Annotated in this window: 44 protein-coding genes and 20 pseudogenes (1 of these 64 running past the window's edge); 42 read left to right on the top strand and 22 right to left on the bottom strand. The window is 57.4% G+C overall.

The window, feature by feature from the left end; translation table 11 throughout:
• From N2597_RS33580 to N2597_RS33560, 5 genes are all read right to left on the bottom strand, one after another.
• On the bottom strand, positions 1-939 hold the 5' portion of the coding sequence (locus tag N2597_RS33580; protein WP_011427318.1) for an E2 ligase fold family C protein. Its footprint begins 606 nt before the window's first position; the window shows 939 of its 1,545 coding nt (coding positions 1-939); the start codon lies at positions 937-939; its stop codon lies beyond the left edge, outside the window.
• A 3-nt stretch (positions 940-942) separates the two neighbouring features.
• On the bottom strand, positions 943-1,308 hold the full coding sequence (locus N2597_RS33575; protein ID WP_239789428.1) for a Mov34/MPN/PAD-1 family protein: 366 nt from the start codon (positions 1,306-1,308) through the stop codon (positions 943-945).
• Between the two features lie 119 nt (positions 1,309-1,427).
• Positions 1,428-2,045, bottom strand: coding sequence for a putative metal-binding protein (locus N2597_RS33570; RefSeq protein ID WP_011427320.1), 618 nt, complete (start codon positions 2,043-2,045; stop codon positions 1,428-1,430).
• Positions 2,042-2,347, bottom strand: a complete 306-nt coding sequence (locus tag N2597_RS33565; RefSeq protein WP_011427321.1) for a DUF2604 domain-containing protein — start codon at positions 2,345-2,347, stop codon at positions 2,042-2,044. The genes N2597_RS33570 and N2597_RS33565 overlap by 4 nt, the downstream gene beginning before the upstream one ends.
• A gap of 374 nt (positions 2,348-2,721) precedes the next feature.
• On the bottom strand, positions 2,722-4,338 hold the full coding sequence (locus N2597_RS33560; RefSeq protein WP_225882628.1) for an amidohydrolase family protein: 1,617 nt from the start codon (positions 4,336-4,338) through the stop codon (positions 2,722-2,724).
• A gap of 143 nt (positions 4,339-4,481) precedes the next feature.
• Between N2597_RS33560 and N2597_RS33555 the strand changes: the two genes are divergently transcribed.
• Positions 4,482-4,712, top strand: coding sequence for a hypothetical protein (locus tag N2597_RS33555; protein ID WP_165779395.1), 231 nt, complete (start codon positions 4,482-4,484; stop codon positions 4,710-4,712).
• Positions 4,713-5,173: 461 nt separating this feature from the next.
• Here N2597_RS33555 and N2597_RS33545 read toward each other — a convergent pair.
• The 3 genes and pseudogenes from N2597_RS33545 to N2597_RS33535 form a co-directional block, all read right to left on the bottom strand.
• Positions 5,174-5,356, bottom strand: a pseudogene (locus tag N2597_RS33545) (DinB/UmuC family translesion DNA polymerase); the annotation flags it as partial.
• Between the two features lie 26 nt (positions 5,357-5,382).
• Complete coding sequence (locus N2597_RS33540) at positions 5,383-6,873, bottom strand: xylulokinase (RefSeq protein ID WP_011427324.1); 1,491 nt, start codon at positions 6,871-6,873, stop codon at positions 5,383-5,385.
• Positions 6,874-7,083: 210 nt separating this feature from the next.
• On the bottom strand, positions 7,084-8,070 hold the full coding sequence (locus N2597_RS33535; protein ID WP_042119508.1) for a sugar-binding transcriptional regulator: 987 nt from the start codon (positions 8,068-8,070) through the stop codon (positions 7,084-7,086).
• 154 nt (positions 8,071-8,224) lie between these two features.
• On the opposite strand from N2597_RS33535, the gene N2597_RS33530 reads away from it, so the two are divergent.
• The 10 genes and pseudogenes from N2597_RS33530 (at position 8,225) to N2597_RS33845 (ending at position 16,469) form a co-directional block, all read left to right on the top strand.
• Positions 8,225-9,556 carry an iron-containing alcohol dehydrogenase gene (locus N2597_RS33530; protein ID WP_341356290.1) on the top strand — a complete coding sequence of 444 codons (1,332 nt, stop codon included), beginning with the start codon at positions 8,225-8,227 and terminating at the stop codon, positions 9,554-9,556.
• Between the two features lie 3 nt (positions 9,557-9,559).
• Positions 9,560-10,365, top strand: a pseudogene (locus N2597_RS33525) (HAD-IIB family hydrolase).
• Positions 10,366-10,675 (top strand): annotated as a pseudogene (locus tag N2597_RS33520) (carbohydrate ABC transporter permease); the annotation flags it as partial.
• 155 nt (positions 10,676-10,830) lie between these two features.
• Positions 10,831-11,325, top strand: a pseudogene (locus tag N2597_RS33515) (extracellular solute-binding protein); the annotation flags it as partial.
• A gap of 77 nt (positions 11,326-11,402) precedes the next feature.
• A complete protein-coding gene (locus tag N2597_RS33510) occupies positions 11,403-12,128 on the top strand; it encodes an SDR family oxidoreductase (RefSeq protein ID WP_086005040.1) in 726 nt (241 codons plus the stop codon).
• A 59-nt stretch (positions 12,129-12,187) separates the two neighbouring features.
• Positions 12,188-13,247 (top strand): annotated as a pseudogene (locus N2597_RS33505) (ABC transporter ATP-binding protein).
• Positions 13,248-13,320: 73 nt separating this feature from the next.
• On the top strand, positions 13,321-15,369 hold the full coding sequence (locus N2597_RS33500) for a bifunctional aldolase/short-chain dehydrogenase (RefSeq protein WP_011427331.1): 2,049 nt from the start codon (positions 13,321-13,323) through the stop codon (positions 15,367-15,369).
• 109 nt (positions 15,370-15,478) lie between these two features.
• Positions 15,479-15,727: pseudogene (locus N2597_RS33855) on the top strand (glycerol-3-phosphate dehydrogenase); the annotation flags it as partial.
• A 71-nt stretch (positions 15,728-15,798) separates the two neighbouring features.
• Complete coding sequence (locus tag N2597_RS33850) at positions 15,799-16,290, top strand: hypothetical protein (RefSeq protein ID WP_406550283.1); 492 nt, start codon at positions 15,799-15,801, stop codon at positions 16,288-16,290.
• A 26-nt stretch (positions 16,291-16,316) separates the two neighbouring features.
• Positions 16,317-16,469: a hypothetical protein gene (locus N2597_RS33845; protein WP_406550282.1), complete on the top strand. Its 153-nt coding sequence runs from the start codon at positions 16,317-16,319 to the stop codon at positions 16,467-16,469.
• Positions 16,470-16,741: 272 nt separating this feature from the next.
• Here the strand turns inward: N2597_RS33845 and N2597_RS33490 are convergent, their stop codons facing one another.
• From N2597_RS33490 to N2597_RS33470, 5 genes and pseudogenes are all read right to left on the bottom strand, one after another.
• The gene (locus tag N2597_RS33490; RefSeq protein ID WP_011427333.1) at positions 16,742-17,047 is read right to left on the bottom strand and encodes an FAD-dependent oxidoreductase; all 306 of its coding nucleotides are present in this window, start codon (positions 17,045-17,047) and stop codon (positions 16,742-16,744) included.
• Positions 17,048-17,124: 77 nt separating this feature from the next.
• Complete coding sequence (locus N2597_RS33485; RefSeq protein ID WP_011427334.1) at positions 17,125-17,937, bottom strand: Ulp1 family isopeptidase; 813 nt, start codon at positions 17,935-17,937, stop codon at positions 17,125-17,127.
• Positions 17,938-18,067: 130 nt separating this feature from the next.
• A pseudogene (locus tag N2597_RS33480) lies at positions 18,068-18,304 on the bottom strand (hypothetical protein); the annotation flags it as partial.
• Positions 18,262-18,480, bottom strand: a complete 219-nt coding sequence (locus N2597_RS33475) for an acyl-homoserine-lactone synthase (RefSeq protein WP_063503098.1) — start codon at positions 18,478-18,480, stop codon at positions 18,262-18,264. The gene N2597_RS33475 and the pseudogene N2597_RS33480, both read right to left, overlap by 43 nt.
• Before the next feature lie 13 nt (positions 18,481-18,493).
• Positions 18,494-18,697 carry an acyl-homoserine-lactone synthase gene (locus tag N2597_RS33470; protein ID WP_063503099.1) on the bottom strand — a complete coding sequence of 68 codons (204 nt, stop codon included), beginning with the start codon at positions 18,695-18,697 and terminating at the stop codon, positions 18,494-18,496.
• A 365-nt stretch (positions 18,698-19,062) separates the two neighbouring features.
• Here N2597_RS33470 and repA point away from each other — a divergent pair, with 365 nt between their 5' ends.
• From repA to N2597_RS33430, 8 genes and pseudogenes are all read left to right on the top strand, one after another.
• Positions 19,063-20,271, top strand: a complete 1,209-nt coding sequence (gene repA / locus N2597_RS33465) for a plasmid partitioning protein RepA (RefSeq protein ID WP_011427337.1) — start codon at positions 19,063-19,065, stop codon at positions 20,269-20,271.
• Positions 20,271-20,939, top strand: coding sequence for a plasmid partitioning protein RepB (gene repB / locus N2597_RS33460; RefSeq protein ID WP_341356289.1), 669 nt, complete (start codon positions 20,271-20,273; stop codon positions 20,937-20,939). The genes repA and repB overlap by 1 nt, the downstream gene beginning before the upstream one ends.
• A 611-nt stretch (positions 20,940-21,550) precedes the next feature.
• Entirely contained in the window at positions 21,551-22,813 is a 1,263-nt protein-coding gene (gene repC / locus N2597_RS33455; protein ID WP_011427339.1) for a plasmid replication protein RepC, read from the top strand.
• Positions 22,814-23,346: 533 nt separating this feature from the next.
• Positions 23,347-23,753 (top strand): annotated as a pseudogene (gene tnpA / locus N2597_RS33450) (IS66-like element accessory protein TnpA).
• Complete coding sequence (gene tnpB / locus N2597_RS33445; RefSeq protein ID WP_341356288.1) at positions 23,750-24,394, top strand: IS66 family insertion sequence element accessory protein TnpB; 645 nt, start codon at positions 23,750-23,752, stop codon at positions 24,392-24,394. The pseudogene tnpA and the gene tnpB (N2597_RS33445) overlap by 4 nt, the downstream one beginning before the upstream one ends.
• Positions 24,394-26,478: a recombinase family protein gene (locus N2597_RS33440; RefSeq protein ID WP_341356287.1), complete on the top strand. Its 2,085-nt coding sequence runs from the start codon at positions 24,394-24,396 to the stop codon at positions 26,476-26,478. The genes tnpB (N2597_RS33445) and N2597_RS33440 overlap by 1 nt, the downstream gene beginning before the upstream one ends.
• A gap of 28 nt (positions 26,479-26,506) precedes the next feature.
• Positions 26,507-26,594, top strand: a pseudogene (gene tnpB, locus N2597_RS33435) (IS66 family insertion sequence element accessory protein TnpB); the annotation flags it as partial.
• Positions 26,595-27,010: 416 nt separating this feature from the next.
• Positions 27,011-27,622, top strand: a complete 612-nt coding sequence (locus N2597_RS33430; RefSeq protein WP_011427344.1) for a hypothetical protein — start codon at positions 27,011-27,013, stop codon at positions 27,620-27,622.
• A gap of 344 nt (positions 27,623-27,966) precedes the next feature.
• Here N2597_RS33430 and N2597_RS33425 read toward each other — a convergent pair whose 3' ends face one another.
• Positions 27,967-28,227 carry a hypothetical protein gene (locus tag N2597_RS33425; protein WP_133118182.1) on the bottom strand — a complete coding sequence of 87 codons (261 nt, stop codon included), beginning with the start codon at positions 28,225-28,227 and terminating at the stop codon, positions 27,967-27,969.
• Positions 28,228-28,279: 52 nt separating this feature from the next.
• On the opposite strand from N2597_RS33425, the gene virA reads away from it, so the two are divergent.
• From virA to virG, 12 genes are all read left to right on the top strand, one after another.
• Positions 28,280-30,790 (top strand): two-component system sensor kinase VirA, encoded by a 2,511-nt coding sequence (virA, locus tag N2597_RS33420; protein WP_011427346.1) that lies wholly within the window; start codon positions 28,280-28,282, stop codon positions 30,788-30,790.
• Between the two features lie 199 nt (positions 30,791-30,989).
• On the top strand, positions 30,990-31,727 hold the full coding sequence (locus N2597_RS33415; protein WP_011427347.1) for a type IV secretion system lytic transglycosylase VirB1: 738 nt from the start codon (positions 30,990-30,992) through the stop codon (positions 31,725-31,727).
• 139 nt (positions 31,728-31,866) lie between these two features.
• Positions 31,867-32,193, top strand: a complete 327-nt coding sequence (locus N2597_RS33410) for a type IV secretion system protein VirB3 (protein ID WP_011427348.1) — start codon at positions 31,867-31,869, stop codon at positions 32,191-32,193.
• Positions 32,193-34,562, top strand: coding sequence for a type IV secretion/conjugal transfer ATPase VirB4 (gene virB4 / locus N2597_RS33405; RefSeq protein ID WP_011427349.1), 2,370 nt, complete (start codon positions 32,193-32,195; stop codon positions 34,560-34,562). The genes N2597_RS33410 and virB4 overlap by 1 nt, the downstream gene beginning before the upstream one ends.
• A gap of 16 nt (positions 34,563-34,578) precedes the next feature.
• A complete protein-coding gene (gene virB5 / locus N2597_RS33400) occupies positions 34,579-35,241 on the top strand; it encodes a pilin minor subunit VirB5 (protein WP_011427350.1) in 663 nt (220 codons plus the stop codon).
• 98 nt (positions 35,242-35,339) lie between these two features.
• Positions 35,340-36,227 carry a type IV secretion system protein gene (locus N2597_RS33395; protein WP_011427351.1) on the top strand — a complete coding sequence of 296 codons (888 nt, stop codon included), beginning with the start codon at positions 35,340-35,342 and terminating at the stop codon, positions 36,225-36,227.
• A 29-nt stretch (positions 36,228-36,256) separates the two neighbouring features.
• Positions 36,257-36,424, top strand: coding sequence for a type IV secretion system lipoprotein VirB7 (locus tag N2597_RS33390; RefSeq protein WP_011427352.1), 168 nt, complete (start codon positions 36,257-36,259; stop codon positions 36,422-36,424).
• Positions 36,411-37,124, top strand: coding sequence for a type IV secretion system protein VirB8 (locus N2597_RS33385; protein ID WP_042119589.1), 714 nt, complete (start codon positions 36,411-36,413; stop codon positions 37,122-37,124). The genes N2597_RS33390 and N2597_RS33385 overlap by 14 nt, the downstream gene beginning before the upstream one ends.
• Positions 37,121-38,002, top strand: coding sequence for a P-type conjugative transfer protein VirB9 (gene virB9, locus N2597_RS33380; protein ID WP_011427354.1), 882 nt, complete (start codon positions 37,121-37,123; stop codon positions 38,000-38,002). The genes N2597_RS33385 and virB9 overlap by 4 nt, the downstream gene beginning before the upstream one ends.
• On the top strand, positions 37,999-39,102 hold the full coding sequence (virB10, locus tag N2597_RS33375) for a type IV secretion system protein VirB10 (protein WP_011427355.1): 1,104 nt from the start codon (positions 37,999-38,001) through the stop codon (positions 39,100-39,102). The genes virB9 and virB10 overlap by 4 nt, the downstream gene beginning before the upstream one ends.
• Before the next feature lie 40 nt (positions 39,103-39,142).
• A complete protein-coding gene (gene virB11 / locus N2597_RS33370) occupies positions 39,143-40,177 on the top strand; it encodes a P-type DNA transfer ATPase VirB11 (protein ID WP_011427356.1) in 1,035 nt (344 codons plus the stop codon).
• A 97-nt stretch (positions 40,178-40,274) separates the two neighbouring features.
• Positions 40,275-41,015: a two-component system response regulator VirG gene (gene virG, locus N2597_RS33365; protein ID WP_011427357.1), complete on the top strand. Its 741-nt coding sequence runs from the start codon at positions 40,275-40,277 to the stop codon at positions 41,013-41,015.
• Between the two features lie 81 nt (positions 41,016-41,096).
• On the opposite strand, the gene N2597_RS33360 is transcribed toward virG, so the two are convergent.
• Positions 41,097-41,714, bottom strand: coding sequence for a conjugal transfer protein VirC2 (locus N2597_RS33360; RefSeq protein ID WP_077991683.1), 618 nt, complete (start codon positions 41,712-41,714; stop codon positions 41,097-41,099).
• A gap of 2 nt (positions 41,715-41,716) precedes the next feature.
• A complete protein-coding gene (locus N2597_RS33355; protein WP_011427359.1) occupies positions 41,717-42,412 on the bottom strand; it encodes a conjugal transfer ATPase VirC1 in 696 nt (231 codons plus the stop codon).
• 890 nt (positions 42,413-43,302) lie between these two features.
• Here N2597_RS33355 and N2597_RS33350 point away from each other — a divergent pair.
• Positions 43,303-44,008 (top strand): annotated as a pseudogene (locus tag N2597_RS33350) (IS5 family transposase); the annotation flags it as partial.
• Positions 44,009-44,024: 16 nt separating this feature from the next.
• Here the strand turns inward: N2597_RS33350 and N2597_RS33345 are convergent.
• Positions 44,025-44,258 (bottom strand): annotated as a pseudogene (locus tag N2597_RS33345) (transposase); the annotation flags it as partial.
• A gap of 62 nt (positions 44,259-44,320) precedes the next feature.
• Here N2597_RS33345 and N2597_RS33340 point away from each other — a divergent pair.
• Positions 44,321-45,521 (top strand): annotated as a pseudogene (locus tag N2597_RS33340) (IS256-like element ISRle12 family transposase).
• 71 nt (positions 45,522-45,592) lie between these two features.
• Here N2597_RS33340 and N2597_RS33335 read toward each other — a convergent pair.
• Positions 45,593-45,900: pseudogene (locus N2597_RS33335) on the bottom strand (group II intron reverse transcriptase/maturase); the annotation flags it as partial.
• A gap of 537 nt (positions 45,901-46,437) precedes the next feature.
• Positions 46,438-46,896 (bottom strand): annotated as a pseudogene (locus N2597_RS33330) (helix-turn-helix domain-containing protein); the annotation flags it as partial.
• A gap of 529 nt (positions 46,897-47,425) precedes the next feature.
• Between N2597_RS33330 and virE1 the strand changes: the two are divergent.
• From virE1 to N2597_RS33315, 3 genes are all read left to right on the top strand, one after another.
• On the top strand, positions 47,426-47,623 hold the full coding sequence (virE1, locus tag N2597_RS33325) for a type IV secretion system effector chaperone VirE1 (protein ID WP_011427363.1): 198 nt from the start codon (positions 47,426-47,428) through the stop codon (positions 47,621-47,623).
• A 3-nt stretch (positions 47,624-47,626) separates the two neighbouring features.
• Positions 47,627-49,294, top strand: a complete 1,668-nt coding sequence (locus N2597_RS33320) for a type IV secretion system single-stranded DNA binding effector VirE2 (RefSeq protein WP_011427364.1) — start codon at positions 47,627-47,629, stop codon at positions 49,292-49,294.
• A gap of 65 nt (positions 49,295-49,359) precedes the next feature.
• A complete protein-coding gene (locus tag N2597_RS33315; protein WP_011427365.1) occupies positions 49,360-51,315 on the top strand; it encodes a virulence VirE3 protein in 1,956 nt (651 codons plus the stop codon).
• Positions 51,316-51,346: 31 nt separating this feature from the next.
• Here N2597_RS33315 and N2597_RS33310 read toward each other — a convergent pair whose 3' ends face one another.
• On the bottom strand, positions 51,347-51,592 hold the full coding sequence (locus N2597_RS33310; RefSeq protein ID WP_133118220.1) for a hypothetical protein: 246 nt from the start codon (positions 51,590-51,592) through the stop codon (positions 51,347-51,349).
• Between N2597_RS33310 and N2597_RS33305 the strand changes: the two are divergent.
• Positions 51,506-52,180 (top strand): annotated as a pseudogene (locus N2597_RS33305) (IS3 family transposase); the annotation flags it as partial. The gene N2597_RS33310 and the pseudogene N2597_RS33305 overlap by 87 nt on opposite strands.
• 22 nt (positions 52,181-52,202) lie before the next feature.
• Here N2597_RS33305 and N2597_RS33300 read toward each other — a convergent pair.
• A pseudogene (locus N2597_RS33300) lies at positions 52,203-52,630 on the bottom strand (recombinase family protein); the annotation flags it as partial.
• A 144-nt stretch (positions 52,631-52,774) separates the two neighbouring features.
• Here N2597_RS33300 and N2597_RS33295 point away from each other — a divergent pair.
• Together N2597_RS33295 and istB are read left to right on the top strand one after the other, a co-directional pair.
• Positions 52,775-53,058 (top strand): annotated as a pseudogene (locus tag N2597_RS33295) (helix-turn-helix domain-containing protein); the annotation flags it as partial.
• 71 nt (positions 53,059-53,129) lie between these two features.
• Positions 53,130-53,825 (top strand): annotated as a pseudogene (istB, locus tag N2597_RS33290) (IS21-like element helper ATPase IstB); the annotation flags it as partial.
• 2 nt (positions 53,826-53,827) lie between these two features.
• Here istB and N2597_RS33840 read toward each other — a convergent pair.
• Positions 53,828-53,932 (bottom strand): annotated as a pseudogene (locus N2597_RS33840) (helix-turn-helix domain-containing protein); the annotation flags it as partial.
• Between the two features lie 287 nt (positions 53,933-54,219).
• Between N2597_RS33840 and N2597_RS33285 the strand changes: the two are divergent.
• The 3 genes and pseudogenes from N2597_RS33285 to N2597_RS33275 all read left to right on the top strand — a co-directional run.
• A pseudogene (locus tag N2597_RS33285) lies at positions 54,220-54,370 on the top strand (IS3 family transposase); the annotation flags it as partial.
• Between the two features lie 387 nt (positions 54,371-54,757).
• Complete coding sequence (virD1, locus tag N2597_RS33280) at positions 54,758-55,204, top strand: T-DNA border endonuclease subunit VirD1 (RefSeq protein WP_011427368.1); 447 nt, start codon at positions 54,758-54,760, stop codon at positions 55,202-55,204.
• Positions 55,205-55,231: 27 nt separating this feature from the next.
• The gene (locus N2597_RS33275) at positions 55,232-56,476 is read left to right on the top strand and encodes a T-DNA border endonuclease VirD2 (RefSeq protein ID WP_011427369.1); all 1,245 of its coding nucleotides are present in this window, start codon (positions 55,232-55,234) and stop codon (positions 56,474-56,476) included.
• Positions 56,477-57,671 lie beyond the last annotated feature (1,195 nt).

The following is a 57,671-nucleotide window of genomic DNA, read 5'->3' as shown; positions in this document are numbered from 1 at the left end:
AGTCCAGCGAGGTAGCGTACCTTGTACGGCAATTCGATCCGCCGCCGTATCTAGTGCGACTGCCACATGCTGCATGGAGCGGATGATTGGCAGCGTTTGCCATCTGGCGCTATGGCCGTCGATTGTAAGGTTGCGTTGAGCTTTCAGGTATCGCCAAGCAAGCTTCACCTTGCTCTGGCCAATATCCCGCTCGAGCGCCAGCACGTAACGCTGAAGATTCCCTTGGTCTACCTGCTCGCCATCAACCACCTGCAAGTGCCCTTGCAAGTGCGGAACGCGGGAGAGCGCCCACACTGCGCCGTTACCGATCGCGCCTAGCCCGAGAAGGAATAAATCATCGAGCGCGGTGTCGGAAAGTGGCGGGTTAGCGCGCGAGCCAGGAGCGTAGTCAAACAAGGAAAACGTGACCGCCTTGTCCACTGTCGCACCGGGGATCTGATCTCTGAATATATGTCGAAATAAGTTCGACGCAGCAATGCACGCGGCGGCACCTGCGCCGAAAGCATTGTTACTGCCGGCGGTTCCGACCGGCTCCTCTGGGGAGAATTTTGCAATCCACCCGTCAGAGCCGAGGAAGAACTTTGGGCAGGAGATTTCGGGGTTGGTAGAGCCAACAACCAGACAATGCGAAAGCGCCGATGATCCACGGCGAGCGATTGTGATGTCTTCGTTGATTGAGCGAGCCAGTGAGGCGAGATTCTTGGCTAGCTTTTTTGCCTCCTCTCCCGAAGGCAACAGGCAAATGGTCGGATAGAGGCGCGCCACCAACCTGACCAGGAGATCGAGTGACGCTCTGCCCTCGGTCGCGCATGCCTGCTCATCAAACGCAATTCCGATCACTAGGTCGTTGAGCAGGTCCTCAAAATCCTTGGGGTCGAAGCCCTGGAGAATTTGTGACGCCGCCGTGGCCGCGCGAACGAAGTATTTCGCCAATGCCATGTTTCAATCCACGATTTCTATGAGACGGTTCACCGTTTCCTGCGACACCGCCATCCACTTTCCCGCTTTGTCGAGCCGGTAAACAGCGGTCTGCGAGAGATCAGTGGGACCTGTCGCAAAGTCCGGCACGACAAGCGAGAGCGAGCCGACCGCCGTTGCCAACGCGTATTCGTCGTCTGTATCGGAGTGGTACGCGTCACTAGGGTGACTGTGAATCTGCGCGAGGATGCGAAGCCCGTTATCGAAGAGCCACATGTTTATGCGATGCAACTCGGTTCCGTCGACGTGAACGCCGACTCCCGCCGCGGATCGAATAAGGCGTTGCTGAGGGATGAGCGCTCGCTCGACGGTTGCGATTTCGGCTGCCACGGTCCCCACCCAGAGCCCCAGTCCCTCGTATCCAGAGCGGCCTACCTCTGCCAGATGCTCATGCACATCGTTGACGGCCGCGCGCGGAACTACGAAGCGTTCGACAGCGGCGAGACCAATTACCTGGGTAGAGCCGCTGCGTCCATCTGGAAGCCTGAGAAGTTCATTTGAATTTGGTACTCTAGCATCCGTATTGGATTGATCCCGCTGGCCCAAATTTGTTCGAGAATAAAGTGCAACGAGCCTTCGCCAGAGCGACGATGCAATAGCCATAAGTCACCTGTATGAGCCGGATGATCGTGATATTCTCGAACCCCGGGAAGGCAAAGGAACGGGGTCTCGTCGGGGCTATGGGCCTGAAGCAGCTCTTGAACAGATAGCCGCTGTTGTTGCGCCAGAGTGGTTACGGTTTCTGGCGACGCTTCTTTCAAACCGTTGAGACGCAGCATCTTAAAACCCAGGCTTTTCGCCGGCAATGCAGTCCCAGTTGAGGGATCAACGAACGTCACCGACGGTGGCTCAAGGTCGTAGTTCGTGAAATCCAGGCGTACCGCGCACACAAGCGACCGGGGTGTGACCTTCAATGCGACAAACAAAACCAAGACAGTAGGAAACGTGGCGTCCAAAAGGAACCAACCTCGCCGGCGATACGAGTCTTCAAGCTCCCGATACTGTGCGACTTCGCGTTCGAACTTTCGTCGAGAAACCGCCTCGTCGACGAACTGACTTTCGGTCAACCTGCGGCTCCAGCCTTAAGGCTCAGGAATAGCTTCTGTCCGGCTGTAATTCCAAGATCCTCAATCTTCTTGCTCGCGTCGAACACTGTCCCGTTCTCATCCTTGAGTTCCCAATTCTCAGGAGGCTGCCCTACGTTGCCTGATTCCTCCAGCGCCTTGGCGATTGCTGTATGAAGAGGTGCATTAACATTGGCTTCAACAGAAACCGGTTCGCCATTCACAACAATCGTCAAGGTTATCTTGTTCTTCGATCCGGTTTTTTTGCCCGCAGCCTCAGGAGCAGTATTCGGAGACTTTGCCATGCTTACTCCATCAATTGAGCGATTCGTATCTAAAGTTTAACTGAATAAAATTACGAGTAAACCTGTAGTAGTCTGACAGGCCCTTCGCTTCGGCTTAATTTCGGGCTGCTAAGGTGTCGCGTGCGATTATCTTGAGTTCCTGGCTTCCAAACGGCGTCTGCTATGCGCCATTCGAGATCTTTGCCGCTGATCGACCGTCTGCGTACAACGTGAGCAGCAGCCCGCACCCGCTTCCGAATCGGTCGCGCTAGTTCAGACCGAGCCGATGTCTGCTACGAGGGGATGCGAGACGGAAGGCTTAGTAACAACAGGGTCGTTGGTTCTGATCCCTTCAAGGCGCTCACGTTCGGTACAATGAGCCGGTCGCTGCTTGTTCACCGACCAAAGAGACTGGCGACCAGGCGCGAGCTTGCAGAGGGAAGGCGACCCTCATCCAGTCCATTTGTTCGATAGTAGGCGAGAAGTCGCTCGCGCCCGAGTGTTCCTCGTTCCAAGGGAAGGAAACGAAGCGCATTACGACGGAAGATCTTGTCGCAAATATCGTCCGAAAGACCGCAGTCGGTGCGCAGGAAGGCGTTCACGCTTTCGATATAGTGATTATAGCCTGCCTCCTTCCCAAGCATTATCCAATCGCTCCCGTAAACGATGTGATCGCAACCGCTGTCGAATTTTTCCAGCCATTTGTTGAAGGACCTCGCAAGGAAGTCTCGTTCTTTCGAGCCAGCCGAAAGCACCTCCGAAAAATAGCTGATGTCGGCGACCACGTTCCCGCCGGGATTTTCCTTGATGAATTCACCCAGCCGCCATTCCCAACTGCCATCCGGCAAAGGCATTCCTTCCCGTCCAGCCGACCGTGCGCGGAAACGACCGAAATGCGCGATACAAACCCGTAACTTGGGGAACTCCTTGAACACGGGGATCCGGTAGGCCGGATCGCCCCGCTTTGCATAATCTGGACCGGAACCGTTCGACGAATAGCCATGAGCCAATATTGGGGCATCAACATCGACACAGAGCTTGTAGAGGTCTCGAAGCGCAGCATCGAGTTCCTCGTTGGGCTCAAATCCCAGGCTCTTCACTGTTCGCTCCGGATATGGCGGCTGGTTGCCCTCGGGACGAAAGCCCATCGGCGGGTAGAGCTTGATGCCGATGAAACCATGTTTCATCAAAGCCGAATGGGCAGTCGCAAGCGAGCTTACGCTGCTTTTCCCTTTCCGGAATGCCACTTCCCGGAGTGGATCAAATCCCATGTAGCCGTGGACGACGGGACCGGATTTAGCTTTCGCCATGCGCTGCGAAATCCGGTCCATCACTACCATCTGCCGGGGTAAGGGCGAAGAGTCTACATCTTCATAGAGCCACTCATCATAATCGACGAGCGCCGGCGTTAACAGGAGCGGATTGAAGCCCTGTGCCTTGCTGTCAGCAACCAGGCGATCGACAAGGACGTGCCGGTAAAGGCGAAACAGGCTGAACCAATTGAGATAGCGCCCCACAGGATCTTGCCTCAGGAAAGCGCGCTGGCTGGCTCCGCGGGCTTCTCCAATCGTGAGCGGTTCGTTCGCGCGCAAAGTCTTGATCGGGTCACCGAGCATATAATTTAGGAACTTTTCCTCGGAGATAGATGATCGTGTCGACAGATCGCCCGGGTCTGCCACCGTAACGATCCGCCGCCTCTTCCGATCGAGTTCCAGGAGATGCTGGCTTGTGTCTTCGACCGCCGCTGCGCGCGCTTTGTCGACCGTCAGCGAGGCCGCTTTTCCGTTCCGTCCGGTCTCGAGAAACGCGATCTCCTCATCCGCCGTCGGTGCGCTACCGGTGCCGAGTAGCTTCAGAAGAAGTGCGATGAATTCGTCGGTCACGTCGGGATCACGAACTGCGAGAATGCGGGCGGCCGACTGCTTGGGAAAATCTTCGAAGACGACTTGCCGCAGGAAGCGGGTGGTCGGCAGATCCGACGCATTGAAGACGTGGCAGTGAGCGTCGACCAACGGGACGCCTTCGCCCGGTACCGACGGGCTCGGTCGTCCGCAACCCGCAGTCAATGCGACAGCAGACAAAGATGCCTGCGTTAGAAAAGTTCGACGTAACATAACCATCCCCCAACTCGGCCTCGATGCAATGCAGACATGAAATGCCCGCCAAGCGTTCTGATCGTCACGAGGGTTCAAAAATTCAGCCGGGCGATCATCGGGCAGTGATCGGAAATAGCCAATACTTGGTCTTTCCCGTTCGGGGTGCCTGCTTTGTTGCCACCAAGGTTTCCGATGCTCAGATGTTCGGCCGGGCCATCGCCTTTGATTCCGGGGCCGACGAGGATGTGATCAAGGCCTACCGGATTGCGGCACTCGAGATAACTGTCTGATGCGAGCAACTGTGTTTCCGGCATGGTCAGGTCGCGGATTTCGGCCTAGGTGCAAAGTGCCTGCCCGGCATCGCTGATCTGGCAGTGCTCGTCGAGAACCTCGAGATTGGCAGCCGCCGGCTGACCATCGGCGAATTCTTCTATTAGAGACCGCGACAGCACGCCCGCCGGCCGGGCGATGAGGTTCCGCTGGCGCCGGTCCTGGCCGGCCGCTGGTCGCGCAGTTCGTGCCAGAGATTGCGGTTAAAATCGCCGAGGAGAACGATCCTGGCGCCATCGGCCGCCGAGCGCTCAATCCAGCTTTCGAGCGGGTCGATCTGTTGCTGCAGGATCATGCAGTGATTACCACTTTCCTCCAGATTTCCACCGTCGAATGGCGACACGCAGCTCGACTTGAGGTGGACATCCATGATGCGAAGCAGTTTTCCATCGATCTTGAGTGTGACCGCAAGACCAGGGCAGCCAAGCAGACGAATGCGCTTGCGGCGGGAAGATCAGCGCCGCAACAGGCCGACGAAATCCTCAAGATCAGTGATCGCCGGCAAGGGGGCCGTAACCGTCGTGCTGCGGGTGATCTGGTTGAAGTCGGCAAATTTGACCTTCATGGTCACGGTCTTGGCGCCAACCTCAATGGCCTCGCAGTAACCCACACGCTTGCAAGCCATGCAGACTATCTGTTCAGCTTGCGAAGCGAGAGATAAACGTTTGCTTGCCGGTGCGACAATTCCGCCCAGGCGTGGTTTTTCGTAAGGTCCGGATCAACCTGTTCGGCGAGGCGCGACATTGCATCTGCGGCCGCATGAAAGCCTGAATACCATCCGGCACCAACGGCAGCCGACATGCCCGCGCCGAGAGCGGATGCTTCATTCGAGAGGCTGCGGATGACGGGAAGGCCGGTCGAATCGGCGACCATTTGCCGCCACAACGCACTGCTGGCGCCGCCTCCGATGACAAAGACACGGTCGGCTGCCACGTCCCTTCGCCGCATTTCATTGAGCGATCGAACAAACTCCAGCGTAATCGCCTCCATCGACGCGCGATAGAGATGCCCCATACCGGTTTCAGGCCCCATGCCGGTGAAGCTTGCGCGCGCATTTTCGTCCCAGTGGGGATCCATGCACCCTACGAGATAGGAGCAGACCGTGACGCCGCCCGACCCAACGCCAAGGCTGTTTGCCTCAGCCTCAAGGCGTTCGAAAATTCGGGCACCGTTACGACTGCCGGCGAAGGTATCCAGAAGCCAGTTCACAAAATAGGCGCCTCCGCGCTGGCAGCTTTCCAGAAGATAGCCCTCGCCGCTGGGCGAGGCCAGGGTGCGCCAGTAGCGGCTGAGTTCCGGTGTTTCCGACCACCCGCCGCCAACGACTGCCGTGCCGAGGTTCAGGTAGACAGCGCCGGGGTTTATCGCATTGACGCCGAGACCTGCGCAGTTTCCGTCGCCTCCGCCGGCAAAGACGGGTGTCCCGGGACGAAGACCCGTTGCCGCCGCTGCTTCTGCTGTGACGCGGCCGATCGCGGAGCCCGGCCTGTTCAGTGGCGGCAGCTTTTCAAGCGGAATACCCAGATGATCGAGGATCTCGCGTGACCAGACTTTCTTTTCGATATCGAGAATCCCGAAAGGATCGCCGCTGGTCCAGCTGGCCTGCGCTTCTCCCGTCAGCTTCTGCGTCAGGAAGTCATGAACACTGAGAATCTGCGCGGCATTGTCGAGAAGGTCCGGCTGGGTTTCGTGGAAAAACCGCAGACGGTAGACGCAGGGGATGACGTCGATCGGTTTGCCGGTGATCGCGTGGAGCCGCTCTGCACCGATCTCCGCGGCAAGCGTGCGCACCACGTCCTTTGCGCGGCGGTCGAGCCAGAGCGTCGCCGGGGCAAGTGGCTTTCGATCCTTGTCGAGCAGAACCATGGTTTCGCGCTGGTTTGATATCGCAATGCCATCCACGCGGGCAGGGTCGATCTCACGGATCAGCGATGAAAGCGCCATGCAGGCCGCTGTCCACCAGTCGTCGGCATCCTGTTCGGCATGCAGCGGATGTGGTGTTGAAATGACATGGGCGGCCCGACCTTCTGCCCGGGGTGTGCCATCGGCGGTCCAGGCAACCGCCTTGACCGATTGAGTCGATGAATCCATGCCAATGACGTATCGTTCGTCAGGCCGCATGCACGCTCCTCCACAGACGGAGGTACTCTCCGCCGATCTCCCTTGCCGGTTCCCCGGCTCCTCCTGTCGGCTTTACCCAACACTCCTCACACCGCGCTGAACGCGGTGTCCTGCGAAAGCGTTTCGTCTCTAAGGTCTGCTCCTGACGCTTTAGTTCTTTGTTTTTACGCATGTCGCTTTGCAAAATTGGTGCAATTTTACGAAACATGCCTAAAGCTCCAGCAACGCCTCTCCCGTGGCGACGTCGGTTACAAAATGTGTCGCATAGCCCGCTTCAAGGGTAGCGACGATGGCGGGTAATTTGGACACTCCCCCGGCAACACAGATCCGGCTTGGGACCTGGCGCAGATCGCCAAGGGTGATGCCGACCATGCGGTCGTCATGATCCCCCTCGACGGCGGCGCCGTGGGCATCCAGAAAACGGCCGATGATCACCGCGGCGGCGCCGCGGGCGACGTAGTCATCGATCTCTTCTTGACTGGCGATCCCGGAGACCCGAACCGTGCTGCGAGGTCCCAGATCACCGACGCCAAAAAGGATGCGATTGCAAGAATGCACCAGGTCCATCTGCTTTTTAAGCACGGGTTCGGCGAGCAGCGCGGCTTTCAGTTCGCGCGTCGACAAGACGGCCGGCGCCAAGAGGTTGACGCAGCGCGCCTGGATGCGATTTGAAAGCAGCGACGTACAAAGTTCCGGTGAAAACTCCGGCTCGCCGGTCGAGCTACCGGAAACCTGCACCACGGTCAGGTTCGATAGCGGCCGCGTCAGGACAATCTGATCCGCGACGGCAAGTACCGTACGGCCCCAGGCAACACCGATGACGTCGCCGTCCTCAATTTGGTCTGCGAGCACCCGGGCGCCGGCGTCTCCGAGGCGTTGGGACAGGCTTTCATCCGTGCCATTGGGAATGACGAAGACGCCGGAAAGCCCGTATTTGCTCATCAACGCCCGCGCAACGCTGGTACGGCCGCCGGCCTTCGGGTTGATGACGACGGACACAATCCCGCGCTCGCGAGCCTCCTGCAGGTAGTTGACGATCGTGGCGCGGGAGACATTCAGCTGCTTCGCGATCTCGCTCTGCGTCAGCTGGTCGGCATAATAGAGCCACGCCGCCCACATCACGGTATCATCGAACTCAGTGGGCACTGATGTCCCGGTTTCGTCGCCGCGTTTCACTGAAGATTTTGCTCGTCCCATGGGGCTATATGGCAGAGGTGCGTGTCTTTTGTCAATCTTTGTTGTCATGTGTATTGACAAATGGCAATCAAGGTTGTCTTTTGTCTTCCCAACGCAGAAAGACGGCAGTGCAAGCCCTGGAGGGGGAGCGGCGGTGTCGGCAAAGGAGGATCGCATGGCAGTCACAATGCCTTACGGCGGCTGGACGGCGTTGATTGATGACATCGTGGGCGGCAGGTGGAGCAACCCGGAAACGGGCATGCTGGCATCCGTTCCCTACGAGAAGATCGTCATTGAAGAGAGCCTGGACGGTCGCGAGGCAGCGCTGGTTGCTGGCCTTGAGCTAGGCGATCGCTATACGGTTGTTGCAGATGCCGATACCTGGGATGCGATGGGCTCGCGCGTGGCGAAGGCACTGGGTTCGCTTGCTCCGGTGGATACCGTTATCCTCGAGCATCCCCATGCGGACATGGCCGATGTTGCAGATCTGAGCGAAAGGCTGGCCGGCGCCGAAGGCGTCGTGGCTGTTGGCTCCGGCACGATCAACGATCTCTGCAAGTTCGTTACCGGCCGCACCAATCGCCGCTATGCCGTGTTCGGTACGGCGGCCTCGATGAACGGATATACGTCTACGACGGCTTCGATCACGCTGAAAAGCGGTCTGAAAGTGTCTTTGCCGTCCCATGCACCGTCCGGCTTCTTTATCGATCTCAACGTCAATGCCGCAGCTCCGGCCTATCTCTCGGCCGCCGGCTTTGCCGATTGCCTCGTGCGTTCGGTGGCGCAGGTTGACTGGTGGATGTCTCACAGGCTGATCGGCAGCCTTTATTCCAAGGTACCCTACATCATTCAGGATGCAGATGAGCAGGAGCTCAATACACGCGCCAAGGGTATCGCCAACGGCGATATCGCCGCCAATGGTTACCTGCACCGGGTGCTGACAATGTGCGGTCTCGGCGTGTCCTTCACGGGCATGTCGAACCACGGTTCGATGGGTGAACACCAGGTGTCACACTATATAGACTGCTTTGCCGGAGAGAAGCATCCGGGGACCTTGCATGGCCAGCAGGTCGGCGTTGCGACCCTCTCGATGGCAAGGTTGCAACGCCTATTCCTCGATAGCGAAAAGCCACCGGTGATCCGCCCCACCAAGATCGACCGAGAGGGTATGAACGCCCGCATGGGCCACGAGATTGCTGCCCAATGCTGGCAAGAAATCCAGCCGAAGGCCTTCGATGCGCGGGCCGCCGCTGAAATCAACGAAAAGCTGGCCGATATCTGGCCGACGCTGCGCCAAGAGCTGAAAGCCTTTGCGCTTCCGGTTGAAGACATGGAGCAGCTTCTAAGAGATGCCGGAGGCCCGATGACATCAGCCGATCTCGGCTTACCAGTGGAAACATACAGAGAGGCGCTCGTGCATTGCCGCGAAATGCGCAATCGCTACGCCTTCCTCGATATAGCCGCCGATGCGGGGCTGCTCGAGGACTTCGCTGCCGGGGAGGTGTAGGCCATGCGCCCGGTTGCCGAGATGCCGAAAGATGTCGCTGGCGCGGTTCGCGTGCTTTTTGCTGACATCGACGACACGTTGACTAATGAGGGGCGGCTGCCTGCTGTCGCCTATGATGCGCTCGAGCGGCTGAGTGCGGCCGGCATCGCCGTTGCCCCAATTACCGGCCGGCCGGCGGGTTGGTGTGACATGATCGCCCGCATGTGGCCTGTCGTCGGCGTGGTCGGCGAAAACGGCGCTTTCTATTTCGCCTATGACGAGGAAGCACGTCGTATGCGCCGCAGTTTTGCGATCGGCGAAACACAACGCACCGCCGATCGCCAACGGCTGGCGCGGGTCGGTGACCGAATTCTGTCGGAAGTTCCCGGCGCTGCAATTTCTGCTGATCAACTTTACCGTGAGGCCGACCTCGCCATTGATGTCTGCGAGGATATCCAGCCGCTTGCCAACACCGATGTCGATCGTATCAAGCATATTTTCGAGAAAGAGGGAGCCGTCGCAAAAATCTCTTCGATCCATGTCAACGGCTGGTATGGCGCCTATAACAAGCTGACCACGAGCCGCCGGTTTGCGGCCGATATTCTCGGCATGGATATCGATGCCGAGAAGGATCGTATCGTCTTTGTCGGGGACAGCCCCAACGACGCTCCCATGTTCGGTTTCTTTCCAAACGCCTGCGGCGTCGCCAATGTTCTGGATTTTCGAGGAACCTCGATAGCGAGCCGACCTATGTCGCGGCCAGGAAGGGAGGCTATGGATTCGTCGCGGTGGTGAACCGCATCCTAGAAGCACGGGGACAGGCGGCATGAGCGGCTCGGTTTACGATATCGCGATCATCGGTGCCGGCATCATCGGCGCATCGTTATGCGATGGCCAAGGGCGGCATCGCCGCCAGCGCGGTTCTCTGCTTCATCTTTTCGTGGACGGAATTCCTGTTCGTGCTGACGCTGACGCAGACGGGCCTCAAAACGGTTCCGGTCGTGTCTTCGACCTTCGTGACCTCCATCGGTACCGCATGGCAGCGCTTGGCGCAGCCGCTATCGTTCCGCCTTTATCGTCATTCTGCTGGTGCAGCGCCACCTGGTTCGCGGCCTCGCCATGGGGTCGCTCAAACAATAGAAAAAGAAGGGAATGGGCCTGGAGGAGGCCTGCTCCCGGCAAACGAGAAATTCGGCCCAAGCCCGGTCCCGGATATGGAGAAGGAAGAAAGCATGAATGAACATGACAGAAAATCCTATCTCGCCCTGGTGACGGATCGTTTCGTCCACGGTCGCTCCCAGACCACGGTTTCCGGGCTTTGCGAAGCCGTCATTCCGCCGCAACCGATCGCGCTGCACAAGCCGGAAGAGTGCGGTTATGGTGAAATCCCGGGTGCTGGCCACCAGGGCGGCTCTTTGCTCGCAGTCTCCAAATATTCGAAGAGTCCGGACGCCGCATGGCTGTTCATGCAATGGGCGACCTGCGCCGATAGACAGGCTCTCATCACTACGCTTGGCGGTGGAACAGGCCCCACACGCGCATCCGTCTATGACGACCCGCGCGTCAAGGGCAACGCCCGCGTCGGCGCCGGCACGACGCGGCATCTGCCGGTCGTGCGGGAAACGATCGCCAAATATATGGGATCGGAACCGGGTCTCCCGGAATGGGCGCAGATTTCGTCCGACACCATCCCTGTGAGCCTCGGCAAGTATTTCGCCGGCAGCTATGGCTCGCAGAAGGAAGCGATGGATGACATCGCCACGCAGATAGAGACCGTTATGAAGGGCTGATGACAGAAGTGGGAAGCGGCGGCGCAACCGCGATGCCCCTTCCTCAGACACTTCGCTGGAGAAAGAGGATGGAGAATGTGGTGGACAAACCTTTGATCGCAATTACCGGTGCGAGTTCCGGCATTGGCGAGGCCGTGGCCCGGGCGTTTTCCGCGGCCGGCCACCCGTTGCTGCTGATTGCCCGCAGGCTGGACCGGCTGCAGAAGCTCTCCCTGCCCAACGCGGTGCTGAAGCAGGCCGATGTGCGCGACCGCGAAGCGCTGGTTGAAGCTGTCAAAGCCGCCGAGACCCAGCATGGACCGGTGGACATGATGTTTGCCAACGCCGGCATCGCCCGGCTCGGAGATATCGCCCGTCAGCCGCCTGAAGAATGGGACGAAATGATCGACATAAACACCAAGGGCGTGATGAACAGCGTCCATGCGGTTATGAACGGCATGATCGAGCGCAAGCACGGGACGCTGATGATGATGAGCTCGATCGCCGGGCGGAAGGTTTATCCCGATCATACCGTCTATTGTGGCACCAAGTTCTTTGTCCATGCCGTCTCGGAAAGCCTGCGCGAATATCTGTCGCCGCATAATGTCCGCGTCATCGTCATCTCACCGGGCATTATCGATACGGAGGTGCTGGACAGCGTGCGCGACGAGACGACGCTTGCCAACTACAAGGCGAACAAGGCCGAGATCGGCGGCGGTATTTCGGCGGATATCGTGGCGGAACTGATCCTCGACGCCTACCAGAAGCCGCAGCGCGCCATCGTCCAGGAAATCGTCATCACGCCAACCCGGCAGAAGTATTGAAACGTGGCGGCCACCCTCCTCCATCAGGGGCAGGCTGCGCAAACGGAGTTAACACCCCCATGGCGACCGTGGTATATCAGCGCATCGGAAAGTACTTCGGCGCCTTTACGATCATGCGAGACATCTCGTTCAAGATTGAAGGCCATGAGTTCGTTGTTCTGCTCGGGCCGTCGGGCTGTGGCAAGACGACTTTGCTGCGCATGACGGCGGGCCTCGAGACCGTCACGGAAGGCGACTTGCTGATTGATGGCAAGCGCGTGAATGACGTGCACCCGCGCGACCGCTCGATCGCGATGGTGTTCCAGAACGCTTTACCCGACGATGAAGGTCTACGACAATATCGCCTTCTCTCTCGAAGTCGCCAAAGTGCCCGCCGCGGACATCAAGAGGCGTGTCGAGTGGGCCGCGGCGACGTTGAAGCTGACGGATTATCTCGGCCGCTACCCGAAGGAGCTTTCCGGTGGTCAGCGCCAGCGTGTCGCCATGGGCCGCGCCATGGTGCGTGAGGCAGCGGTGTTTCTCTTCGACGAACCTCTTTCGAACCTCGATGCGAAGCTGCGCGCGCATATCCGTACCGAAATCCGTCAGCTGCACAACCGGTTGAAAACCACCACCATCTACGTGACCCACGAGCAGGTCGAGGCCATGACAATGGCGGGCAAGATCGTCGTTATGCGTGCCGGCAAGATCAAGCAGATAGGTTCTAACGACGACGTCTATGACAGGCCGGAAAGCAAATATGTCGCGGATTTCATCGGCTCCTCGGCCATCAACTTCCTCCCCGGAACGGTCGTCGTGGCCGATGGCGTTCCCGCCGTCGACACGGCGACCGGACGGGTGCCGCTGGATGCGTCCACGCGGGAAAAGCCGGGGCAGTCGGTCGTGATCGGATTGCGCCCGACCGATCTCCAGGTCGATCCCGCCGGACCGCTTGCGGCTAAATCGATCCTGCTGGAGCGTCTGGGGCATGACGCGCAGTTGTTCTGCGAAGGGCCGGATGGCCGGTTCGTCGCGGTGGTTGACAAGGCCGCGCGGCTCGCGCCCGGAAGCGACGTCCGCTTCACCGTGCCCACGTCCAAAGTTCACGTTTTCGATACTGCTACCGAGGCGCGCATCTAGGTTCGCGGGCTCTTCCAATCACAGGTTTATCGCGCCGTGCCGGACCCGCCGGGCGGTCAGGAAAGGAACTTTTATGAAATCGCGCTGGTCGGTATCCGAATTTGCCTCGGTGGTCGATGGATACGTCGCCAAAGGTATCAACCGTGACCTCGCCATCCGCACCTACACGACCCGGTTGCTCGGCTGCGACCCGGAACTGGTTCTGCATGGCGGCGGCAACACCTCCGTCAAAACCGTTCTGACCGAAATGGATGGATCCGAGGTCGAGGTGCTCGGCGTCAAGGGCAGCGGCTGGGACATGGGCACGATCGAACCCCAGGGGTTGCCGGCAGTGCGTCTTGAGCCGTTGCGCGCCATGGTCGGCTTCGAAACGCTCTCCGATGACGACATGGTGATGCTACAAAGACGATTGCTGATCGATCCCTCTGCCCCCAATCCCTCCGTCGAGGCGATCCTGCATGCCCTGCTCCCGTTCAAGCACATAGACCACACCCATGCGAACGCCATCGTATCCCTGACCAACCAGCCCCATGGCGAAGACATCATCCGCGAGCTCTTCCCGGACTCGATTATCGTTCCCTATGTCATGCCAGGCTTCGATCTCGCCAAGGTCTGCGATGCTGCCTACCGCGCCAATCCCAAGGGCGATGGCATGATCCTCTTAAAACATGGCATCTTCACATGGTCGGAAGATCCGCGCACTTCCTATGAGGATATGATCGCGAAGATAGATCAGGCAAAAAAACGTATCGCCAAGGGGAGGGCGAAGCCGTTCCAGAGCGTCAGCGTACCGGGAGGACTGGCCGATACTGCCGATATTGCCCCGATCCTGCGTGGTGCGCTGGCGGTCGACACGGGCCAGGACGGCGAACCCAGACGCTTCGTGTTGGAACACCGCTCAAGCGAACGAATCCTCGATTTCTGCAATTCGGACAAGGTGGAAAGCCTCGTGCGCCGTGGCAATGCGACCCCGGAACACGTCATTCACATCAAGCGCTTTGGCGTGGCGCTCCCGGCGCCCCGGAAAGACAAGCTTGAGGAGTGGGCTGCCACGGTGCAGGAAGCGGTTTCCAGCTATGAGGCCGACTACAAGGATTACTTCGCCCGCAACAATCTTCGCGCGGGCGGGATCAAGCGAATGCTCGATCCGAAGCCGCGTGTCTTCTATGTTGCTGGACTGGGCCTCTTTGCCGCCGGCGCGGCGCACAAGAATGCGATAGTGGCTGCCGATGTCGCGGAGGCAACAATCGAGGTCATCAGCAATGCCGAGGGGATCGATGCCTTCGAGGCCCTTTCGGAAGCCGATCTCTTCGATATCGAGTATTGGTCGCTTGAACAGGTCAAGCTTATCAAGGTCCAGGAAAAGCCCTTGACACGGCAGGTAGCGATCGTAACGGGTGCGGCAAGCGGCCTCGGTCTGTCGGTCGCCGAAGCGTTAAAGGCGGAGGGCGCCGATGTCGCGCTGTTCGACATCTCGGAAGAGCCGCTGAAGGTCGCCGCGAAACGTCTAGGTGCGCTGCCCGTCGTCTGCGATGTGACCAACCCCGATGCAGTAGATCGCGCCGTGGCGGAGGTTGCCCGTCATTACGGCGGCGTCGACATCCTGATTTCCAATGCCGGAGCGGCTTTTCAGGGCAAGCTTCTCTCCGTCGACGAGGCCACGTTCCGCATGGCGTTTGAGCTGAATTTCTGGGGCCATCACTATGTCGCCCGGGCTGCCGTTCGCATCATGGAAAAGCAGGGAACCGGCGGTGCCTTGGTCTTCAATGTCTCGAAACAGGCGGTCAATCCGGGTGCTGATTTCGGTCCCTATGGCACGTCCAAAGCAGCGCTGATGGCGCTAATGCGGCAATATGCGGTTGAACACGGTGCATCCGGCATCACGTCGAATGCGGTCAATGCCGACCGCATTCGTACCGGCCTGATGACCGACCAGATGGTGGAGGATCGCTCCAAGGCGCGCGGCCTGCCCCCGGAGGAATACATGCGCGGCAACATGCTGAAGCGGGAGGTGACCGCCGCAGACGTGGCCGCCGCCTTCCTGCATCTCGCCAAGGCGCGCGCCTCGACAGGGGCAGTTATCACCGTGGACGGCGGAAACGTCGCCGCGATGATGCGATAACGCGCAAACGGCTTTTTCGTAGGCGGCGTGCCGGTCATCGCCGCCATCATCATATGGCATTGGAAGGACATCGGGCATAGCAACCATCCTCATCCTGGGCGCAGGCGTCATGGGTTCGGCCCTCGCCGTTCCCGCGACCGATAACGGGCACACCGTCCTGCTTGCGGGAACACCGCTCGATGCTGCCATCATCGACCGGCTCAAACAGTGGGGTGGCATCCATCCCGAGCTGGACGCACCCCTTTTCGATGCCGTGCAAGTCATTGCCGGTGGGGAACTGACGCCAGCGCATGTGGAGGCTGCCGATCTCGTTGTCGTCGGCGTGTCCAACCCCGGTATCGAGTGGGTCGCGGATCGGCTGAACGGGCTGCTCGTATCGGAAATACCCATCGCCTTCGTGACCAAGGGCTGGACCGAGATGGCGGCCGCGTGGTCACCTATGCCGAGACCCTGCCGCGCCGCATCGAGAGGATGTCGGCTTTCATTGGCATCGGCGGTCCCTGTATCGCGAAAGAGCTGTCCAACCGCTTTCCGACCCTCAGCGTTTATTCTGGCCGTGACCGCGAGGCGACGGAGCGAGCGGTGGAACTGATGCGCACGCCTTATTATCGTCTTGCGATCACCGACGACGTGACAGGCGTGGAGGCCTGCGCGGCCTTGAAAAACTTCTTTGCCATCGGTGTAAGCGCCATGCAGACACGCTATCCGGACCCGACGCGACCGGACGGGCAATCCAAAAACCCCACCGCTGGTGTGTTCAATCAGGCAATGCTGGAAATGGCCTCGCTTTGCGAGCGTATCGGCGGGCACCGCGCCACAGCCTTTGATCTTGCCGGTCTCGGCGACTTGCATGTCACGGTCGGCGGCGGACGCAACAGTAGGCTCGGTCACGGGGGCTGGGGCACTCGGTTTCCGAAATAAAATCCGGTGAGCTTGCGGGTGAAACGGTGGAAGGCATCGACACGGCTGGCGTTGTTCTCTCCCTGCTGCATCAAATCGACAATGCGGAAAACGAATTTCCATTGGCGACCGCCATCACCAATGCCGTGCAGGGAGACGCGAGAATGGTCTTTGATTTTAGCAAGCTCTGCACGCAGTAGCTCGGTCGCCTTGAACTGAGTGCTGCGGTGACGATCGTCAGGGTGCGGCGCCCTTCGCCCAACCGGGAAAGAGCGATGCAAGCTTTCCCAGTGCATCTTCAGCAAGCACCCGATAGGTCGTTATCTTGCCGCCAAGGACCGAGAGAAGCGGGGCCTTCCCCGGACCGCCATCAAGCTGCGGCAAATTGTCGCGCGTGGTCTCCTGGGCGTTGGCCGCGCCGTTGTTTAAGCGCCTGTACGACCGAATAGCTCCAGACCACATTCGGCGCGTTTCACATCCTTGCCAAATAGGAAGAAACTGCCTGCACGAGATAATCGATTTCTTCCGACGAAGCCGCGACGTTCTCGGGAGCAGCATCGTAATCACGATCGGTCGTGCCCACGAGCGTAAAGTCGTCTTCATAAGGAATGGCGAAGAAGATGCGACCGTCCGGATTCTGGAAAATGTAGCAGCGGTCGTGATCATAAAGCCTGTTGACGACGATATGGCTGCCCTGAACCAGCCGGATACGATCATTCGTCTTCAGACCAACGACATCGGAGATGACATTGGCAACCCAGGGACCGGCAGCATTCACGAGGGCTTTCGCGCGCGCCTCCGATTTTTCGCCGGGCTAGCCGTTCGGTGGGCCTATTAATGCGGGCGCCCTGAAGCTTATCGCTCCCTAAAGCGTTCTCTGCTTCTCGAGGAAGACGCCACTTCCACTCGTGCGTTACTTGGGGCCGTGAGGCGGTCCAGTAAAGCCTGCCGGTCGGCGACGAGGGTGTCGAGGTGCAGCGGCTGGCTCCCGGGCCGTTCTCCATCAGCCAATCGCGCGGCCAGCGCCCTGGTGGCGTCCACGACAAATACCCCGCAATCGTAGCTGTTGTCCTGCTGGGCCATCCGCACTCCATCCAAGCGGGCCCCCAGACGTGCTGCCAGCCCCTTTGCAATGGCGCTGTTCAGGGTGCCCAAGGAGTCGTAATGATAGGCGACCGGCTGGCGCCCGCGCAGATCGACAAACAAAAGCGACCAGTGGGTGCCCCCCGCGCCAGTCCCAGCATTGTTGACCGGAAGGAACACGAAGCTGGCCGTGCCGCTCCCGAAGTTGGCTCTGCCGCCATCGATGATGTCGTGGAAAGCGGCGGCCGCGTCGGCCGGGTTCCGAGCCATGCGCAAGAAATGGGCCACCGCAGGCGCCACCAACCGTGTCCGGGCGGCGATGTCGGGACTGGCCCTGCGCAGCGCCTCGCCAAGCAGTGCAAAATCGGCCGCGATATGCTCGTCTTCGAGCAAAGGAGGGATTGGCGCGCTCCCGACTAGCCGGTTGTCACCAATATGTTCGGCATCAAAAACCGTGTGGGTGACTGATTGGTACCCCGCCTGTTGCGCGTAGGAAGTGACAGGACCTGCCCTGACTTGATCTTCAAGCCTGATCTGCCGGTTCCCCGTTCCAAAAGCAGCCCTCCTGGTGTCGATGGGCGACAACTCACTGACATCCGCCAAATCGGATTCGGCTAAATCGGGAACGTCCTTGGGGCTTGCTTGCGATGACCTCTGCGCCTCCGCTGAGGTACTGTATTCAAGGCCGCCAAGCGCCGCATCGGCTGGACGGCGTTTGCTTGCGGATCGAGATGGCGCCACCGTCGGCCGCTGCCGGCGGTAGGACGATTTGGCTTCGCTCCCCTGTTGGCAAGGCTGCGGAGAGCATCGGGTTTGCTCGGCTGATGAACTGGTTCGTCGCGCCAGCAACGCGTTCGCCGATGTTCTTGATCTCGGCCGCGGTCAGCGACGGAATTTCATGATACTCCATCACATCGGAATACGCACCAAGCCTTTGGCTTGGTTGATGGCCTGTTGCTCGGTCAGCTTCGTCGGCCTCGTGAGCCCGGTCTTGACCTCGGCATAACCATTTGCGAGGCACCACTCGATGATGCCCGCAAACCTGGTCAGCGTTATCTCATGTACTGAACCCGATCGCCTGCGCTCTTCAAGGGTCGTATCAACGCAGAAGCGGGAGCTCTTGACCATCGCCGGTGTGCGTTCAGCCTGTCCTCCGGTAGCCGTTGTTGGAAGCGGCAACGATGTAGGTTGGGTCTAGAGTCTCGAAGCCGGATGCTTGGCCGTCTACAACCTTGACCTCCCAGCCTAGCCGCTCCGAGAAGACGCGAGCGCGTAGCTGGTGGTGTTGGTGAAGGAGCTGAGTTTTGTGGACATTCCGCGGTTTACTGAGCGCGAACACCTGCATGAATTTCGCCGTCGTCGTTGAAGTCGGCACAAATCGGAGTCGGCCGCTAGTTGTAAATCTTACAAGGCAGATTCGGTCGTGAAGAATGGTGAAAGCGATCGGCGTGTGCTGGAATTGCGTTTCGATCGCACTTAGAGATGCGTTACGGTTGTAGGATTCATAGTAAAACAATTGGCGACACTGCTTGGAGGATAGCATCCTAAGTCTCTGTATTTATAGGAGGTCTGCCCTTGGGTGGCAGAGGTTTTACCCGCTGGTTCGTAACCGTTGGTTAACGAAGTATGGTTTGACGCAATCTGGGAATCGGGTAACTGCTTATCGACGGAAAATCACTGACGATCGCGAAAAAACCGTCGTGAGGAAAAATGATAACAAACCAGCAGCAGATCCAACAAGCTGAATCGTCGGCGATGAAGATCAGGCGACAGTCACAGTTGTTGTCTTCGCAACTCCAGTCAATTCGCGAACGACTTTATGAGCCTGAGGCTGCAAAATCCCTTAAAACTTTTACGTCGCGCGAGGTTGCTGCGCTACTCGGCATTGCGGAATCCACGCTACGCCAGATGTCGCTTGACGGTGAGAGCGCTATCCCCGACCGACAGGACAACGGCCGGCGGATCTATACGCTTCACCAGGTAAATCAGATACGTGAGCATCTCGCCCAAAAGCGTCCAAACGAAGCACTGGTGTTCTTGCCCCGACGCCGGGCGGGTGACAAGCTACAGGTTGTTGCCGTCGCAAACTTCAAGGGCGGCTCGGCTAAAACTACCACAACCGTGCATCTGGCGCACTATCTGGCAATCCGGGGGCTTCGGGTGCTTGCAATTGATCTAGACCCGCAAGCATCATTGTCGGCAATGTTCGGATACCAGCCCGAGTTCGACGTTGATGAAAACGAAACTGTCTATGCCGCGATTCGTTACGATGATCGTCGCAGGTCTGTTCACGAGGTAATCAGACGAACCTATTTCGCAGGAATCGATTTGATCCCGGCAAACCTCGAGTTGATGGAGTACGAACACGAAACTCCGCATGCTATCGCGGATGGCTATGGGCGAGGAGACGAGATCTTTTTTCGCAGGCTTTTGACGGTCATCAGCGAAGTTGAGGCGGACTACGATATAGTCCTTGTCGATGCCCCTCCCCAGCTCGGTTACCTTACGCTCGGCGCCCTCTGTGCTGCCACCGCGCTGCTTATCACAATTCATCCAGCAATGATTGACGTTGCCAGTATGAATCAGTTTCTAGCTATGATGAGTGATCTCATGGGCGTGATCGAGAAACGCGGCGGTACACTCAGCCACGATTTCATCCGCTATGTGATCACGCGACACAACCCCAACGACGGTCCTCAAGTTAACGTCGTCACTTTGTTACGCTCCCTGTTTAAAGAGGATGTTTTGGCTCCGGCTGTTGCCGAGACTACTGCGATTGCAAGTGCCGGGCTTGAAAACAAGAGTCTTTATGAATTGTCAAGGGGTGTCGGACGCGATACGCTTAGTCGCGCACTCGAGTCGGTGGATTCGGTCAATCGCGAGATTTTCCATCATATCAAAAACGTGTGGGGTAGATGATGGTCAATCCCAAAGAGCGAAACCAGCGAATGAAGAGCCTGTTTGCTCAGGTCGATACGGAGGTCCTTGCTAAGCAATCGGCACCCTCACGCGCCGAGCAGGAAAAGCGGCGAGTCGGTTCGGCGGCTGTAAAATCAATGGATCGTGCCTTCGTCTCGATCGAAGATGAGAACAGGCGCCTTCATGATCAGTTGCTTTCGTGTGAATCGGTTATCGAACTCGATCCCGATCGAGTCGCCCCGTCGTTTATCAGCGACCGCTTGGATATAGAGGGCGATGGTACGTTTCAAGCGTTTGTCGAAGGGATTAGAGAGGCCGGGCAGAAACTTCCGATCCTCGTGCGTCCCTTGGCTGGGAGGCCAGGTCAATACCAGGCTGCATATGGCCACCGGCGTCTTCGCGCTTGCCAGATACTTAAACGCCCCGTCAAGGCGATCGTACGCGAGCTAAGCGACGAGGAGCTTGTTATCTCACGGGGTATTGAGAACTCGGAACGACTCAATCTATCCTTCATCGAGCAGGCCCTGTTTGCCTTTAATCTGAAGGAGCGGAAGTACTCGCGGGAATTAATATCGAACGCGCTTGGACGTAAAGAGGGCCAGCGCCTCGCCTCGATATCGATTCTTACAAATACCGCGGCCCTGATACCTGAGGGACTCATCCGGTGATCGGCCCGGCGCCGTCGGTTGGACGTCCAAAATCGGAAAAGCTGGGCGCTCGCGTCCACAATCGAATCCTGAACGCCCGGCAAAGGGAAATCTTGGCGGAGCTGACTGCGTCTCCAGCATGGGCTCAGTGCCGAAGCGACCAGCGGTTCGCGCTCATCATGGAAGCGTTTGATCTTTCTGCAAAAAGCAAACCGGATATTGTAGAGTCGCCTTGGACGATGGCATCGTCATAGTAACGAGGCGTACCGATAATTCGACTCGCTTTTCAATTCCTGACGATCGACTTCCGGGGCTTTCGGACTGGCTGCTGCAACGGCTACCCGATCTCTTTCAGGAGTTCAAAGACGACAAGGGAAGGGTTCTGGAATGATCTAGAAACGAGAAATGGAAAAAGGGCCTATCGACTGCAATCGACAGACCCTTCAATCACGGCCAACGGAGCATCTCGGCACCGTCAACGTCAGCTCTAGCGGGCTAATTCTAAGACGGATAAGGGTGTTAATCAAGTCGCTGTAACTGTCAGGGACGGTTTTTTTGCGCTTAGCTTCCGGCGGCTTCCTGAAAAATCGCATTATTGGGACTGCGATCGAGAGATCCGCAGCAGGATAGCTATGACTGAAGCTTTGTCAGTGGCGTCGTTCCGACGCGTGACTCCTGGAATTGCCGCAAGTGCACGTCTTGCAATGGCAAACGACATACCAGATACGACAAAATCGGAAATGGCTTTGCTCCTGAAGAAGGCTGCTCCAGTTTTGGGCATAGATGGCACGACGTATCATGTAATGGATATCCTTCTCGGTCTTTCCCAGGCCGATGACTGGAAAGGCTCTGGGCGTCCAATCGTGGCCATATCTAATGCGAAACTCGCTGAGTATACGCTGCGCTCGCAGCGCACCGTAATGCGATGCATCCGACGGCTCGTAGAGGCGGGTGTTGCAGCCTACCGGGACAGTTCGACAGGTCGGCGCTTTGTATATCGCAACGATAAAGGCGAAGTGACGGCTGGCTTTGGAATTGACTTCACACCATCCCGTGTAAGGGCTGGCGAACTTAAGCAGGCGGTGATCCAGTACCATCAGCAATTGAACGCCGAACTCGCTGCCAAACGCGACATCAGCCGCCTGTCGCGTGCGATTGAAGATCTCTGCCTGTCCAATCCCTCGCAGATGACGACTGAAAGATCCGAGCTCGAGTCCATACTGGCGGGTGGGGGCGGGTTGGTTGAACGCGCAAATCGTATAAGTTCGCTTCACGAACAGGCGTTGGCTGCATTGGCGCCGGAGGACATTCCGTTCCGTTTGTCATGCGAGGGTGACATTGATGACAGCGCTAATATCAATACAACCCATGAATCAGAATCTGAAAGTAGAAAATTGCGGGCCCGCTCTACAGAGCGGGAACAAATTAGCAAGAACGACCGCTCCGCGGTCGAAATGGCTTTTAAAAGAAAGTCTCGCGAAGCGGAGGGGGTTAAGCAAGACAACGGAAGTTGCGATGGCCGCGACTCTTCCACGATCCAAGGGGAGGTTTTGGGCTCTGTGTCAGTTGGGCTCATTCGCGCGGCGTGCCCCGGTGCTCAATCAATGATAGGCCAAGAGTTCGAAAGTTGGTATGCGATCGGCCGGTCAGGCGAAACGCTGCGCAGGATGATAGGGTTGTCCGAAGCAGGTTGGGCAGATGGTCAGAAGAAAGTGGGCCAGTACGCGGCAGCGGCGATCTTAGCGACCGTGCTTGAAAAGTCAATTCGAGATCCGGAGCAGATTTCCAGGCCGGGGGGCTATTTCCGGGCCATGATAGATCGAGCGATCGTCGGAAGGCTGAACCTGGAGCGGAGCCTTTTCGGACTGGCAGACAGCAGGTATGAAAGTTCATGAGAGGAGTAACAGCTGTTACCTGTCCGGCCGGCCCAACAACTGATCGCTTGCGTCCATATGTGCGGCCTGTTGTTGCGTTCGCACATGAACGCTGGCCAAGATGGTTTCCGCAACACAGGCCCAGACATCAAGTCGGCCTTGAGGGTCCAAAGGGATGCCCAGAGTATCCTGTGTCCCGGATCGATCGATCACACCATCTGCTATTATCTTGCAAGTTGTCGTATTACCAACACGTGGTGAAGATCACGTTTCTCCTCTCGAAACAGAGATTCATGCGACTTCAGGTCGCACTCCGGCGTCAAGGACGACGCGGTCTCCCCCAATTTTTCCGCCGCTGCGCTTCTCAGAAAAATCGGTTCCCCCGCTTGCCGCCGCTGGCGGTCGCGTTCCGCGATCCCTGGCCCCTCGCGGCTACGGTGCGGTCTCCTTTCGTCAGAGACAGAAAGGAGAAACTGATATGTCCGATGACTGGTACGTAAGCGTCCGAGGAGCGCCGCCTTGAGCGCGTAGGATGAATCTGTCGTTTTGTGGCTATGGACAGGCATATGGACAGTTTTCGGACAGCGGTGAGCCGGCTTGAAATCATCGACATGGGGCGTCGGCGGCGTTTTACCGCCGAAGCGAAGCTGAAGATGCGTTTTCTGGCCATCGTCGCCAGGTTTCCGCGACGGCGGCGAAGCATGGGGTTTCCCGCTCGCAACTGTATCGCTGGCGTCAGTTGGTGCAGACCGGCAATCTGGGCAGCATTCGGATTGAGGGCTTCGTGCCGGCGTTGATCACGCCGGACGCCCCTGCGCCCGTGCCGGCTGCATCGAAGCCGGTCGCGGGTGGTGGTCGTATGGAGGTGCTGAGCGCGAACGGCCGGCGCGTGATCGTCGACCGTGACGTAGACGTCGCTGTGCTGCTGCGCATCCTGCGCGGGCTGGAGACGTTGCGATGATCCCGATCCCGACAGGCGTTCGGGTGTGGCTGGCGACGGGCCATACGGATATGCGGTGCGGGTTCCCGTCCTTGGCGCTGCGGGTGCAGGAGGTGCTGAAACATGACCCGCTGGGCGGTCATCTGTTCTGCTTCGGGGCAAGCGCGGACAACTACCGACATTCTGCATACGTTTCCCGTTATTCGACGATTGCCTATCCTTGGCACCCGCTGTTCGGGAGGAAAGTGCAGGTCTCACCGTTCAGGCGTGGCAAAAGTTTAACCTGCATCTACACGGATGAGCGTCCAGATCTGTGCCGCGAGTTGCCGAATTGGATGTTCGATCAAAGCTATTGCACTACCATGGCGCTAGGGCTGCCTGAGATCAGCATTGCCGGTCTCAACGAATTGGCAGCGGCGCTGGCATCGTTCGGCGCGACTCACGCAATAGGAGCAAAATACCGTCCTTCGAGGAAGAAGGAGAAGGAGAAGGATGATGCGAAGCAGGCGACATCAAAATCGCGACCAACTCGTTCTGCAGTTGGAGCGCCAAAATCTACAGGTTCCGGCGGTCAAGAACGTCAAAGGGTTGGAGGAAGCGCTGGCGGATCTTCTGCTGGAAGCTTTGGACGCGAACAGAATGACGAAGACGGGAGGCGTTGATGAACACGAAGATCACGCCTGACCATCTTGGCCGCGCCGCTGTGGTCTATTTCCGCCAGTCCACAATGACTCAGGTCACCGGCAATCTGGAAAGTCAGCGCCGGCAGTATGATCTGGCTGGAGCTGCCGCAACGACCGGCTTTGCATCGGTGACCGTAATCGATGACGATCTCGGCCGCTCCGGCTCAGGCAGCATGGAACGGCCTGGATTCGAACGGCTTGTGGCACAGGTTTGCTCCGGCGATGTGGGAGCGGTCTATTGCATCGAGGCATCCCGCCTGGCGCGCAATGGCAGGGACTGGCATCATCTGATCGACCTTTGCGCCCTTGCCGGTACGCTGGTCATTGATCCGGATGGTGCCTATGACCCGCGGCTCGTCAACGATCGTCTGCTGCTTGGATTGAAAGGCACGATGTCGGAGTATGAGCTTAGCTTGATGCGTCAGCGCGGCATCGCAGCACGCGGTTCCAAGGCTGGACGCGGGGAACTGCGGTTCATGTTGCCGCCGGGCTTGTGCTGGAGCGAAGTGGGCAAGATCGAGATCGACCCGGACGAACATGTGGCTGAGACGATCAGGCTTGTCTTTGCCAACTTCCGGGAGCTGGGAAGTGGACGACAGGTCTTTTTGTGGCTGCGGTCGGCCGATATCAAGATGCCGGTCGTTCTGCGCAATGTGGACGTCTGCAAGCTCGTCTGGAAAGCGCCAGCGTACCACAGCGTCATGCAGATCCTCCACAACCCACTCTATGCAGGCGCCTATGCCTTCGGAAGACGCGCACAGCGAACGCGGATCATCGATGGTCGCGCTCGCAAAGCCACCGGGGTGCGCAAACCCCGGGATGAATGGAGCGTGTTGCTGCGCGACAATCATCAAGGTTACATCAGTTGGCGGGAATACGAGGAGAACCACAAGCTCCTGGCCGAGAACGCGCACATGAAGAAGAACTGCGATCGCAAGTCAGCGCGTGGCGGCCGTGCCCTTTTGACCGGGCTGATGCGATGCGGTCGCTGTGGCCGAATGATGCGCGTCTTCTACGGCAGCGCGAAGGGCAACGCGCATCGCTATCAGTGCCGCGGCGACGATGCACACGTGGGTGTCGGCCTTTGTATCGGCATTGGCGGCGTCAGGGTCGATCGCGCCGTTGCGGTCCAGATTCTGGAAGCGGTGTCTTATCGTGCCGTCGAAGCGGCAATCTTCGCCTCGGATCAAGTCGAGCGGTCCCGAAGAGATGGCATTGCGGCACTCGAGCGGGATCTCGAAGGCTCACGCTACGAAGCGCTGTTGGCCAGTCGCAGGTATGAGCTTGTGGACCCGGCCAAGCGGCATGTTGCACGCGAACTGGAGGCCCGATGGAATGATGCCCTGGAGCGAGTGGGCGTGCTTGAGCGCAAGATCAAGGACCTGTCCGCGCTGTCAGCAGCGCGCCCCGTCATCGATCGTGGCCGACTCCTGCAGCTTGCCCAGGATCTCCCGACCGTCTGGAATGCGCCCTCCACTGAGACGAGAACAAAGCAGCGGCTCATTCACATCCTGGTTCAGGAGATTATTTGCGATCTCGACGATGCGACCAACGAGGCGGTGCTGTTGATCCATTGGACCGGAGGTCGGCACACAGAGGTGCGTGTGGCGCGCGTCAAGACCGGAAGATATCCTGCTGAGCTCGCACCATCGGCCGTCGAAGCACTGCGCAAACTGGGCGGACATTGGCCAGATCGGGAACTCGCGGTCTCCCTCAATCGGATGCTTTGCAAGACAGGTAATGGCGAGAGCTGGACGGCCGTGCGTGTTCGTGACATGCGCGAGCGTCTGGGAATTCCCGAATATGATGCCACCAAAGTGGAGATACCGATGATCAGCTTGATGAAAGCGGCGGAGAAACTCGGTATTTGCGTGGGATCGGCCAAAAGCCTGGTGCAGAGGAATTCTTCCTGCAACGCAAATCCTTCCTGGCTCGCCGTGGATGGTTCCGGTAGATGCGTTAACCTCGGAAGCCGTCCAGGGGTGCAGGGTGTCGTCGATCGACGCCCCAAGTTTTATGAAGATTATCAATACGATAAAGTCGCCCGGTTGCCCGGAATTTGATGGAGGGATGCATTATGAAGCGCACTGTGGTGATCTGATCAAGGTCGTTTGGCACGATGGCCAGGGAGCCTGCCTGTTCACAAAACGGCTCGAAAGAGGCAGGTTTAAATGGCCTTCGTACTACGTCCATCAACTCGCAGTGCTTGCGGGTTTCAGGCTTATCGTCCTCGCCAATCGCATCGACTGCGCGGACGCATTCTTGCTGGAACTGCATGACGAGCTCGCCGAGGGTTGCGGCAGACAATGCAAAAGCATCGATGCGAAGCTTCAAGGATCTTGTTTCCCATTTGCTTTGTTCTCGACTGCCTACACGCACCTGGAATCCGGGTCTACTAAAGCCTTGGGCCGGGCGCCCCCCGGATTCCGCCATACCTTACTCCCAGCGCCTCCTGAGGAATGCGCGCCACTAACGATCAGTGAGTCTACGGCTTTTGTCTTGATCCCAACGAAGTGTTTCTAATGAAATACAAAATGCCTTGATGGATCGCGCCTGAGGGGTAATGTGATTGAAAGAAACAAGAGGAGCTCAATTATGGATAGTTCCACTCTGCAAGGTGGCGGATCCGGAACTGTAGCCGCGCATGACGCCCGCGAGACACAATTGCTTGATCTACCCGACTCGCTGCTGACGGAAGTAGCGAAACGTTTGACTACAGAAAATCCAGTCGAGACAGCGGAAAATGTCGCAAATTTTAACGAAACTCATGCCTTGACCAGCCTTTCGACTCGAACAGAACCTTTCGAGACGTTTAAATCGCGCCTCAAAATACTCAGCTATCATGCGAAACTGCTGCCTCACACGGTTAGGCACGCACCAACACTTCCAGACGGGGAACGGCTGACTGAAAACCAACTGGCACGCATGCAAAGCGAAGTTGCATATCGTCCAGTGTTGGGCACCGCGTATACCCATCACGCTGGCCAAGCTCCAGAACGGTTGGCAGGGACCGACTTGGCCCGTAGAATCGAGGGCATCTCTGACGAGGTCTTCGACGTGGCGGAACCCGTAATGTTTAGGGAGATCTCCGCTCATGAGTTGATGCCGAAGATTCGGCCGATCGCCAAATCAATTAAGGAAGCCCATGACGGTGCGCGAGCGGAATTGATGTCTGCGGATAGGCAGAGGGAAGGACGCGGTCGATAATATTTCCCGCGCCGCTACAGTGCCTTAAAGCATGTCGCGCAAAAGTGTGCAGCGGTTTTGCGGCAACGACATGCGTTAAAACAAAGAGCTAAAGCGCGTCGCATGAATCAAGTTTGACGCGACGCGCTTTAGTTGCAAACATTCCAATTGACGGGCTAATGCGTCCGTCGGAATCATACGAAGCTTCCCGGATAATGTCGTGTTCGAATTCTGATGAAAAGTCGGCGACGACGCTCTGTACGCACGATTAAAAACGCGTCCCTAGTGAGGTATCCCATTACGATGGCTGGCGCAGCGGCTGATGGCCCGCTCAAAATGACAAAAGCGCCGAACGGGCAGCTGTTTTAACGATTGAGTGTGGCTGGCAACGGACGACCGTACCCGCTACGCCTGCCATGTAACTCACTCGGAGATGCATGATCAACCGCTTTGCTTTCTTCAACGACGGCATCTTCGGACGATGACGGCGACAACTCCTCTGTTTCTGGCAGACGCGCAAAAAATACTCCTGCGACCGGAATATTCTTCGGCATGCGGACCAATATTTCATTTGAAACCATTTCACGCGACCTTTGCACGTCGCGACCATTTACAAACCCTGCCATGCGGTAAGCGTCGCCCGGGTGGTCAATCGCCGGCGCGGGGAGGTATGTACGGATGAATGAAAGATATTCACCGACTCGCCAGAATTTCAAAATGGGTGCAAGGTCGTGGTCTATCCCAGCCCTCACCGTTACTGCGGTGATCTTTGGCGTGATGGCAGTTGTATGCTGGCAGGACAACGAAACCAATTGGGCAATCCTTACCCAGCTGCGAGCGATCAATATCGACAGCGCCTCGTTGCAGCGGGATGTCCTCCGCGCCCGTACCGGTATGGTTACGACCTACCGGCCCATCCTTTCCAGGTTAGGAAATTTGCGAAGAAATCTGGAAAATCTTAAGCTGCGGTTTCAACAATCTCCCCTTTTGAGCGGCGACGATTTCTCTCAAATGCTGAACCAGCTGAAGGTGTCCGTGGACACGACCGATGCTGCCGTCGCAACCTTTGGCGCGCAGAACGTCCTCCTGCAGGATTCGCTGGCCAGCTTCACCCGCGCGCTCAGCATTCTTCCAGGACCGTCGTCTACGGATCAAAGGGGCCAATTCCTGAAACTGGATAACCTGATGCTGCAGTATATACGTCAGCCAAGCCCAGCTCTTTCGGGGGCGATTAGCCTTGAACTTGACAGGATCCAAAACACCCGCGGTGCAGATGAAGCCACGTTGCGCATACTTTCGCGCGAGGGGCCAATTATTCTGTCGCTCTTGCCCCGGGTAAACGATGCGGTAAACGTGATTCAGATCTCCGATGCCACTGAAATCGCCGAAAGATTGCAGCGCAGATGTCTGGAGGCGTACAGCTTGGAAAGCGTGAGGGAGCAGCGTGCACGAACCTTCCTGGGTTTTGTTGCGGTTTGCCTCTGCATCTACATCATTTCACTGGTCTACCGGCTACGCCGCAAGACTGACTGGCTAGCGAGGCGGCTGGACCACGAGGAATTGATCAAGGAGATCGGCGTTTGTTTCGAAGCTGACGGAGTCTCGGCGCCATCGCTTGAGTCCTCGGCGCAAGTTGCGCTTGAAATTATCCAGCGCTTCTTTAATGCCGATGCATGCGCGCTGGCACTGGTGGACCACGGCGACAGGTGGGCTGTTGAAACTTTCGCCGCGACGCTTCCTTTGCCGGTATGGGAGGACCGGACGCTACGCGAAATGGTCTCGCTTGCCAAGTCGAATGAACGGGCGTCGGTGTTTCGCGTCATGCCGACGCGCAAGACTGGCTGTTTTTCGCGGGAAATTCCGGGCCTCTCGATACTTCTGGCACATAAATCCACGGATCAGTTGATAGCAATTTGCTCCCTGGGCTACCAAAGCTATCATCTGCGAGCGAGTGCTGGTGAAATTCAGCTCCTCGAACTCGCTACGGCCTGTCTATGTCATCACATCGATGTGCGGCGCAAGCAAACCGAATGTGGTATTCTTGGGAGACGCCTGGAGCATGCGGAACGCCTTCAGGCAGTCGGAACACTCGCCGGTGGAATAGCGCACGAATTCAACAACATCCTGGGCGCGATCATCGGGCACGCCGAAATGGCGCAAAATTCATTGCGTCGATCTTCGGTCGCGCGAAAATACATCGAGCATATAATCTCTTCGGGCGACCGGGCCAGGCTCATCATCGACCAGATTCTGACGTTGAGCCGAAAGCGGGAACGCGTGATCACGCCGTTCAGTGTCTCGGAACTCGTGACGGAAATCGCGCCATTGTTACGCGTTGCGTTGCCACGCAACATCGACCTCAATTTCCGGTTTGACGACAAACGGACCGTGGTCGAGGGAAGTCCTCTTGAGCTTCAGCAGATGTTGATGAATCTATGCAAGAACGCGTCACAAGCCATTAATACTGACGGTCGGATCGACATCGTCGTTGACCGGATTGTATCCGGACCGAAAGCACTGGCGCATGGTATCATGCCAGCCGGTGATTATGTTCTTCTATGTGTCAGTGATACCGGTGAAGGCATTTCCGAGGCTGTCCTGCCTCACATTTTCGAACCGTTCTTCACCACGCGCGCTCGTTGCGGTGGTACTGGCTTGGGGCTCGCCGCCGTCCACGGGCAAGTCAGCGGTTTTGCAGGATACATTGATGTTGCTTCAGCCGTTGGCGAGGGGACGCGTTTTGACATCTATCTGCCGCCATCCTCTAGGGAACCCGTCAGTCCCGACACATTTTTCGGCCGCTATGAAACGCCGCGCGGGAGGGGCGAGACAGTAGCACTCGTTGAGCCTGATCTCGTCTTGCGGGAGGTTTACGAGGACAATATCGCAGCTCTGGGCTATGAGCCTGCTGGTTTTAGAACATTTGGTCAGTTTCAAGACTGGATTTCGAAAGGCAAACAAGCCGATCTGATTCTGATCGACTACTCGTCCCTTCCCAGAAATCAGGCTGCGATTGCCCTGCAGCCGGCTTTCAAGACCGCCGTCATCGTCATTGGAGAAAGTGGCCTGAACATGTCTTCCCTGGGGGACGACATGTTGAGCGCCCTGTTTCTGCCGAAGCCCTTATCTTCCAGAACCATGGCGTATGCAATTAGTCTCAAGATCAGGACACAGGGTGCTATCCGGTGATTTCCCGCACCGGAGAGCTGTGTCTCCAAAGGGCGGGCTCTCAATGCCTATTGTGAGCCGGCCGCGCGCTTCATATGACATCGAAAATAAAAAATCGAAAATCCTAGTGTAACCGAACTGCCGATAATCGTGAGCATCAAACTGCGGCATCTTTTCCAACGAAGAGGGCCCGCTTTGGTGACGATTTGAGGAGACTGGAATGCTCAGGGAAACGGTACCGCTTTCGATCGTCATGCTGGTCTGGGTGTGCCCGCCGAGCGACGCGGCGCCGCTCTCTTTTGACGAGTTCAATCGTTTCGCTCGCGAATGCGCCCCCTCCGTTGCACCATCTACGCTCGCGGCGATCGCAAGGGTCGAGAGCCGCCTTGATCCGCTCACTGTACATGACAATACCACGCGCGAAACGCTTCGCTGGAACAACCACGCACAGGCAGCACAGGCCGTGATGGAGCGCCTCAAGGCCCGGCACTCGCTCGATGTCGGTCTCATGCAGATCAATTCTGGGAATTTCTCCGGTCTGAGCCTGTCAGCCGCCCTTGCCCTTGACGCATGTACCTCATTGTCCGTCGCGGCAAAACTGCTTGGTCGCAGTTATGCAGGGGGCGAAACGCCCAGTATGAAGCAACTGGCGCTTCGCAAGGCAATCTCGGCCTACAACACCGGTGACTTCACGCACGGCTTTACGAACGGCTACGTCCGAAAGGTCGAACTCGCCGCTCAACAACTCGTCCCGCCGATCACCGGGCGAACAACGGATGATCGCGATAAGCCGCGATCCGAAGAAACATGGGATGTTTGGGGCTCATACAAACGTCTTTCTCCCGAGGGCAAGTCTGGCGGCGCGTCCGGTGCGCCAACTGTGCCTGACCGGGACACTCGCAGGATCGAAGACGACGATCGACTGCCGTTTGACTTGGATCAAGGAGGTCAGCAATGAGGCAATGCATATATAGATGTCGGCTAAACCTGAATCGGGTCGCGCTCTCGAACGCCGTGATTCGCGCCGTATCCGGTTCTGCATCTAGCATGGGAGGGGCAATGTGGTGGAGCATTTTTTCCTCAAGCCCGGCCGGCTGATGAATGAGCGTCTCGAAGAAGCGACCCTTTACCTGGCAGCGACACGACCCGCTTTGTTTCTCGGGGTGCCGCTGACTCTGGCGGGGATATTCATGATGTTGGGCGGTTTCGTCATCGTTGTCGTCCAGAACCCGCTCTACGAAGTGGTTATCATACCCTTATGGTTCTCAGCACGACTTGTCGTGGAGCGAGATTACAACGCGGCAAGCGTCGTCCTGCTATTTTTGCAGACGGCCGGAAGGAATGTCGATGGTCTGGTTTGGGGTGGCGCAAGCGTCAGTCCGAATCCAATCAGGGTTCCCGCAAGAGGCAGAGGAATGGCGTAATGCTCGGCACAAGTGGCACGACCGAAAGATCCGGTGAAGTCTATCTACCCTACGTCGGACACCTCAGCGACCATATCGTCCTTCTCGAAGACGGCTCGATCATGACCATGGCACATATCAGCGGCGTGGCGTTCGAACTCGAGGATGCCGAAATGCGCAATGCGCGTTGTCGTGCATTCAACACGCTCCTGCGCAATATCGCCGATGATCATGTGTCGCTATATGCTCACCTAGTGCGTCACGACGATGTGTCGCCAGCACCGGCGCGACATTTTCGCAGCGCTTTTTCTGCCAGCCTGAGCGGAGCCTTCGAACAGCGGGTCCTGTGCGGCCAGCTTCTTCGCAACGACCACTTCCTCACGCTAATGGTCTTTCCGCGGACAGCGCTCGGGAAGGTGAAGAGGAAGTTCGCCAAACTCTACATGAAGAAGGAAAATGAACTCGCAGGCCAGATCAGGCACCTGGAAGACCTTTGGCATGTCGTTGCCGGTGCTCTTGAAGAATACGGCCTGCGACGCCTCGGCGTTCGCGAGAAGCAGGATGTACTTTTCTCGGAGGTTGGAGAGGCGCTGCGGCTCGTCATGACCGGTCGATTTGCACCGGTACCGGTCGTCAGCGGCTCACTGGGCGCCTCGATCTATACCGACCGTGTCATTTGCGGGAAGCGGGGGATCGAGATCCGGACGCCTAAAGAAAGTTACGTCGGATCGATCTACTCGTTTCGAGAATACCCCGCGCGAACGCGACCGGGTATGCTCAACACCCTGCTGTCCCTCGATTTTCCGATTGTTCTGACGCAGAGCTTTTCATTCCTGACCCGCGCGCAAGCGCATGCGAAGCTCAGCCTCAAGTCGCGCCAGATGCTAAGTTCCGGCGACAAGGCCGTTACCCAGATTAGCGAACTGGCCGAAGCGGAGGATGCATTGGCCAGCAACCAATTTGTTATGGGATCACACCATTTGAGCCTCTGCATATATGCGAAGGATCTTGAGAGCCTCGCCGACAAAGGAGCCCGGGCCCGGACGCGACTTGCGGATGCGGGAGCCGTCGTTGTCCAGGAGGGCATAGGCATGGAGGCGGCCTACTGGTCGCAGTTGCCGGGCAACTGCAGATGGCGCACACGCCCGGGAGCCATCAACTCGCGCAATTTCGCCGGCCTGGTCTCATTCGAAAACTATCCCGAAGGTGCCCGCTCTGGACATTGGGGCGATGCGATCGCGCGCTTCCGCACCAACGGTGGAACTCCATTCGATTACATTCCCCATGAGCACGATGTCGGCATGACGGCGATATTCGGTCCGATCGGCAGGGGAAAGACGACGCTTATGACATTCATACTCGCCATGCTCGAGCAGAGCATGCTCGAGCGTGAGGGTGCGGTCGTCTTCTTCGATAAGGATCGTGGCGGTGAACTGCTCGTTCGCGCCACCGGAGGAACGTATCTCGCGCTTCGCAGAGGTGTGCCCAGTGGACTGGCCCCGTTGCGCGGCCTGGAAAATACAGCAGCCTCACGTGACTTTCTGCGGGAATGGCTTGTCGCGCTCATAGAGAGCGATGGGCGGGGCGGAATATCCCCCGAGGAGAACCGGCGGCTGGTGCGGGGTATCCATAGACAGCTGTCGTTCGATCCCCCTATGCGCTCGATCGCGGGGCTGCGCGAATTTCTGTTGCACGGGCCTGCCGAAGGGGCCGGAGCAAGACTGCAGCGCTGGTGCCGCGGCAATGCGCTGGGCTGGGCATTCGACGGCGAGCTTGACGACGTTAGGCTGGACCCTTCGATTACCGGTTTCGACATGACGCATCTGCTCGAATACGAGGAAGTATGCGCTCCCGCGGCAGCATATCTCCTGCACCGTATTGGAGCGCTGCTCGACGGGCGCCGGTTCGTGATGAGTTGCGACGAGTTTCGCGCCTATTTGCTGAATCCCAAGTTTTCAGCCGTCATCGACAAGTTCCTGCTGACCGTACGCAAAAACAACGGGATGCTGATACTCGCGACACAGCAACCCGAACATGTTCTGGAATCGCAACTGGGCGCAAGCCTGGTTGCCCAGTGCATGACGAAGATCTTTTATCCGTCGCCTACGGCAAATCGGTCGGCCTACATCGATGGACTGAAATGCACCGAAAAGGAATTCCAGGCGATCCGCGAAGAGATGGCTGTGGGCAATCGAAAATTTCTGCTCAAACGGGAGAGCGGAAGTGTCATCTGCGAATTTGATCTGCGCGAAATGCGAGAATATATCGCCGTACTTTCGGGACGTGCGAACACAGTGCGCTTTGCAGATCAACTGCGCGAGGCACGGGGAGAAGACCCCTCTGCCTGGCTGAGCGAATTCATGAACCGTTACCACGAGGCAAAAGACTGATCAAAGGTGGGAAACCATGAAGATGTCGAGACTAGTTACTGCGGCTGTTGCCGGTAGCCTTCTTTCTGTCGTACCTGCCAGGGCGCAGATGGTTGTCAGTGACCCGGTGGCAGATGCCGAAACACTGGCGACGGCGCTCGCAACGGCAGATAATCTCGCCCAGACCATTGCGATGGTGACGATGCTGACGTCGGCCTATGGCGTGACCGGCTTGCTGACCTTACTCAACCAGAAAAACCAGTATCCCGCCACGAGGGACCTGGATACCGAAATGTTCTCGGCGCAACGGCCCGCGTCGACCACGGCGCGTGCGATCGCCGGCGACGCCGACCGTACCGTGACTGGTAGTGACGCTGAAGCGGACCTGTTGCGGTCGCAGATCACCGGTGCTGCAAACAGCACGGGAATTGCAGCCGACAACCTGGAAGCGATGGACAAACGACTGAAGGCGAATGCGGAAACTTCAGCACAGCTTTCCCGCTCCCGCAATATAATGCAGGCAACTGTCACCAATGGGCTGCTCCTGAAGCAGATCCACGATGCAGCGATTCAAAATGTCCAGGCGACCAGCTTGCTGACCATGACCACTGCGCAGGCGGGCCTTCATGCGGCGGAAGAAGCGGCCGAACAACGCAAGGAGCACCAGAAGACCGCGGCCATCTTCGGGGCGCTGCCATGAGGACGCGCAACCTGTCAGTGTCGCCGATTCGCGCGCCGGGGACGCCAACAGTCCTGCCCGATACTCCGTGACAAGACAGTCGAGATCAGGTGCAAGCGATGAATTTCACCATTCCGGCGCCGTTTACGGCCATCCATACGATCTTCGATCTGGCCTTCAAGACACGTCTTGATACAGTGCTGGAGGCGATCCAGGAGAAAGTGAGCGCTCCGCTGATCGCTTGTGTTACCCTCTGGATTATCGTCCAGGGTGTTCTTGTGATGCGTGGTGAGGTCGACGTACGCGGTGGTATCACACGGGTGATCATGGTCAGTGTCGTCGTTGCCCTTGTCGTCGGGCAGGCCAACTACCACGATTATGTGGTTTCCGTGTTTGAAGAGACAATCCCGGATTTCATACAGCAGTTTAGTGGCAGCGGCCTTCCACTGCAGACGATCCCCACGCAACTGGACTCGATGTTCGCGCTCAGCCAGGCCGCATTCCAGAAAATCGCGTCCGAAATCGGACCTATGAACGACCAGGACATTCTTGCCTTTCAGGGGGCTCAGTGGGTCTTTTACGGCACGCTCTGGTCTGCCTTCGGAATCTATGATGCCGTCGGCATTCTCACGGAGGTGCTTTTGACGATTGGTCCGCTAGTCCTCGTGGGATACATCTTTGATCGCACTCGCGATATCGCGGCCAAGTGGATCGGACAACTCATCACCTACGGTTTCCTGCTGCTGCTGCTCAACATCGTGGCGACGATAGTCATTCTGACCGAGGCGACTGCACTCGCCCTTATACTCGGTGTGATCACGCTTGCCGGTACGACCGCGGCTAAGATCATTGGTCTTTATGAACTCGACATGTTCTTTCTCACCGGGGACGCACTCATCGTCGCCCTGCCGGCGATCGCCGGCAATATCGGTGGCAGCTACTGGAGCGGTGTAACCCAATCTGCCAACAGCCTGTACCGCCGCTTTGCACAGGTTGAACGACGCTAGGGTGAAACATTGCGCCAAAGGAGGACTCAATGAAATATTGCTTGCTGTGCTTGGCTATCGTTTTGACCGGTTGCCAGACGAATGACAAACCGGCGAGTTGTAAAGGACCTATTTTCCCGCTGAATGTGGGACGATGGCAACCTGCGCCGTCAGATCTTCACCCGGGTATGGCGGATGGACAGCATGAAAGGGTCTGACTATGCGCTGCTGGTAGGGCGGGAAAAGCTGGCCGAGCACTACAAGGAAGTGGAGGCTTTTCAAACCGCACGTGCGAAATCGGCGCGACGTCTCTCCAGAGTGGCTGCGGTTGTCGCAGCCGTCGCAACCTTGGGCAATGTCGCTCAAGCGTTCACGATTGCCACAATGGTACCGCTGACAAGGCTTGTGCCGGTGTATCTGTGGATCCGGCCGGACGGCACAGTGGACAGCGAGGTATCCGTCTCGCGCTTGCCTGCCACCCAGGAAAAAGCCGTCGTCAACGCCTCATTGTGGGAGTATGTCCGGATGCGCGAGAGTTACACCGCTGATACTGCCCAGTACGCCTATGATCTGGTCTCGAACTTCAGCGCCCCGGCGGTGCGCCAGGATTACCAGCAGTTCTTCAATTATCCCAATCCAGGTTCACCTCAGGTCGTCGTCGGAAAACGCGGCAGGCTGGAGGTTGAGCACATTGCTTCGAACGATGTAGCGCCGGGTGTGCAGGAAATTCGCTACAAACGGACCCTCGTCATCGACAGCAAAATGCCGGTGGTGAGTACGTGGACCGCAACAATTCACTACGAAAAGGTGAACAGCCTGCCCGGCAGATTAAGGCTTACCAATCCGGGAGGTTTGGTCATCACATCATACCAGACATCCGAAGATACCGTTTCCAACGCGGGCGCCGGCGAACCATGAAAAAAAAAGAGCTTCTCACCTTGGCATGTCTGCTGTTTGCCGCGACCGGCGTGATGGCCGAAGAAACGCCAACGCCAGGCAGACTGGACCCGCGTATGCGTTATCTGGCCTACAATCCCGATCAGGTGGTACACCTGTCGACGGCGGTTGGAGCCACTCTGGTTGTTTCGTTCGCAGCCAACGAAACGGTGACGGCAGTGGCCGTTTCCAACAGCAAGACTCTCGCGGCACTTCCACGCGGAAACTATCTGTTCTTCAAAGCCAGTCAGGTTCTGCCGCCCGAGCCGGTGGTGGTGCTGACCGCAAGCGATGCCGGGATGCGGCGCTATGTCTTCAGCATCTCTTCCAGTACGCTGGCACATCTCGATAAGGAACAGCCTGATCTCTACTACAGCGTACAATTCGCCTATCCTGCCGATGAAGCGGCGGCCCGCCGAAAGGAGGCGCAGGACAAGGCAGCCGCAGACCGCTTGCGTGGGGAAGCGCAGTATCAACGCAGGGCGGCAGATTTGCTGGATCAGCCCGCCACAACAGGGGCCACCGGAGACAGGAACTGGCACTACGTGGCCCAGGGTGATCGTTCGCTGTTGCCGCTCGAAGTATTCGATAACGGATTTACAACTGTATTCCGCTTTCCCGGCAATGTTCGCATACCCTCCATCTACACGATTGATCCTGACGGCAAGGAAGCGGTTGCGAACTATTCAGTCAAGGGGAGCTATGTCGAGATTTCTTCAGTTTCTAGTGGTTGGCGGCTGAGAGATGGTAACACCGTTTTGTGTGTCTGGAATACTGCCTACGATCCTGTTGGCCGAAGGCCGGATACGGGTACGGTCAGGCCGGATGTGAAGCGCGTGCTGATGGAGGAGAGAGGGTGATCGGGGATGATCAGCAACCGTCCCACGATATCGATGCCGGCGGATCCCTTGTCTCCGGCACACATCACCAGCGACTTTCGGGACCCCGCAAGCTGATCGTTGCAGGTCTTGTTCTTGTGCTTTCACTTGGTCTCATCTGGCTCGGCGGGCGACAGAAGAAGGCGGATGCAAACCCGCCACCGTCTCCCATGATCTCCACGAACACGCAGCCGTTTCATCCGGCACCAATCGAGATTTCACCCGATGCCCCGCCGGCCGAGAGAGCCGTCCAGTTGCCTGCTCCGGAACCAGCACGCAGTGAGCCGCAGCCGGCGGAAACACCGATCTTCGCGTATACCGGTGGCGATGACCGCCCCGGTCATGGCGCCACCGGCCGGCAAGATGACAAGGACGAAGAGCGGACGCCGCCGAACGGTGAGGTGTCTGCAGGAAGCGATGTTTCGATACGCATGAAGCCCACCGAACTCCAGCCCAGCAAGGCAACGCTGTTGCCCCACCCGGATTTCATGATAACCCAGGGAACGATCATCCCGTGCATCCTGCAAACGGCAATCGACACGAATTTGGCTGGCTATGTAAAATGCGTATTGCCCAGGGATGTTCGCGGCACGACCAACAATGTTGTGCTACTTGATCGTGGTACCACAGTCGTCGGCGAAATCCAGCGTGGTCTGCAACAAGGAGATGCGCGGGTATTTGTTCTTTGGGACCGCGCGGAGACGCCCAATCATGCCATGATTTCGCTTTCATCGCCCGGCACGGATGAACTCGGCCGCTCGGGATTGCCGGGCACCGTCGATAACCACTTCTGGCAGCGCTTTGGCGGCGCCATGCTCCTTAGTGTCGTTCAAGGGGCATTCCAGGCAGCGAGCACCTATGCCGGCAGCTCGGACGGCGGAACGAGCTTCAACAGTATCCAGAACAACGGTGAACAAACGGCGGATACTGCTCTCAAGGCAACCATCAACATACCGCCGACCCTGAGGAAAAATCAGGGCGATACGGTCTCGATTTTCGTGGCTCGTGACCTTGATTTCTCCGACATTTACCAGCTTCGCGTGACGGGTGGCGCGACCCGATACCGGCAGCACCGCCGCTGACAAAGCCAACTTTTTCGCTCACAGAACGGGATGTGATACAATGGAGGTCAATACGCAGCTGCGATTTCTTCTCAATCCGGTTTTGGAATGGCTCGACGACCCGAGGACCGAAGAGGTTGCGATAAATCGACCTGGCGAGGCATTTCTGCGCCAGGGCGGCATCTTCACCAAAATGTCCCTGCCTCTGTCATACAACGATCTCGAAGATATCGCCATTCTGGCAGGCGCATTGAGAAAGCAGGATGTCGGACCACGAAATCCCCTTTGCGCCACTGAACTTCCGGGTGGTGAGCGGCTGCAAATTTGCCTGCCGCCCGCTGTCCTGGCGGGCACTGTGAGCTTGACGATTCGACGGCCAGCTTCCCATGTTTCCGGTCTCAACGGGGTTACGGACCGTTACGATGTTTCAAGATGGAACCAGTGGGAGAGGCGAAAAAGGCGCCGGGATCAACAGGATGAAACTATCCTCAGGCACTACGACAGCGGCGATCTGGAGGCATTTCTGCATGCATGCGTCGTGGGTCGGTTGACGATGCTGCTTTGCGGCCCAACCGGGAGCGGCAAGACGACGATGAGCAAGACTCTGATCAGTGCAATCCCGCCGCAGGAACGGCTGATCACAATCGAGGATACCCTCGAACTCGTCATTCCACATGAGAACCACGTCCGGCTGCTCTATGCAAAAAATGCGGGCGGACCGGACGCTGTAACCGCCGAGCACCTGCTGCAGGCCAGTCTGCGCATGCGGCCGGACCGGATTCTTCTCGGAGAGATGCGTGACGACGCGGCATGGGCCTATCTGAGTGAAGTCGTCTCAGGGCATCCGGGATCGATTTCCACCATACACGGCGCCAATCCTGTTCAGGGGTTCAAGAAACTGTTTTCACTGGTGAAAAGCAGCTCGCAGGGCGCTGGCCTGGAAGATAGAACACTGATCGACATGCTTTCGAGCGCGATTGATGTCATCATACCCTTTCGAGCCTACGGCGACATTTACGAGGTGGAAGAAATCTGGCTCGCCGCTGATGCGCGCCGTCGGGGAGAGGCGATTGGCGATCTTCTGGATCAGCACTAGATGTTGCTCAACTTTCAAGCAGGCGAGATATGTATCGGGTTATGTTTGTAACAAATCATTTTTATGCACGCTCAGCCTCAGCCGCTGGGATCCTGGAATGAAAGGTGAACGGTTGAAACACGTTCTTGTCATTGATGACGACCTCGCGATGCGGCATCTTATCGTCGAATGTCTCACGGTTCATGCCTTGAAGGTGACTGCCGTAGCCGACAGCCAGCAGTTTAACCGCGTCCTCTCATCCGAGACCGTCGATGTTGTGGTCGTTGATCTCAATCTGGGACGTGAGGATGGGCTTGAAATCGTCCGCACGCTAGCAACAAAATCAGACGTTCCGATCATAATCATCAGCGGAGATCGCCTGGAAGAAGCGGACAAGGTCTTGGCTCTCGAACTCGGAGCCACCGATTTTATCGCAAAACCCTTCGGAACGCGGGAGTTTCTGGCACGGATCCGCGTTGCCTTGCGTGTGCGTCCGACCGTCGCGCGCACCAAGGATCGGCGCACATTCTATTTCGACGGCTGGACACTTAATCTCAGACAACGCCGTTTGACTTCGGAAGGCGGCGCCGAGGTCAAGCTCACTGCAGGTGAGTTCAACCTTCTGGTCGCATTCCTCGAGAAACCGCGCGATGTGTTATCCCGCGAGCAGCTTCTGATTGCGAGCCGGGTGCGCGAAGAGGAGGTATATGACCGAAGCATCGACGTCCTCATCCTGAGGCTTCGCCGCAAGCTCGAGCAAGATGCGGCGAACCCTCGGCTGATCAAGACTGCAAGAGGTGCCGGCTACTTCTTCGATATTGATGTGAATGTTTCCTACGGAGGAGTGATGGCTGCCTGATCTGGCGTAGCAGCCATCCGGCGGTTCGATCCCGAACCAATTTTTCCCGCGTCCGGCAGGTGCTCGAATTGTTCGGGCATCTCACGTCCTCCGGCCGCGTCCCGGTGCCTTCGCCGCGTCAAAGAATGAAGCAAGCGCGGCGGTGGCGAGTTTAAGGCCAAACGCGCGCGAAGTCTCCAGTCCGGATGGATCGAAGTGATCGCGTGCGATTTTCAGCGCCGATACGGGGAGCATGCGGGATGTCTGAACAATGACGCGTTTTTCGGAAGTTTCCTGAGGGATTGGATAGCTTTGGGAAGCCTTGCTAAACGATCCGTCCATCAGCATGGTTTCGAAATCGTCGAGCGCACGACGCAGTATCATCTGCAGAGACTTGGAAGCGCTGTATTGCAGGATCAGACTGTCATATATTTCTGATACTCCAGGCGCGGGCGGCCGCGCTGAAAGAAAAACCTGGACCTTTTCCGGCGCCGTGCTCGAATTGAGCGCATCCACAGTTCTTATCGATTGCGATTCGGGGCCGGAACGCTTGGCAAGAGCAGATGTCGTTCGTCGCTCTTCATGGCCGGCTCTTTGGGGCAACCGTGGCGCGGCTGCATCCCGGGAGAAATGTTGCAGGTCCGGATGAATAATCCCGGGTCGAGCTGCAGCAAGCCGCTTCGCTTCGTCGACGGACAGGGCCGGTTTGCGGATACCCATCTTCAACCCTCCAGGGCGTCGCCAATCAATTTTGAGATGACCACGAGTTCCTCCATCGCAATCCTGATATTCCGCTCAAGCAGACGCATCGTTGAATCAGCTCTCATGTTCAACAATGTGAGATGCAACATGCCGCGTTCCTTCATTGCGGCAAAGGCATCCCTCTCGTGCATGGGAGCCTGCACAACCGGGAGGCTCGCGAGCATGTCCGACATCGCGCGCTGCGATGTGGTCAATCGGCCGACCGGAACACGTTGTCGCAATACGGTTGTGGGAACTGCGAGGTTCTCGCTCAGCAACAGCTCGATAACGTAGCGGTAGGTCGACAATGCCTCGTCAATATCGAGCGGGGTCAACATTGTAGGGATCAGAAGCATGTTTGAGCTGGCAATGATGGTGTTGTTGAGTTCGCTCGATCCTCCATGCGTATCTGCCAACGCATAATCAAATCCCTGAAGCTCGGCGTCCTCATAGGCTGCCTCGAGAAGGGCCATCTCCTCGGCGGCGTAAACCTCGCAGCAAGGGTCCCAGGTCCCGCTGCGTATTGCATTTTCCTTCCACCTCGGCAGCGGCCGGTTCTCGTCGGCATCGAAGAGAGCCACCCGTTTGCCGTCGTTTGCAAGGGCAGCGCAAACACCCATGAGCGCAGTCGTTTTGCCTGCACCTCCTTTGAAGGAGCAAAATGTCAGAAGTTTCATTTTTTGTCCTGCCTGTGGTGTGACACTGAAATGGCGTCTGCCTGTTCGTATATTCCCGTGTTTCTTCGAGTATTCATGAGGGCATCTATTAATCGAATTTTATATTTCATTCCTGTTATATTGATCGCGAATGTAGCAATAGACGGCCGTTCCAGAAGTGTAATAGGCCTCGATCCGACAACGGTCAGCATGAATCGCACGCTTATGTCCGTGAGGCCAATACGGCGGTAGCTCGCCTCGTGCTGACGAGGACGGTACGCGCAATGTAAAGGGAGATTCCGGTCCTCCTCGCTCACTAGCCGCGAGCGCAAACGGCCAAGAGACGCCCGGCGCGGCCCGCTCCAGGCGGCTTGAACGACAAATCGTGCACGGCCCCATCCATCTCCATCCCTGCATGATCGATCGATGTTCAAGGAGATAGTAGGGACACCTCGATCCCAACTGGCATTTCAAGATGGCCAAGTGCATGTCCGCGGCAGACGTCCCAGAAACATTGGCTTGTGGCCTGGAGCGTGTGTCGACCAATATTCAGACCGCAACGCCCAAATTTTTCGACAGAACGAACTGAGGAGGGAGAACGGCGATTTCCCCACGACCATGTAGCACTTGTTCTAACTTGAACGGGAAAATCCCGGCAAGCGCGAGAGGTGAGCCGCTGCGTTTGCAAACTTTGCAACGGGGGGCACAATGCGACCACGCGAGATCCGCCATTCCTGGCAGTGCAGGCAAATCCCTTTGAAGGCTCGATCATCGACCGCGGAGGTCGAATGCGACTGACGAGATCGATGAATGGGCGGGGGAGCGCGGGTCTAAGAGCTGACCGAAAAAGAGTTGAGTGAAATCAGCCAGTTGTGATTCTGTTTGTTTGCTTAGGACAAACGGAGACCACAATGGGCTGGACTGATTTCACCCGTCGGCAATATGCCCGACGCGCAGTGCGGTATGCAAGCGATCTGACGGACCGGGAATGGGGATTGATCTCGCCTTGCCTGCCTGGACCGAGGCGGTTGGGCAGACCGCGCAGCACCGATCTTCGCGAGGTCGTGAATGCGCTGCTTTACATCGCCACGACGGGGTGCCAGTGGCGGATGATGCCCAGAGATTTTCCACCTTTTACAACTGTGCGGTCCTATTTCTATGAATGGCGAGCGACAGGGTTATGGGGCCGGATCAACCATCATCTTGTGATGGAGGCGCGTGACTTGGAAGGTCGGGAGGCCTCGCCGTCTGCGGGCGTGATCGACAGTCAAAGCGTGAAAATCACGGAACGTGGGGGAATTTCGGGCTATGACGCGGGCAAGAAGATCAAGGGACGCAAGCGTCATAGTGTCGTCGACACGCTCGGACTGATGGTCGGCCTCATCGTTCACAGCGCCGATATTCAGGATCGCGACGGCGCGCCTGCCGTCCTCAAAACCATCAGGCGCTGGCCGTGGCTGAGGCATATCTTCGCCGATGGTGTTTATGCCGGACCGAAGCTGAAGGGCGCACTGCAAAAGATCGCTGCGTTCACTCTCCAGATCGTCAAGCGGACCGATAAGGCCAAGGGGCCTCGAGGTTCTGCCGCGTCGCTGGGTCGTGGAGCGCACCTTCGCATGACTTGGCAGATGCCATATCCAGCGGCCTTAAAGTAGTTTGCGCATTCTGCCGCAGTGAAGCGAGGCATCAAGGCCCCGACCGCATCCCATAGAGCATCGATCTCTCGCTCGGCTCGGCCTCGCAACATGGCTTTCAGCTTCGAAAATGCGTTCTCGATTGGATTGAAGTCCGGGCTATAGGGCGGAAGGAACATGAGCTTGGCGCCGGCACGTTCGATGGCATCGCGGACACCGGCTATCTTGTGTGCAGCAGGGACTGCCAGGAATCCTGTGCGTGAGGCCATGATGATGGAAAGGAGAGAATCATCACATGGCTATCGACAAGGAACTTCTGGACCAGCTTTTGGCTGGCCGCGATCCGTCTGAGGTGTTCGGCAAGGATGGCTTGCTCGACGATCTGAGGAAGGCGCTTTCAGAGCGCATTCTCCATGCCGAGTTGGACGAGCATCTCGATGACGAACAGGCGGAGGGCAACGCCAATCGTCGCAACGGCTCTTCGAAGAAGACGGTGCTGACAGGTACGTCAAAGATGACGCTGTCGATCCCGCGCGATCGGGCCGGGACCTTTGATCCGAAGCTGATTGCGAAATACCAGCGTCGCTTCCCGGACTTTGATCACAAGATCATCTCGATGTATGCGCGCGGCATGACGGTGCGCGAGATCCAGGGTCATCTCGAAGAAATCTACGGTATCGAGGTGTCGCCGGATCTGATCTCTGCGGTCACCAATGCTGTTCTCGAGGAAGTTGGGGAATGGCAGAACCGGCCGCTCGAGCTTTGCTATCCGCTCGTGTTCTTCGATGCAATCCGGGTCAAGATCAGGGATGAGGGCTTCGTCCGCAACAAGGCCGTCTATATCGCGCTTGCCGTTCTGGCGGACGGCACCAAGGAAATCCTCGGCCTGTGGATTGAGCAGACGGAAGACGCGAAGTTCTGGCTGCGGGTGATGAACGAACTGAAGAACCGGGGCTGCCAGGACATCCTGATTGCCGTCGTCGACGGGCTGAAAGGCTTTCCAGAGGCGATCACCGCTGCTTTCCCGCAGACGATCGTCCAGACCTGCATCGTGCATCATCCGCCATTCGCTCGAATTCGTGTCATGGAAAGACCGAAAACCGGTTGTCCCGGCGCTGCGGGCAATCTACCGCGCCAAGGACGCCGAAGCCGGAATGAAGGCGCTAGAAGCGTTCGAAACCGGATACTGGGGTCAAAAATATCCTGCCATCGCTCAGAGCTGGCGACGCAATTGGGAACACGTCATTCCTTTCTTCGCCTTTCCCGAAAGCGTGCGTCGGATCATCTACACGACCAACGCCATCGAGGCGTTAAACTCCAAACTCCGGCGGGCAGTCCGCTCGCGGGGCCATTTCCCCAGTGACGATGCCGCCATGAAGCTGCTATATTTAGTTCTGAACCACGCGGCCGAAGACTGGAAACGTCCGCCTCGCGAATGGTTCGAGGCCAAAACCCAGTTCGCCGTCGTCTTTGGCGAACGGTTCTTCAACCAATGACGAACCGGCCTCACGCACAGAATTCCTGACAGTCCCGTGCAGGCAGGTTATCCATAATGACCACGTCTCTAATCCGGCTCAATCATCTGCTTGACCACCATCTGCGCGATCCGATCACTGACCGTCGGCACGCCCAAAACCCTTTCGCCTCCAGTCTTCTTTGGAATGGAGACGGCGCGCACCGGCGGCGGAAAGTAAGCCCCAGAAGACATCCGATTCCAGATCTTGTAGAGATTTCTCGGAAGGTCTTTGTCAAACATCTCCAGGGTCTCACCGTCCACCCGGCTGCACCACGGTTGGCTTTGACCGCTTTGTAAGCTTCGTACACTTGCCGCTTCTCAATCCGAAACGGCTTGTCTGTCGTACCTATCGAAGTCATCCTGTTTCCAGTTGTTCCAAACAATACGACCACCTGATCCGATCCCTTTGCTCCGGCCCCATTACAGGGCCCTCAACGCTCATACGGATCGGTCCGCCCCAGTCTCCTGCATCGGTACTCTCGCCTTACGGTTTCTCCGCTTGGGCTTCTCCCTTGGCATCAGGAGCCTGGTTCCTGCAGTTCCGGGTGAAAGCCTGTGTCCAACTCACGCCCCCTCTACGCCGATCGCCGCCCGCCCAATCATCAGGCACCCGGCGGACTCGTCCCAGGATGACGAAACAGTCCTGGTTTCGACGACGCTTATATTCATAACGGCGCGTCTTCGGAGGGTTCACTTTCGTTCGTCTTTCGGACACGCACCTGCTCGGATCTCGTCCGAACTTTTCATCCGGCGCTCACCACCACGGCTCTTTACCGCAGCAGCTCGGACTGGTTTGAGACCCGCTCCTGAAAGCCGATCCCGGAGGGCCATCCTCCATCATTCACGCAGCTTCACGTTACGGGGTTAGCTCATACTGAACTCCTTCCGTGCCTCTGAAGCACACTTTCGTCGATGAAGATCAGTTTCTCCGGATCGAGGTCCAATTGACCATCGAACCAGGCGCGCCGGCGCTTCAGGACGTCCGGTCGGTCCTGCTCCAGTGCGTGGGGGTCTTTTTTAAAGGTCCACCCACGGCCTCGGAGCCAGGCGCCAAGTGCGCTGCGGCTGATCTTCACCTGCCGCTCGACGGACAAGCGCTCAACCATCTCACCGAGCGTCACATCCCTACGCTCGTCGATCAACGCGACAACGAATTCCTCGTGTGCATCCACTGCCGAAGGTCGTCTCCAGCCCTGTGGCCGAGCAGTTAACTCACCCTCTTTCGCTCTTGCGATCCAGCGGATCGCTGTCGAAATCCCAACACCGAAACGAGCCGCAGCCTGCCGAGCCGACATGCCCGACGCAGACGCTTTCAAAACCCGTATTCGGAGATCATCACTCAGGGCCTGTCCCATCATCCACCTCTCCGCTGTGGATGTTGAATCAGCTTCGGTCGCTCTCGTCACCTCACAATCGATTCATCAATCGCAGGACATGCTCTAGCAAGAGTTTCAGATGAAGCGCGATAGTCGTTCAAAGACCGGGGCTCAAATGGTAGATTCCACACACATTCACTTCAATTCAGGAGGCAAAACTGTGTCCGAAGAGAGACTGCTGGCGCAGGAGCCTTGAAATTCAGAGCACGGCAAGAATGTTGATGCGGCTTACATCGCGCGCGGGGTTCCGATTGGAGCCGCTGTCTGCCGACAGTCAAGCTGAAAAGGCGGCAATTCGGCGAACTCAAAGTGCGAGTTGTTCTGAACGATCTTCGGCCGGGAACGTGTGATGTCGACCTTGCGTCGGAAGAGCCGATTGCGGCCCGGCTCCCCAGCAAAACGGCTCCAAGTCTGAGGAAAGGGTCGCGCTTAGCGCCCTGCAATCGCTCAGGCCGTTCAAGGCCGCGGAGATGGAGAACGTCGCAAGTTTTGCAGGAGAAACAACGACATGGCGATCATTAAACTAAATGCGAATAAAACCAGGCCCGTCTCCTTGCCTGAGGAGCCGCGAGAAATTCACACAGAAGCGTTCAGCATCAATCACCGCTCAAACGGTTTCACGAGTTTGGATCTCGAAATGATTGAACTGGAGAATTTTGTCCTCCGGTGCCCGCTGCCCGAAGAGAATCTCGCAGGAAGGATTTAAACGATGGATCCGAAAAGCGAAGACAATGGGGAAAATATCCCTGTGACTGGCGAGCGCGACTTCGAAAATGCTGTTGTCGTCGATCCCAAGCGTCAAAGGAAGGAAGCACTAGACTCAAGCACGACTCCTGATATCGAGATGACGGGTAGCCACGAAACTTTCGAGTTCGACATCCCCGGGACCCCAGCTCACACGGAAAATGTAAGCTCTCAGTTCGACGAGATGCTTAATTCCCAATCCAGTCATGATTCCCATAGCGTCCACGGCAATCAGTCCGAAGTGGACAATGAGTTATCCAGCCTGTTCGCCAATATGGTTTTGCCTGGCCATGATCGGCGTGCAGACGAGTATATTCTGGTGCGGCAAACTGGACCGGATGCGTTTGCCGGTACGTCTAAAGGTGATCTTGAGCATCTACCCACCAAAGCGGAATTCAACGCAAGCTGCCGCCTCTATAGGGACGGGGCCGGCAATTATTATCCCCCGCCTCTCGCATTTGAAAGAATTGACGTCCCGGCGGAATTAAGCGCGAGATGGCATAACCTTGAGCCAAAAGACCAGGATAAGGCGCGTTTTCAATACAAGTTGGAAGTCTGGAATCGTGCTCACGCAGAGATGGGCGTCACGGGTACGAATATATTCTATCAAACAGATAAGAACATAAAGCTCGATCAAAATTACAGATTGAGGCCTCAAGACAGGTACATACAAACGAAATATGGCCCCCGAGAGGTTCAGAAGCGCTACGAACACCAATTCCAGGCTGGCTCGCTTCTGCCTGATATTCTGATCAAGACCCCGGAAAATCATGTCCATCTAGTGTACAGGTCTGCCGGTGACAAGTTCGCCAATAAGTCCTTTGCGGAGTTCGAGCGGATAATAAAGACTAAGTATGGTAGTGACACCGAGATCAAGCTGAAATCGAAGTCGGGTATCATGCATGATTCCAGGTATCTGGAGTCATGGGAACGGGGAGCTGCGGATATCCGCTTCGCGGAATTCGCAGGAGAGAATCGAGCTCACAACAAAGCTTTGCCGCTTGCGACCATCAATATGGGAGGGCAGCCGGATGGGCAGGGAGGAACGACTCGCGATCGCTTCGTTAGCGTCGATTTCCTAATGCAACACGCCCCCAACTCGCCCTGGTCGCAAGCTTTGAAAAAGGGCGAGCAATGGGATCGCGTTCAAGTCCTTGCCCGCGATGGTAATCGCTATATGACCCCTGCCAGATTGGAATATTCCGATCCGGAGCATTTCGCTCAGGTGATGAATCGAGTTGGACTACCCCACTCGATGGGCCGACAAAGCTATGCGAATTCCATAAAATTTGAGCAGTTTGCCGGGCAGGCGGCAGTGATTGTTGCGAACGGCGCAGATCTACGTGACATTCGAGATCTTTCTTCGGAAAAGCTGCAACAACAGCTGACCGAGAACAACGTTCTCATTGCGGACCGAAATGAGAAAGGCCAGCGAACCGGTACCTACACGAGTGCTGCGGAATATAAGCGGCTCTTAATTAAGTTACCAGACGACGCGGCCCAATTGCTTCGCGAACCGACCGATAAATATTCGCGTGATTTTGTCCGTCCGGATCCCGTGGTACGGCCAATCGTTGATAGTCGCCGGAACTACGAAAATCGACAGCGTGGTCAAAGCATAAACGGGCTGTGACGTTCCGCCACTGCGGGAGCGATGAGACCTGTACCGTCCGAAGTAGCTAGTGAAAGAGCTCAGCCGTGGTCAGCATCACAAAAAAGACTGTCACCAAATCGCTTACAAGTGACATGCGTCGTGCCACCAAGCGCCTGTATGAGCAAATGTGTAAAGCGTTGCTTACGGAAGAGAACGCAATGAGGCGGCAGGCACGGCTCGAGATGCCGAAAAAGAAGCGAAAATATACTGTCGATATGGAGATGGTCGACAAGCTGGACGCCGGCTTTCGAGGTGAAATAAGCTATAAAATTTTTGGAAATAAGCAGCTTCGAATCGACCGCCCAAAAGAACTAACCCGTGAGCACGGTATCTTTGAAAAAACGAAGAAAGTTCTAAAGCGCAACGCAGAAACGGGCGCAGTTTATTTGAGCCTTCACGAAAAGAAGAGTTGGGCTAGGGTTACGAGCCATCAGTACGCTGAGGACGGCACTCTTCGCACGAAGCATGTAAAATATCGAGACGGGCGCTTCGAGGAAAAGTGGGAGCGGGACGAAACCGGTTCCCTTGTCCGGACACGGTATGTCAACCGAGGCAGGCTCAGTGGTCGGCTGTTTCGGCCTGTTTCTGAGGAGCTGAGTGCGCCTGAGCCTGGCGGACCAGAGAACAGACTCTACCGCAAATTGACTCGTCAAGTAGGGTCCAGGCGGGAAACATTTGAGCGGGACGACAAAGGCGGCCTTGAGCTAGTCGGCTATAAACGCCCCGGCTTTTCCAGGAATACAACGAAATCGGAAGATCGCCATACCTCGCAAACGAAGATTCGGAAACTTGGTGGGACATTCAGCAAATCTTACAGGTCCCTCCTGGACAAGGAAGGCAACGAAGTAGGCCGAGATATCCTGAGTCACCGTCGGATGTTCAACAAGAGATCGGCCATCTACGATGAGTCCACAAAGCAATTGACAAGCATTAAACACACCTTCGGCAAAATTTATAAGAGTGAGTCGCAATACCTGAGCGCTGAGATAAAGAAAGTCTCAAAAAAGATACTCGGAGTGACGGTTCGTCGGAAACTGACGGCATTGAGCGAACCTGAACTTTGCGCGCAGAGACTCCGTGTTTCGGAATCGGTCGAGCATAGGAAAGCCTGGCAGGAGCCCACCGCTATCACCAGATCTTCGCCAAGGGAGGATCCTAGCATCCCTTTGGTGTCGAAGCCGGACCGGACTGACCGAGTTCGAAACGGCCGTGGTGTCCAGACCGAAGCCAAACTCACGCTCGTGAACGACAAACCAGTTGATCTTGCTTCACAAAACTCCCCCCTATTTCTCCAACAGGCATCAGAGCAGCAGTTTGGTTTGCAACCACAATCTCCGTCGTCAGCAGTGCATTTTTCGGATTCGGCTTCTAAGGCGGAAGGGGTTACACTAGGCAAAGGTCCAATATCGCAGAGTCCTCGTCGCGGCAATGAACGGGAGGTGCGATCGGAAGAAAATCTTGACAAGTATCTCGGACATTCCGTCTCGTCAAATGAGTCTCTGTCGGAGATCACGCTTCATGGATCGCCGCAAAAACCAACACTAACCGGCTTGCGGGAAACGCCACCACACTCATCCTTGGATCTGCAATCGTCTGACGCCATAAACGATGCTCAGGCTCCGCAGGTAACTTCTTCAGCGGTCAGTCATCAGTCTGCTCCGGAACAAGAGCTCTTGAGTTTTTTGAATGGTGTGCCAGCCCCAGTGCATAGTGGCGGAGAGCGTATTGCTGAGCACAACCGAGATGTTGCTGCATCAAATGCGGCTTTTGATCCGCAGTCATTGTTCGGCGAACCAGACTTGTCACGCGCTTCGGAATTAAGGCTGGAATTTCCAGCGCAAGGCGACCGTCTATCGGATGCGGAACAGCAAGCGTTGCTGAACGGGTTGCTGGCTATACCGCTACCGGCTCGTTCTGCGAAGATGAATTCCGAACGATCGATGATTTTGGAAGGTTCACGGAGTCGAGAGCGGCCCGTGTCAGGAGGGCTTTCGCTATAGAGTGGGAAATGAGACACCCCGGCAAGGCGCTTCACGCCCTCACCCTCGGCCACACAAAGTTATCGATGATTTGTAAACTCGGAACAAATTTCTTCGATTCTGCGAAGGTCTTCTCCACTAGGATCGGGTTGTTCAAGACCAACCTGACGGAAAGACCACCGATGACCAATGACATGATGAGCGTGCGCTCCTCGGATTTTGCCGAATGACGATCCGCTACGAAACCAGGCGCAGCGATGACCATGACCTTCGAGAGCGGATGAAGGCGCTGGCGCATGAACGCCGCTGCTTTGGATATCGACGCCTTCATGTGCTGCTCATGCGTGAGGGTCGCCTTGTGAACCACAAGCGGCTCTTCCGGCTCTATCGGGAGGAGAAGCTGTCAGTGCGCAAACGTGGCGGCCGGAAGCGAGCGATCGGCACACCCGCGCCGATGCTGATCCCGATGGCAGCCACTGATCGATGGTCGCTGGACTTCGTGTCGGATTAACTCACCGATGGTCGCAGGTTCCGGGTGTTTGCGGTCGTCGGCGATTGCACCAGGGAATGCCTGGGCCTCGTCGCCGATACGTCCCTTTCCGGCCTGCGGGTTGCCCTTGAGTTGGACCGGATCATCGAGGAACGAGGCAAGCCGAAGATGATCGTCAGCGACAAATGGCAGCGAGTTCACCAGCAACGCGATCCTGCAATGGACGGATTGGACCAAGGTGGAATAGCACTACATCGCACCGGGTAAGCCGATCCAAAATGCCTTCATCGAAAGCTTCAATGGGCGGCTGCGAGACGAATTCTTGAATGAACGCTAATCTCGGCACTGACCCATGTTGCTCGCTCAGCGCTTTCAAACTGGCGCAGCGATTATAATCCTGTTTCATAACGCCCATCGTTTATGTTGTGGAAGAGAATAGGTTTTCCTGATCTGGATGCGATCCTGTGGGGTGTCGAGGGTTCTGCCGGGCGCGATCGAGGATCTGACGTGCTTGCGGGGTGGCGAGTTTGGAACGGCTGAAGATCCATGGGCCATCGGGTAGCGGATGAGCCCCCTCAATATCGCCAGCCTCGGCCGCCAGACGCGGCGTTTTGGCGTTATCCCGACCAACTTCGCCGCACCGCCCAGATTAAGCCACGGCTCGACCCCGTCGACCTGGGGACGGAAGACCGGAATCTTGCGATATGACCTCAGCGCGGTGACCCGCTCCCGTGTCCACCGATTGCCATTGCCGGTCGTCAGTCCGTTGCGATTGAGGACACCGGCAATCACATCATCATTGGCGATAAGGACGAGCTGTCGTACGGCGTCGACGATATCCTCAGGCTGTCAGTACCGGCGCAATACTCCCCAATAGTGCCGTTTGAGTCTTCCCCAGGTGCTGCGGCCATCGGTCTTCCGGGGCGCGCCCCGGAAGACCGATGGCCCGTCATCGCCGATACTCCTTCCGATGGTCGGAAGGGGATGTTGGTGATCAAGCTGAGGGAGACGATCATGATCCTGGATCTGCATCAGCAGGGGCTGACGGTGTCAGCTATTTCCAGAGAAACAGGCATCGATCGCAAGGCGGTGCGCAAGTACATAGAGCGAGGCCTCGAAGCTCCAGCCTATGGTCCAAGAAAGCCTCGGGCGACGGTCATCGACCCGTTCGCTTCATACCTGCGGGAACGGGTAAAATCCTACCCTGGTCTGACGGCAGTCGATTATTTCGAGAACTGCGTGAACGAGGCTATACCGGCGGCTACACGGCTGTGACGGATTTTCTCCGCGAGGTTCTCGCCTTCTACGATGCCATCGGCAAGGTCCTGGCGCAGGAGGGCCGCCCATGAGCGCGACCCTTGATTCCATTCCGTCCATGATCGATCGTATCCCTCATGATCTCGTCGGCCTGAAGATGCCACGTGCACTCGAAGCTCTCGACCATGTCGTTCGACGCGTCGAGCACGGTGAGCTTTCCGCCCTGGAAGCCATTGATATCCTTCTCTCCGAGGAACTCACCTTACGCGAGAACAGCCGGATCAAGACCGCACTGCGAATGGGTAGGCTTGCCACGATCAAGACGCTCGCCGGCTTCGACTTCACCTTCCAGCCTTCGCTCGATCGCGATCGTATCCTCACCCTGGCGCAGCTCGGCTTCGTCGATCGTCATGAAGCCGTTCATTTCCTTGGCCCACCGGGAACAGGCAAAAGCCATCTCGCCACAGCGCTCGGCGTCGAAACCGTGAAGGCCGGAAAGAGCGTGTATTTTACGACGCTCGCCGATCTCATTGGTTCGCTTGCCCGTTCCGAACGAGAAGGCAGGCTTCAGGATCGCATTCGCTTCTTCTGCAGGCCAAGCTTGCTGATCGTCGACCAGATCGGCTACCTGCCGGTCGTCCAAGGCGGCGGCAATCTCTTCTTTCAGCTCGTCAACGCCCGATATGAACGCGGCGCGATGATCCTGACGTCAAACCGCGGCTTCGCGGAATGGGGCGATGTGTTCGGAGATCCCGTCGCGACGGCGCTGCTCGACAGATTGATTCAGGAGATGCCGAACTCGCGGCACAGCGCCGCAATCTTCTCGCCATCCAGAACCCGCGCAACGAATTTGAGACGCTCGTCCATGAGATTACACTCCTGCCAAGGCACCTTTGCTCTCCTCGCAAAGGCCAAAAGTGTAACCCATGTCTCCGGTATGAACTGTCACCCTTCTCTCGGGAAGGACACTCACGGATCGGTCGAACATCCACGCCGGGACTTCAATAAGCCGATCAGAAGAAGCGCCAGAAAGGCTGCAGCGAAAAATAGCCGTTCCTTTGGTCAGCGCCTCATGGACGTGGACGAACTGACCGGACCAGGGATGCCACGGATACAAAAGCTCACGAACCTCCGTCCCGTGGGTGTTCTGTCGTCGTGTTGTACAATAATTTCCGGCCCTCGGCTGGATGACACCTGCCGAGTTCTCTCAAACAATCAACCCGCGACTTGATGCGGTGCTGCGCAGCCGGAATGGCCGCACCGCAACCCGCCGTTACCGCCCCGAATACAGCAACCGCTGGAACGAATTCAAAATTGGATAAAACTTAGGGGCAAGGTCAATCACCGAGTAAGCTCCCGGAAAGGGCCGCCTTCCAACGCTGATGTGAATATCGGAAGTCGTAGAACCGCTGCTGTTTGCGTCGGTGTCCAGTCCCAAGCCAGCAATCGCTCCAGCCTGCTGAACCGCAACCTGTCTCGGCTTTGGCGTCCCACAGACTGGCGTCTGCCCGCTCATTTGTTTTCGTTCTTTTAATTTGCAAGCAGTTCAATGAAAGACGGTTTCGCTGTTGTTATAATGATTGCGATTGTAATAATATAAACTGAAATTGTGGAAGTATAATATTGATTTGGGATTTAATAGGACTAGGCTTTCCATTGCTCCTGGCGGCGAAGCCCCGGACGGAACAAAATCGTTCCAATTCCATGGAGGAAGTCATGGCGCAGGCCAAACCGGCTCCGTATGATACTGCTACCGACCAGCATAATCGCGTGTGTATCGACGGCTTTAAGGTCGTAAGCACGCGTTTGCGATCGGCTGAATATGAGACCTTCTCCCACCAAGCGCGCTCGCTGGGACTGTCTGACAGTATGGCCATGCGCGTTGCAGTGCGCCGCATTGGGGGCTTTCTCGAAATAGATGAAAAAACGCGTGGTAAGATGGAAGGTATTCTTTTGTCCATGGGAACGCTTTCAGGCAATATTGCCGCCCTGTTGTCTGCTTACGCGGATAATCCGCGGCCGGATTTGGAGGCCCTGAGAGCCGAACGTATCGCTTTCGGCAAGGCGTTCGCCGACCTTGACGGCTTGCTCCGTTCTATTTTGTCCGTATCCCGCCGGCGTATAGATGGTTGCGCTATGCTGAAAGACACATTGCAGCGCTGACGTGGCACCCGCCCGGGAGCATGTTCGATGCCGGATCGACCTCAGGTTATCATTCGCATAGTACCTGATGGTGGAACTAGGACCCTCCAGCAGATCATCAATCAGCTGGAGTATCTCTCCCGGAAGGGAAAACTCGAGTTGCAGCGTTCAGCCCGGCACCTCGATATCCCCGTGCCGCCGGATCAAATCGCTGAACTTGCCCGAAGCTGGGTCCAGGAGACCGGAGTTTATGACGAAAGTCAGCCGGATGAGCGAAGGGAACAGGAGTTGACCACGCATATTATTGTAAGCTTCCCCCCGGGCACAGGTCGAGCAGATGCTTATGCGGCGAGCCGCGAGTGGGCAGCCGAGATGTTTGGGTCAGGCAACGGGGGCGGGCGATACAACTATCTTACGGCCTTCCACGTTGACCGCGATCACCCGCACCTGCATGTCGTGGTCAACCGCCGCGAACTTCTGGGACGTGAGTGGCTGAAGATTTCGCGGCGCCACCCGCATCTGAATTACGAAGCCTTGCGCATGAAGATGGCCGAGATTTCGCTCCGCCACGGCATTGTCCTTGATGCCAGCTCACGAGCAGAACGTGGTATCCTTGAGCGTCCGATGACTTACGCCCAGTTCCGGCGCCTTGAGCGGCAGGCCAGCCGGGTCCGGTTCGACGATGCAGATACGGAACAGGGGTCACCGCGTGAAGATCATCCCTTGCAGGACCAACCTGTGGATACGTTGCCTCCTGCCGGGCCTTCGAGCAAATCGAAGGCCGCAGTTCAACCGTCCGTCGCACATAACGCGTCGCCCGTTCCCTTGTTGGAGAGCGCAGGATTCGTTCCGGCGGGCAACCTCGGTGATGACGCACCAAATGCTGTCCGGGACGGCGCATGCAAGCCAAGGGACAACTCCGGAGTTCCTGGCACAGCAAACCAGAATGCGGTGCAGTCGCCAGACACCGCGCAAGAGAATCCAAAACGACGACGCGATGATGCTGGCGAGCCGAGTGGGGCAAAGGGCGGGAGATCAATTGCCACCGAGCCGGAGACAACCGCCCGGGAGCAGAACGATCGCAATAACCCCGCAACATTGCTGGCCGCCCCCCCCAGGTCACTGTCGTTGAATGACACCGCCCGTAGCGGATCGGCGACTGATTCACTGCCTGCGGTTTTCGAAAGCCAGCAGCAGAGACCGCTTTCCTCGAAGCGGGCACTTGAGGACGAGGCACCGGGTGACCGAAAACGGGCAAGGGATGGGAGCAGCCAGGATCGTCGCCGGGATTAGGACGCAGGTAAGGAGCCAATCATGACCCATGGGCAGTTCACCGATTATCGCGCGCGTCCGGCGCTGACAGTCTCGGACGACGGCCATGGAACGGCAACAATCCCGGCGCTGGAGGGGCAGATCAAGGTACGGGGCGGCGGAGAGGGCGCGGCAGTCGCGGCCGATCTGCCGACACGACCGAATGAAGGAGTGCACCCACATATCAGGGAAATGCCGGCGAGTACTGCTGCCGGCCTCATCGAGGCCGCTGCGGACTCGCCTGGCGCATTCGAAGCGACTGCAAATGTACCCGCCATCCTGCACAATAACAAAGGTGATTTCCGCGCCGCCATGCAGTACTTGCGCTCGCTTGAACCGGAACGATCAGACAGGCGCGCCGGTGAACCTGCCATGTCGCCGGAGCCGCCAGCACGGGCCGCGAAGCGACTGCGCGGAAACCAGTCCCCCGGCTGGACAGTCAAATCGGCCGTACAGCGGCAAAGCGCGCTCGGCAGTCTCTGCCAGCCGAGCAACGCCCATCCGAAGCGAGTGTATACAACATTCGGCCACCGACAGAAACAACACGGGGAAACTGGCAGGAAAGCTCATCAATTCCGGACGCCACTCCCGTCTCCTTACCCCATTCGGGTCCACCCGCGCATTGGTTCGGGAGGGATACCGATACGGATAGAAACTCGGCTGATACCATTCCGCTTGCGAACTGGGGGGTGGAGGAGACCGTGAAGCCGAAAATCTTGCGGTTCATGCGAACACTCCAACTTCCGACACGATGAGAGGTTCTCGCAGCGTGACACATACCGAAGTTCTGGACGATGCCGGCAGTACCCGCACGAAAGAACTCCACAGTCGTTTCCGCGAAGAAACGACCCCCGGATCATCTCAGGGGTTATTTCCGGGTACGCAAACCTCGCCACAAGGTCGCCACGAGGATATCCCCGACCTGAACGAAGCAGCTCTGGCCGAAATCGATGCGGCATACGACGCCCCGTTGAGAATGCCCGGGGGGACGACGAGTGTCATACCGGATATGCAGTCCGGATCAGGCGAGGCATTCCCCGGGGTCGTGGACGGGCCCTGCGTCGATCCGGAGATGCACGCTGTTAAACGCCATGGACTCTTGCCGCAAGCACCGGAGTGCGCTGCAGCGGAGCCCTGTGGCTGGCCTGGCTTCACATCGGCCGATCTTGAAAAAATC

Source organism: Rhizobium sophoriradicis (assembly GCF_025200795.1).
Classification (GTDB): Bacteria; Pseudomonadota; Alphaproteobacteria; order Rhizobiales; family Rhizobiaceae; genus Rhizobium; species Rhizobium sophoriradicis.
The sequence above is the reverse complement of the archived record's forward strand: the minus strand, read 5'-3'. Positions and strand labels throughout refer to the sequence as shown.

Coding starts and splice junctions, on each gene's coding strand:
- N2597_RS33565 (WP_011427321.1), bottom strand. CDS start 2,347: ATGGCAAAGTCTCCGAATACTGCTCCTGAGGCTGCGGGCAAAAAAACC.
- N2597_RS33355 (WP_011427359.1), bottom strand. CDS start 42,412: ATGAAACTTCTGACATTTTGCTCCTTCAAAGGAGGTGCAGGCAAAACG.
- virB11 (WP_011427356.1), top strand. CDS start 39,143: ATGGAGGTCAATACGCAGCTGCGATTTCTTCTCAATCCGGTTTTGGAA.
- N2597_RS33555 (WP_165779395.1), top strand. CDS start 4,482: ATGCCCGCCAAGCGTTCTGATCGTCACGAGGGTTCAAAAATTCAGCCG.
- repA (WP_011427337.1), top strand. CDS start 19,063: ATGATAACAAACCAGCAGCAGATCCAACAAGCTGAATCGTCGGCGATG.
- N2597_RS33390 (WP_011427352.1), top strand. CDS start 36,257: ATGAAATATTGCTTGCTGTGCTTGGCTATCGTTTTGACCGGTTGCCAG.
- virB4 (WP_011427349.1), top strand. CDS start 32,193: ATGCTCGGCACAAGTGGCACGACCGAAAGATCCGGTGAAGTCTATCTA.
- virD1 (WP_011427368.1), top strand. CDS start 54,758: ATGGCGCAGGCCAAACCGGCTCCGTATGATACTGCTACCGACCAGCAT.
- N2597_RS33500 (WP_011427331.1), top strand. CDS start 13,321: ATGAAATCGCGCTGGTCGGTATCCGAATTTGCCTCGGTGGTCGATGGA.
- N2597_RS33535 (WP_042119508.1), bottom strand. CDS start 8,070: ATGGGACGAGCAAAATCTTCAGTGAAACGCGGCGACGAAACCGGGACA.
- N2597_RS33410 (WP_011427348.1), top strand. CDS start 31,867: ATGAATGAGCGTCTCGAAGAAGCGACCCTTTACCTGGCAGCGACACGA.
- virE1 (WP_011427363.1), top strand. CDS start 47,426: ATGGCGATCATTAAACTAAATGCGAATAAAACCAGGCCCGTCTCCTTG.
- virB5 (WP_011427350.1), top strand. CDS start 34,579: ATGAAGATGTCGAGACTAGTTACTGCGGCTGTTGCCGGTAGCCTTCTT.
- virG (WP_011427357.1), top strand. CDS start 40,275: ATGAAAGGTGAACGGTTGAAACACGTTCTTGTCATTGATGACGACCTC.
- repB (WP_341356289.1), top strand. CDS start 20,271: ATGGTCAATCCCAAAGAGCGAAACCAGCGAATGAAGAGCCTGTTTGCT.
- N2597_RS33440 (WP_341356287.1), top strand. CDS start 24,394: ATGAACACGAAGATCACGCCTGACCATCTTGGCCGCGCCGCTGTGGTC.
- N2597_RS33425 (WP_133118182.1), bottom strand. CDS start 28,227: ATGGCAGGGTTTGTAAATGGTCGCGACGTGCAAAGGTCGCGTGAAATG.
- virA (WP_011427346.1), top strand. CDS start 28,280: ATGAATGAAAGATATTCACCGACTCGCCAGAATTTCAAAATGGGTGCA.
- N2597_RS33430 (WP_011427344.1), top strand. CDS start 27,011: ATGGATAGTTCCACTCTGCAAGGTGGCGGATCCGGAACTGTAGCCGCG.
- N2597_RS33360 (WP_077991683.1), bottom strand. CDS start 41,714: ATGGGTATCCGCAAACCGGCCCTGTCCGTCGACGAAGCGAAGCGGCTT.
- N2597_RS33470 (WP_063503099.1), bottom strand. CDS start 18,697: ATGCAGGTGTTCGCGCTCAGTAAACCGCGGAATGTCCACAAAACTCAG.
- repC (WP_011427339.1), top strand. CDS start 21,551: ATGACTGAAGCTTTGTCAGTGGCGTCGTTCCGACGCGTGACTCCTGGA.
- N2597_RS33530 (WP_341356290.1), top strand. CDS start 8,225: ATGGCAGTCACAATGCCTTACGGCGGCTGGACGGCGTTGATTGATGAC.
- tnpB (WP_341356288.1), top strand. CDS start 23,750: ATGATCCCGATCCCGACAGGCGTTCGGGTGTGGCTGGCGACGGGCCAT.
- N2597_RS33310 (WP_133118220.1), bottom strand. CDS start 51,592: ATGCGCCAGCGCCTTCATCCGCTCTCGAAGGTCATGGTCATCGCTGCG.
- virB9 (WP_011427354.1), top strand. CDS start 37,121: ATGAAAAAAAAAGAGCTTCTCACCTTGGCATGTCTGCTGTTTGCCGCG.
- N2597_RS33475 (WP_063503098.1), bottom strand. CDS start 18,480: ATGGTCAAGAGCTCCCGCTTCTGCGTTGATACGACCCTTGAAGAGCGC.
- N2597_RS33385 (WP_042119589.1), top strand. CDS start 36,411: ATGAAAGGGTCTGACTATGCGCTGCTGGTAGGGCGGGAAAAGCTGGCC.
- N2597_RS33415 (WP_011427347.1), top strand. CDS start 30,990: ATGCTCAGGGAAACGGTACCGCTTTCGATCGTCATGCTGGTCTGGGTG.
- N2597_RS33275 (WP_011427369.1), top strand. CDS start 55,232: ATGCCGGATCGACCTCAGGTTATCATTCGCATAGTACCTGATGGTGGA.
- N2597_RS33395 (WP_011427351.1), top strand. CDS start 35,340: ATGAATTTCACCATTCCGGCGCCGTTTACGGCCATCCATACGATCTTC.
- N2597_RS33320 (WP_011427364.1), top strand. CDS start 47,627: ATGGATCCGAAAAGCGAAGACAATGGGGAAAATATCCCTGTGACTGGC.
- N2597_RS33540 (WP_011427324.1), bottom strand. CDS start 6,873: ATGCGGCCTGACGAACGATACGTCATTGGCATGGATTCATCGACTCAA.